We start from the raw sequence: 55648 nt of genomic DNA on the forward strand, positions 1-55648 counted from the left end.
CGCCACCGAGGTGCCGATCCTGGGCACCGACGACGACGGTTACGCGCCGCACTCCTACGAGTTGACGGTCATCGCCGAGGCGCCACTGCAGTTCGAGTTCGGCGACGACGGATCCGATCCCACGGCCTGCCCGGGTGAGGGCAGCAGCGACCCGCACGCGAACACGGCGTTCAACAACGTCTCCACGCTGAGCGACGAGGCCGGCCTGGAAGAGGACGACGACGCGTGCGCCGAGCTGCCGTCGATCGACATCGACAAGACGGTCAGCGCCGGTCCGACGGCCAACGGCGACGACACGTGGACCATCACGTATGACCTAGTGGCCACGAACGACGGTGCCGGCGATGGTGACTACACCATCACCGACCAGCTGCGCTACGGCGAGGGCATCGTGGTCGAGGACGCCCAGGTCGTCACCACGCCCGACGGGGTGACGGCGTTGGAGTCGTGGACCGGTCAGGGGCCGGCGGACGACCCGGCGAACGTCATCGCCGAGGACGTGCCGCTGGCCGCGGGCGGGGTGCACACCTACCAGGTGCAGGTGGTCTTCTCCCTCGACTCCGACACCCTCACCGAGGAGTCGATGAGGTGCCCGGAGCCGGATTCCGGCGAGAACGGTGGGCTGGCCAACAGCACCGGGATCGAGCACAACGACCTCACCGACGACGACGAGGCGTGCCTGTCGCTGGGTGAGCCGGACCTGGACAAGTCCCTGGTGTCCGCGGAGCCGGTCGGTGACGGGCAGTGGCAGGTCGTCTACCAGTTGGTGGTCAACAACCTGCTGCCGGGGGAGACCACCTACGACCTCGAGGACGAGCTGCTGTTCGGCGAGGGTGTCGAGGTGCACTCCACGCAGGTGACCGAAGCACCGGCCGAAGCTGAGGTCAACGACGACTGGGACGGCATCGACAACCTGGTCATCGCCGAGGACGTCCCGCTGGCGGGGATGGACGACGAGTCCTACGCGCCGCACGTCTACACCATCACGGTGGTCGCGGACGTGCCGCCGACCTTCGAGGTCGACGACGACGGCGCGACGCAGGCGGCGTGCCAGGACGAGCCGGGCGCGAACTTCGAGAACGGCGGGCTGAACAACGCCGCCACCCTCACCACCGAGGGCGGCGACGAGCTCACCGACACCGACTGCGCCGAGCTGCCCTCGGTCCACCTGGACAAGACCATCGCCTCCGGCCCCACGGCCGGCAGCAACGGTCAATACACCATCACCTACGAGCTGGAGGTCACCAACGACGGCGCCGCCGACGGCACCTACGTGCTCAGCGACCAGCTGCGCTACGGCGAGGGCATCGACATCGTCGACGTCACCGCGGCCAACACCGAACCCGGTGACATCCCGGTGCTGGACACCTTCACCGGGCAGGGCACGGAACCGGACGCCGCGCAGAACACCATCACCGCTGACGTGGTCATCGCCCCGGACGCCACCCACACCTACCAGGTGAGCGTCCTGGTCACCGTGGACCCGGAAACCGCCACCGCGGACTCCGTGCGCTGCGCCGACGACCCCGGCGACGGCGAAGGCTCGGGGCTGCTCAACGTCGGGCTGCTCGACCACAACGGACACGACCTGGACGCCGACGCCTGCGCACCGGTGGACGTCCCGGACCTGCCCGACGGCGACGACACCGGCAACGACAACGGCGACGACAACGGCGGCGGCGACAACGGCGGCGGCGACAACGGCGGCGACAACGGTGGCGGTGGGGACGGCGGCGACGACGACCTCCCCGACACCGGTAGCGGCACGTCCGTGCTGCTGCTACTCGCCGGCGGGCTACTCATCATCGCCGGCGGCACCGCACTGGCCGCCACCCGCCGCCGCACCACCGGCCAGACAGGCCAGGGAGGCCTGACCAGCTGAGCACCACGCACCAACCATCACCACCCGGCGCCCGGGCCCCCACAACGGGGACCCGGGCGCCACCGCGTGTGCCACCTGACCGCTCGGACGCACCTCACTCGCCAGAGGGCCGTATGGAGCAGCGAAACGACCACGGTCCGGCCGTCGGACGAGTGAGGTTGCGTTAGACGAGTGAGGTGCGTCACCTGATCGTCGTTGTGACGCCTGATCGCCGGAGAACGGACGATCAGGTGTCGTCGGCGGGGGAGGCAGCGGTAATAACGCACCTGATCGTGTCCGGATGGTGGATGCGGACCGATCAGATGACCTCAATGCGCTGATCAAGGCGGCAACGTCACTTGATCATCGCGGGCGCCGCAGCCCGACGGCTGACGGGGAAACGGCAACGCCGCGATGCGTCGCGAACCGGGCAGCCGAAACCCGTCACTCCGGTGGTAACAGCGCCAGCGCCCGCGCCACCCGGACCGCCTCGTACCGGTCGGCGACGCCGAGCTTGCGGTAGATGGAGCGGGTGGTGGTCTTCAACGTGTTCGCCGACACGAACAGGCCCTTCGCGATGTCGGCCAGTGTCTCCGGCCCGACGAGCGCGGCCAGCACCTGGCTCTCGCGCTCGGACAGCGCCGGCAGCGACCCCGTGTTGGCCCGGTGCAGCGCCGCCAGCTCGGTGACCAGGGCGTCGGGTGGCCCGTCGAGGCCACCCCCGGTCATCGCTTCGTGCAGCGCCGGCAGCATCAGGACTGGACGCCGCGACTCGGTCCGCTCGAGCAGCGCCAGCAGCTGATGGATGTGCGACTGCGGATCGGCGCCGCGTTGCAGTGCGCTCTCCGCCCGCAGCGCGTGCAGGTCGGCGCGCAGGGTCAGCGGCAGGGCGCTTGCCGTCGCGTCCACCGCGGCGAGCTCGCGGTCGGCCGCCAGCGGGTCCAGCGCCGCCAGGTGGGCGCGGGCCCGGGCGGCCGCGAGGACCGCCTGGTGCCCGGGTGGGGCGACGGTGCCGTCCAGCTCCACCAGGGCGGCCTTCGGATCGTCGCGGGCGATCAGGGCGAGCGACCGCGCGACCGAGGCCAGCAGCCGGTTCAGCGGTAGCCGGTTGCTGGGGTAGTCGTCGCCGCAGAGCAGCTCGGCGTGGCCGGCGGCGGTCTCGTCGCGGCGCAGGACCGCCAGGACCGCCCAGGCCGTCGCCAGTCGCGCCGCCGGCGGCACCGCGTCGCGTTCGAGCCGGCGTTGCGCCTCGTGCAGGACCGCGGCGACGCCGGAGGTCCGCCCGAGCTCCAGTTCGAGCAGCCCGCGGGTGAGGTGGACGTGATCGGTGAACTGGTTGCGCGTCCACCCGTTGCGCTCGGCCAGCTCGGTTGCCGAACGCACCTGTCGGCGCGCGGCCGCGAGGTCGCCGCGCAGCACGGAGGTGTAGGACCGCAACGCCTCACAGTTGGCCTCGTGCCAGGAAGTTCCGGCGTGCCGGGCCGCGGTGGCCGCGGCGCCCAGGAGCGACTCGGCCTGTTCGATGTCGCCGTCAGCCAGCCGGTTGGCACCGGACTGCCAATCAAAGTAGATCAGCCGGTCGGTCAAGACGCGCCGGTCGTCGTCGGTGGCCGCATCGATGAGGCGCCGGCCGGACTGCTCGGCGGTGCGAGCGGCCGCGGAATCACCCCGTCCGCGTCCCAGCACCATCTGGAACGAGCGGATGGTCAGCAGGGTGGCACTGAGTCTCGTCTGGTCGACCTGCGCGTCGGCCTGCGCCACGCGGTGCGCGAAGGTGGCCAGGTCCGGTGGCGGTGCCAGCGCCGAGACGGCCGCGAGCAACAGCAGGACCGGGTCGCCGGCCAGGATGTCGTCGGGCAGGGTGTTGACGGCCGGCAGCAGGTCGCTGAACTGGCCTCGGGCGACGGCGGGCTCCCAGCTGGCCCGGACGACCCCGCCCGCGGTCACCTTGTCCAGCGAACTGTCGACCACCAGCGGCAGTGCGTCGCCGGTGCGGCCGCGGGCCACCAGGATGCGCACCGCCTCGGTGAGTAGGTCCACGCGCCGGCCGGGATGCCGCAACTCCAAGTCGGCCAGCAGGCTGCGGCGGAACGGCTCGGGCAGCCGCCAGTGCGTCTCGGAGGCATGGATCAGCCAGCCCGAGGCGGCCCAGCGGTCGATGAGCCGGGCCGGCGCGATGAGCTGCTCGGCGGGCGTCGTTCCGTCGAGCAACAGGGCCAGCACGGACGCGTCGAAGCGGGGGGCGGCGGCCGCCGTCGTGAGCAGGTCCCGCTCGTCCGGCGCCAGATCCCCGAGCACCTCGACCCGGACGAACCGGTCGGTGAGATCACGTAACTGCCGCTCCGACAGCGCGGCGTCGGGGCGCCGCGATCGCAGCGCGGCGACCACCAGCGTCGGCCAGCCGTCCGTCAGCCGCCCCACCTGGGCGACGTCGTCGGCGCCGAGGGGCACGTCGAGCCGCGCTCCCAGCTGGCGGATCTCGTCGGCGTCGAACAGCAGGTCCTGGGTGCCGATCACACGGACGGTGCCGTCGAGCACACGCTGCGCCGTCACCCACGAGGGCAGCGACCGCGAGGCGACGATCAGCCGCATGCCCTGCTCGTAGGCCGAGCGCAGCGCCGCGCGGGCGGCGTCGTCCAGCTCCGTGAAGCTGTCGGCGACGACTACCGCCGGCTCGCTACCCACCGTCCGCGACACGACCTCCGGATCGTCGCCCGGGCCGAACCGCCGGACGTCAGCGGCGCCGAGCAGGTGGACAGCGTGGTCGAGCAGCACCGACTTACCGATGCCGGGCGGGCCGTGGACGAGGGTCACCGGTGCCGCGCCGTCACCCGTCAGCGCATCGGCCAGGTGATTGCGAAAGAGAACCGGCTGATGGTGCGCGCGACTGTACGGTCCCCCCGAAATGCCCATGAAATTCTCCTTCGCACCGGCGCCCGACATACCCGCCCGTTTCTGGGACGCAGTGCTGTTGCCGATCGTACATTCACCCCGAGTATCACCCCACATTCCACCCCCGGCCTTTCGTCACAGGTTCGTCGCAATGCCGTCCTGGGTACGTGCGGGTCGGCGATGCTAGGACCAAGATCGCTACATGGGGGGCCCGGCGATGGCGGCAATCGCAGGGTTAGGGGACCTGGGTGGATATCGAAAAGCGCGACCAGATCATCGGTCGCGAAAGAGAAGAAGGCAGGATCCGAGGCGTTCTGTCGGGACTGGCGGCGGGAACGGGCGGCGCGGTGGTCGTGGAGGGGCCACCTGGCGTCGGCAAGACAGCATTGGTGCGGGAAGTGGTGCGGCAGGCCCGTGCCGGAGCGGTGCCGGGCCTCGGCGAGACCGCCGTCACCTCGGTGGTCGGTTCGGCGGCGGAGACCGAGTGGCCGTACGCCGGCCTGCACCTCGTGCTGTCCGCGGTGGTGGGGTCGCTGGAGCCGGAACAGCGGGAAATGGCAGCGGACCTGGTGGACGGGTTGACCAGCCGGCTGGACGGTACGGCCAGTGCCTACGAAGTGGCCGTGCGGGTGCAGGGGATGGTCAGCCAGCTGCCACGGCCCGTCGTCGTCGCCATCGACGACGCACACCGGCTGGACGCGCCGTCACTGGACGTGCTGGGCTTCGTGGCTCGCCGGTTGGGAACCGTCCCGCTGGTGCTGCTGATCGTCGTCGACCAGGCAGACGCCGTGGCACCGTTGCGTGGGCTTCCGGTGCTGTCTGTCGGCGAGCTGAGCCCTGGCGACGCGGCCGATCTCGTCCGGCGTGCCGGCGGGTCGCACACACTGCACAGCGTGGCGACGCGGATCGCCGCCCGGGTCGGCGGCAACCCCCGGGCGCTGCTGGACGTGGTCGGCCGGATCCCCGATGTGCAACTACTCGGGCAGGTCGAGCTGGACCGTCAGCTGCCGCCGTCGCCGGTGCTGCAGGAGTTGCAGTTGCCTGAGCTCGGCTCGCTCGACGACGACCAGCGGTTCGCGCTGATCGTGGCGACCGGCAGCGAGGACGGCCGGCTCGCTCCGGTGCTGCAGGCCCTCGGTGCCCCGGACGCGCCGCACGTCGCCTGGCTGTTCGCCGAGCACATCAACCGTACCGACGGCACGTTCACGCTGAAACGTCCCGGAGTGCGCTCGATCATGTGGCAGGCCGCGACGCTGGCCGAACGGGACCGTGCGCACCAGGCGCTGGCCGCCGCGTACGCCGGCGTCGACCCGGGCCGGCAGTTGTGGCACCTGGCCCAGACCCGGCATGAGGCGGACGACGGCCTCGCCATCCAGCTCGACAACGCCGCGGCCGACGCGCTGGCCCGTGGCGAGGTGGAGCGGTCGCTGGCATTCGCCCGGGAGGCGGTGCGGCTCACCGCCAAGCCGGGTGAGCGGATCGTCCGGCTGTTGCAGGCCGGCCGGTTCGCCGTCCTCGCCGGCCGGCTGGACGAGGCGGTGCACATCGCCCGCGAGCGGTTCCGCCTGGACACCACGGTGGAGCAACGCGCCGACTTCGCCCTGCTGGAGGTCCAAGCCCGCAATCTGCTCGACGGCGAGGTGGCCACCGGCCTGGTGAGCCGGCACGCCGAGGAGATCGCGGACATCGACCCGAACCGGGCGGCGGCGTTGTACCTGGCCGCGGCGAACGGCCTGGCCGGACGGATGGAACAGGCCGAGGCGGCCCGCTTCATCGCGCTGGCCGCGCAGTACGGCGACGCCCTCGACGCTGCCACCCGGGCCAGTCAGCGCCGCGTGGCCGCCGTGCTGGCGTCGGTCAGCGGCGAGCTGGAACACGCCGTCGAGCTCGTCGACGCCGACCAGGACGCTCGCGGTGACCTGTTCGCCGTCGCGACGACGTCGCTCACCCATGCCGGTGTGCTGATGAACGCCGAGCGGTTCGACCGCGCCCGCAGGCTGCTGCGCGCCGTCACCGGTGGGGAGTTCGGCGACTCGCCGCTGTTGCTGCGCGCCGCGTTGTCCGGGCTGGTGCAGCTGGAGCTGCGGGCCGGGCGGTTGCGCGAGGCACGGGCGGCGGCCGCGTGGTGGGACCGCGTGGATGCCGACAGCGCGCACCGGGCTCTGGTGCCGGCATACATGATCAAGGCGCACGCATACCTGGGTGAGGACGAGGCGGCGTGGGAGCGGCGTCGGCAGGCCGTGGACGGCGCCCGCCGGCACGGCGATTCGTGGGCGAGCGCGGTCATGCAGGCCGAGACCGGCGCATTCCTGCTACTCCTCGGCCGGTTCGACGAGGCGCTGTCGGTGCTCGACCACGCCCGCCGGTACGCGTTGGAGCACGCCGACCCGTCGTTGCTGGGTGTGGAGCCCGACTTCATCGAGACGTGCGTGCGCGGCGGCGAGCACGAGCGTGCCGTCGCTGCCTTGGCCGAGTTCGAGCTGCGGGTGGCGCGAGTGCCGACGGCGTGGGCGCGGCACACGCTGGCCCGGTGCCGGGCGCTGGTCAGCGAGAGCGAGGAGGCCCTGCAGCTCTTCCGCGCCGCGGTCGAGACCGATACCGAACTGGTTTCACCGGTCGAGCAAGCCCGCACGCTGCTGTGCTTCGGCGAGCGCCTGCGGCGGTTGGGCCGCCGTACCGAGGCGCGAACCTGGCTGCAGCGCACCGTCGTCGTGGCGCAGGAATGCGGAGCCGCGGCACTGGTCGACCGGGCCGGTCAGGAGCTCGGTGCGGCCGGTGGCTCGGTGCCGGCGACAGCGCGGCTGTCCGACCTCACCGACGCGGAGCGACGCATCTCCGCCCTGGTGGCGAGCGGGAAGCGCAACCGGGAGATCGCTGCGGAGCTGTTCGTCTCGGTGCGCACCGTGGAGGCTCACCTCGGGCGGATCTTCCGCAAGCTCGGCATCCGGTCGCGGACCGAACTGACCGGCGTGGTCGTAGCTGGCGACGACGGCGCCGCTCAGACGTCGTAAGCGGCGCGCTGGTGGGCGAAGTACGCCGTGCGCAGTGCCTTCCGGGCCCGGCTGGCCAGGCTTGACACAGCGTTCGGTGTCATGTCGAGCGACGGGGCCAGTTCCGCCGGGGAGTATCGGTCGACCTCCAGCTGCCACAGGACGCTGCGCCAGCGGTCGGGCAGTCCTGCCCAGGCCGCGGCGATGTCGTCCAGCTGGGACCCCGGCGACGGCTCGCCGACGATGTCGCGCGGGTCGACCTCGGCGGTGACCACCACGCGCTGCTGCCGGGTGGTCTGGCGGAAGGCCAGGCGACGCACCGTCGAGAGGAGGTAGCCGAGGAAGGAGTCGTCGGGTCCGCCGCCGCGACGGATGGCCCGCCATACGGTGTAGAACGCCTCCTGGACGACGTCGTCGGCCTCGTGCCGGTCCGGCACCATCCGACGGGCAGTTCTGCGGGCTGTCGGTGCGAAGCGCTCGTAGAGTTCGGCGAAGGCGTCGGTATCCCCCTTGCGCACTCTGAACAGCAGTTCGTGTTCGTCATGTGTCCCACCCCTGATCACGGATGAAACGGTCCCGCCATGCGGTATTTCGGCGCATCGTGGTAATCCACACGCTTTCCTACGTATGCGCGCGACGCTGGATGCGCATTTCGGGCATTAATTACCAAAAGGGTCGAATGGGCGCGGTGATGGTGGTGGCGCCACCGGCTTTCGAGAAAACTCGACTCGGCCGCGTGCGGATCGTGGCTTCCCATGTCTCTTTATGAGTGACGGGCGAGCGAGCCGGTGCTCGTCCGTCGACGGGGGATCAGTCGCTCCGCTCCCCGAAGCCCCCCTTCCGGGAGCGGAGTGGCCCGGTCTGTCATACGTCTAGCTGTCAGGGACGTCCCAGCGCAGCATCGCGGCGACACCGTCGTCCGGGAGCAGGGTCGGCCCGGCGAACACCGCCTCCGCCGAACCCGGTGCCGCGGCCGCGAGCACCAGCAGATCGGCCCGAAGCTCCGGAGCCGACCGAGCGGCCGCCGGCAGCGGCACGTCCGGGTGGTCGGCCGGCCGCACGGTGCGCTTCCCCGCTGTGTCACCGTCCAGCACCAGGGTCTCGATGCTGCCCTGAACGGCCGCGTCCAGCACCTTCCCGACGCCGAGCGCGACAGCGTTGTGCCGGCCGATGTGCTCCTCCAGCCGCCGTATCGTGCCGAGCTGGCGGTCGACCACGGCCGCCCGCACCGCCGCGTCGATGTCGGCGTGCAGCTTCTTCGCCGAACTGTCTGCCCGACTGCCGTGTTCGGCCTCCACGAGGCGGCGCGCCACCGCCGGGCCGACCGCCGCCCGGATCTCATGCCGGGCACGGGGGTCGCCGGCCAGGACGACCAGCGACGGCTCCGCGGCACAGACCTGCTCGATCGCCGCGCTCACCTCCCGGGCATTGCCCCGCCAGACCTCCTCGGTCCGGCTCTGCAGATCCGACCGGGCCATGCCGCCGTCGGGGACCTTGGAGATGTGCTGGTGCGTTCCCTCGACCGTCCGGGTGAGCTCGGGTTCCTCGCCCCAGGCCCGGTAGCAGTACAGGTCGGCACCGACGCGGTCCGCCACCACCACGACGACCGGTGCCGTGGCGTCCCGGTACGCGAGCCACGCCGTCACGTCCGGCAGCGGACCCCAGGTGAGGACCTCGTCGCCGGCCCAGTTCGGTAGGGTCTCGTCGATCTGGACGCCGTCCGCGGTCGCCACCACGAAGCGCCCGGCATCGCCGGGCACCCGTGCGGGTTCGAGCATCCGGTCCAGGAGCGCCTCGCTCACGTCAGCCGGAGCGCCGGCCTCGGCGAGCCGGCCCCGGGCGGCCCGGGCGCGCAGCTCGAACTGCTGCCTGGCGTCCTCTGTGGTGCGGCTGACGTCGAACAGGGCGCTGGCGAACGGACCTTCGTGCTCGAGCAGGCCGGCCAGGGTGGTCAAGTGCATGCGTCCTCCTCCGGTGCCGGCGGGCATCCGCCGGCCGTCTCGGGCGCCGTCATGGTTCGTCGGTGACATATCCGGTCGCGGCGTCGTCCGGTTCGGTGTAGTCCTCGGGCAACTCGGCGTCGAGGCGGTCCTCGAGCGGCTGGCCCTCAGCCTGTTCGCGTGCCGTCGTGCCGTAGGCGTCGACTGCGGTCGGGGCGTCCGTGGGTACGGCCGGCACTTCCGGCTCGGGCACCTCGCCGCTGCCGGGACTGCTGTCGTCGGCGACGTCGGGCACGCCGGCGTCCTCGAGCGGACCACCCGGATCCCGGGTGTAGTCGGCATCGGGATCCAGCGGGTCGTCCGGGCGCTGCGTCATCGCGGTGCTCCCTCCTGGCGACGATCGGAGGATGTTCCTCACCCATCGGCTACCCGACGGCTGGACCCTGAAACGACGCGTGACTGGCCGCCAGGGCTACGCACCAGCCGGAATTCGACGAAGGGCCGGCTCCTCTGTGCGACCATGGAGCGGTTTCGGGTCGAGCCGGGAGGATCGCCGTGACGCGGTCGCGCACGCATCGTCGGTCTCTGGTCGCCGCCGTCCTCGTGCTGTTGGCGGGCGCCGGCTGTGGTTCCTCGTCCGACAGCGACGACCCGGAGGCCACGGCGACGCCGGACCCGTCCACGTCCACGACCGGTGGGCCGGCCGACATCGGGTTCAGCGGCATCATGAGCGTCAGCGCGGTTCCGGGCGCGCCGACCATGCTGGAGATCCGCGACCCCGACGACCTCGCGGGCGCGCCCAGGGCCAGTGTCCCGCTGCCGGACGCACCGTCGAGCGTGTGGAACCGGTCCTCGTTCTCCGCCGACTGGCAGTACGCGGCGTGGGGCGACGATCCCATCCGCGTCGCGCGCTTCGACCCCGGTGCCGGGGAGTACACGGAGCTGTTCACGCTGGAGCCGGGCGCGGGCGGCTACGCGGGTGGCGACGTCGAATACGGGAACGTCGCGTTCACCCCGGGTGGTTCGACCCTGTGGGTCGAGACGCAGCGCGGCGACGACGTCGTCCTGGCCTCGCTCGAGGTCACGGCCGACGCGACGGCCGACGACCTCACCGACTCCGCGCTGCGGCTGCCCGGCGGCCGGCTCGGTGCCGACGACCCGGAGTGGCGGTTCGCCAGCACCGGCGAGCCGGTCCTGGTCACCGAGGACACCCAGGTGGCCATCGGCGCCGGCGGCGACACCTCCGGCCAGCCGGGTGACTGGCGTGCCACCTACTGGTTGGACGAGGCCGGCGGCGTCGTGGAGCCGGCCGTGTCCGTCTGGGCCGAGAGCAACGTCGAGGCCGTGTACACCGAGGAGCTGAGGCTCGGGCCGGCCGAGTTCGTGGTGGTGGCCCACGCCCCTACCGAAATCGGCTTCGACGACGGTGCCGACGCCGCCCGCGAGCACGGAGTGGTGGCGCACGCGACCATCGACCCCGCGGCCGAGACCGCCGCCCTGCGCCCGCTGGTCCCCGTCGGCGGCGAGAACCAACTGGCGCTCTGGTCGGTGGTGGCGCCGGACGGGACGCAGGCACTCATCTGCATCGCCTCCGCGGAGGTCCCAGATACCGGCACCGCGTACCTGGCCGACCTGGCCGAGGGCGAAGAGCCGCGTGAGGCGGCCGACTGCGGCCGGCACACGGAACCGCTCGGCTGGTCCTGACGGCGCTGCGAGGCGGCTCAGCGATGGAGACGACCACGGTCCGCTGGACGAACGGCCGGACCTGCACGAGCGGGCCGCCGCGATCTTCAGCGAGGGCTGGCCGGAATTCATCTTCCACGACCCCGTCGCGTGGTGCCGGGCGGGCTCGCGCCCCTGACTGTTGACCGCGACGCGGGCCGGGCCGAACTGATCGAGCCCAACGCCTGGATGCGCCACCGTTGACCCCATGATCGTCGAGGAGTACGGTCGGGGCTTCGCCGGATGATCAACAACCAGTGGGGGGTGTTGGCCGGCGGATGAAGCCGGGGGGCTCATGACTGTCGAAGCCGCGCGTTCACGTGCGCTCTGTCGATTCATTACCACCACGTTCGTCCTCGCCGCGCTGGCCTTGGCCGGCTGCGGTTCCGAGGATTCCACGCCGGTCGGCGCGCCGGCTTCCGTCCCGCCGGTCACCGCCACACCGGAGCCGACGCCCACACCCACGCCGACCCCGACGCCCGTGGTGACGGTCGAGGCGGTCACCGAAACTGAGGCGATCCCCTTCGAGCAGCGCACCGTCGAGGACCCGGAACTGGACCTCGGCACCAGCGCGATCACCACCACCGGGGTCGACGGCGTGCGGACCCTGACCTACGAGGTGGTGTTCACCGACGGGGTCGAGACGACGCGGACCCTCGTTGGCGACGAGGTGACCATGGCGCCGGTGGACGAGGTGACCACGATCGGGACGTACGAACCGCCGCCGCCGGAGCCCGAACCGGAACCCGAGCCGGCGGTCGAGGAGGCGGCGGGTGGCTGCGACCCCAATTACAGCGGCTGCGTGCCGATCGACAGCGACGTCGACTGCGCCGGCGGCAGTGGCAACGGCCCGTCGTACGTCAACGGCCCGGTGAACGTCATCGGCACTGACATCTACGACCTGGACGCCGACTCCGACGGCGTGGGTTGCGAGTAGGCGCCCCCGTTGACCTCGTTGATCATGTTCCCTCACGGACGCTCGCGGACCGCGAGGGAACATGATCAACGGGTTAGCCGTCTCCGCGGTGGGCGCGTGCCGCGGCGCCTGAGCCGGCGGGTGCGCGGCCGGTCCGGCGCGCCGGCCGGGAATGTGCCGTGCGGCGGGCCGGCGTTCCGATACGGGCAACCGGCCGCAGGTCGGGCCGGGTGTCGATGCATGCCTCCGCCGGCCGCGGCTGGTGCCGTCGCGCCGTACGAGCCCGCAGACCCCGGCTGAGCAGCCCCGGCCGGGCCGGGGTGAACCCCGTCACCGGTGGCTGACCGGCACTCGCCGGTTGACGTGGCAGGACGTAGACGACCCCGCGGCCGGGCCGGTCGCGCAGGATGACCCGCGGTGCCAGCCGGCCGCGACGCGCCAGCGCCGCACCGACGATCAACGCTCCCAGCAGCGGCCCCGAGCCGCAGGCCATCATGGCCGCGTGCGCACCGTGGGTGTGTGCGATCCAGCCGATCAGCGTGCCGGAGCCGGCCTGTGCTCCGAAGAGCACCAGGATGTACAGCGCCATGACGCGCCCGCGCATGGTGGCGGCCACCGCCGTCTGGACCATGGTGTTGCCACCGGTCAGGTACAGCAGCGACGCCGCGCCGACGGCGACCAGCAGGACGCTGAACGCCACCAGGGAGCCGATCATCCCGGCCGTCATCTGCAGCAGTCCGAGCACTCCTGCCGTGTAGACCAGGGTGCGCAGCCGTAGGGTCCGGCGCCGGGTGGACGCCAGCGCGCCGATCACCGCACCGGCGGCGAGGCACGAGTTCAGCAGGCCGTAGCCGCCGGAGCCGATGTCGAACACCTCGTCGGCATAGGCGGCCAGCACCGTGGCCAGGTTGATGCCGGTGACGGCGACGAAGCCGACCAGCACGACCGACCACAGGATCTCCGGTTTCTCACCGACGTAGCGCAAGCCCTCGCGCAGCTGACCCCGGCCGCGGGCGATGGCAGGTGCTGGTGACAGTTCGGCCGCCCGCATGGCGATCAGGAGCAGGACCGCGGTGGTTCCGGCGGCGCTGTTGACTACGAACGCCCAGCCCTCGCCGACCAGCGCGATGCCGGCGCCGGCCAGCGCCGGGCCGATCAGCGCGCCCATCTGGAACACCGTCGAGTTGATGCTGATGGCGTTGCGCAGATGCTCGTGGCCGGCGACCTCCGGGACGAAGGCCTGACGGGCGGGGTTGTCGACGACGGTGGCCAGGCCCAGGAACCCGGCGCTGGCGAGGATGTGCCAGGGCTGGATCGCGCCGGTCAGCGTCAGGACGCCGATCACCAGTGCGGACAGCGCGAACAGCGACTGCGTGACCATGAGCAGCCGGCGCTTGTCGAAGCGGTCGGCGATGACACCGCCCCACAGCCCGAACAGCAGCATCGGGCCGAGTTGCAGGGTGACGGTGAGGCCGACCCAGGCGACGTTGCCGGTCAGGCTGAGGATCAGCCAGTCCTGCGCGACGCGCTGCATCCAGCCGCAGGTGTTGGTGAGCACCTGGGAGGTGACGTAGAGGCGGTAGTTGCGTACCCGCAGCGAGGCGAACGTCTCGGCCCAGCGGACCGGTTCCGGTGGCGTCGTCGGTGCGGAGGTCCCCGGCCGGGGCTGCGATGCCGCGGCGGCGGGGCGGGTATCTGAAGGGTAGGCGGCTTGTGAGGTCGATTTCAGGGCGGTGGACGCCGAGCTCACGGTGATGTTCCTTGTGGTGCGATGACGGACATGTGAAGGTCCCGCTCACACTCACATGGCAGGACCGAGTACTACGTTAGGTGCTGAACTTCGATTTACAGAGCCGATAGCGGCTATAAGTGTCATCAGGAAACTCAATGAGCGGTGAGGCGGTCGTGTTCGATCCGGTGCATCTGCGGACATTCCTCGCGGTGGCGTCCACACTGAGCTTCACGCAGGCGGCGCAGCAGTTGGGCATCAGCCAGCCGAGCGTGAGCCAGCACATCCGGCGGCTGGAACAAGCCGCCGGCCGGCAGCTGCTCCTGCGTGACACTCGCGCGGTCACCCTGACCGACAACGGCGAGGCCATGGCCGGCTTCGCGCGCTCCATCCTCGCCGCCCACGACGAGGCCACCAGCTACTTCACCGGCTCGGCGATGCGCGGGCGATTGCGCTTCGGTGCCGCCGACGACCTCGCGCTCGCCCAGCTGCCCGCCGTGCTGCGGGCGTTCCGGCAGCTGCACCCGCGCATCAACCTGGAACTGACGGTCACCCAGACGCGCACCCTGATGCGCCGGCTGGAGGCGAACCAACTCGACCTCGTCTTCACCAAGGAGTTCCCGGGCGAGACGATAGGCCGGGTGGTCCGCCGCGACCGGTTGGTGTGGATCGGCCTGCCCGGTACCCAGGTCCAGGCTGACGAGCCGATACCGCTCATCACCTACTCCGCGCCGTCGGTCAGCAGGGTGACGGCCCTTCGGGTGCTGGCGGAATCCGGCCGGGCCTGGCGCATTTCCTGCAAGACGCTCGAAGTGAACGGTGTGCTGGCGGCGGTGCGAGCCGGCATCGGGGTGGCGGTGTTCCCCAGCAGCCTGGTCCCCGCCGACCTGCAGGCCCTCCCGGTCTCCGCCGGCCTGCCCGAACTCGGCGACATCGACTTCACGCTGGTGGCCAACCCCCGCTCGCCGGTCGAGCCGGTGGAGGCGCTCACCTCGGCCATCCTCGGTCAGCCCTTCGCCGCCCGCCCTGCCGTGCCGCCCACGTCCGCGCAGCCCACCTCGCCGCCCCCGAAATGATCACGTCCACCATGGGTCTTCCCTCCCCACCACCCATGCATCCCTGGTGGAGCGGGAGCACGCCTGGGTGGCCGGTGTGCCGACCGTCCACGCCGCCATGGTGAACACGGGCAGCTGCGGCCACTGCCGGGGCCGGGCTGGCTGAACTTTGATTGCAGCGTCCGACGTCGATAGCGCGATCCGTGCCGGGAGGACGGAACCCGCCCGCAGCCGCGGTTGCGGCTATTGAGGGCCGCTGCCTGCTATTGCGGTCAGCACCGGCCGGAGCGACGCAGCGCGCCGGCCGGTGCGCGCACGGCCGTTCCGCGCCGGCCCTCTAAGCTCGTGCCGTCCGGAGGGAGCATCGATGACGCCGTTGACCGCCGACCAGGTCCGGGGGGTATGGGGGACGCTGCTGCTCCCCATCGAGGACGACGACTCCATCGCCTGGGGCCGGCTGGTCGATCAGGTCGACACGCTGGTCGCCAGTGGGGTCGACGGCGTCTACGCGCATGGGACGGCGGGGGAGTTCCACGCCATCGACGAGGACGAGTTCGACCGCGTCAACGAGGTTCTGGCGACGCGCTGTGAGGCGGCCGGACTGCCGTTCCAGCTGGGCGGCTCGCACCCCGCGACGCCGGTGATGCTGGGCCGGATCCGCCGCGCGGCGGCAGTGGAGCCGGGCGCGATCCAGGTGATCCTGCCCGACTGGGTGCCGCTGAACGACGACGAGGTCGTGCGGTTCGTGGCCGGTGCGGCCGCGGCCGCCGGGCCGGTGCCGCTCGTGCTCTACAACCCGCCGCACGCCAAGACGCCCGTGTCGCCGGCGTTGCTGGCCCGGGTCGCCGCCGAGGTGCCGCAGCTCATCGGTGTGAAGATGGCCGGCGGCGATGATGCGTGGTACACCGCGATGGCCGAGTTGGCCGTCGACCTGTCCGTCTTCGTGCCGGGCCACCTGCTGGCGACGGGGTTCGCCCGCGGCGCGCACGGCAGCTACTCCAACGTGGCCGCGCTGTCGCCGAGCGGCGCCGTCGACTGGCAACGCCTCATGACGACCGACCCCGGCGAGGCCGCCGATGTCGAGCGGCGCATCGGTGAGCTGTTCCGGCGGCACATCGCGCCGCTGCAGGCAAGCGGGCTGTCGAACCCGGCCCTGGACAAGTTCCTGGCCACCGTGGGTGGTTGGGCCGACGTGGGGCTGCGGTTGCGCTGGCCCGCCTCGTCAGCGCCGGCCGAGGCGGTCCAGCCGGCGCGCGCGGACGCGCACCGGCTGCTGCCGGAGCTGTTCCCGGCCTGACGGCGGGACGCCCGCCCCAGGCGTTTTCCCGCTTCACGTGGCAAGCATTCCTCGTGAAGCGGGAAGACCCATGCCGGACGTGATCACTTGGGGGTCACACCCGTCGGCGCAGTGCCCTCACTGACAGGGGCGCGAACACCGCGGCGATGACTGCGGCCCACAGCAGCGATTGCAGCACCGGCGTGGTCGCGGACGCCACGTGCCACGGAGTGCCGATCGTCTTGTCGCCCAGCATCAGCGCGCGGGACGCGTCGGCGAGGATGGTCACCGGGTTCACCTCGACGAACGCCTGCAGCCAGCCCGGCATGGTGTCGGTGGGAGCGAACACGTTGCTGACGAACGTGACCGGGAACAGCGCGGTGAAGCCGAACAGCTGCACCTTCTCGGGGTCCTTCGCCAGGACGCCCACCAGCACCGACACCCACGAGAACGCCAGCGCGAACACCAGCATCAGCCCGACGGCAGCCAGCAGCGACGCGACGTCGGTGCCGATGCGGAAGCCCAGGATCATGCCGACCGCCAGCAGCAGGAAGATCGACCACGCCTGCTTGGCCTGGTCGGCGATGATGCGGCCGGCCATCGGCGCCCAGCGCGCGATCGGCAACGAGCGCAGCCGGTCGAACACGCCCTTGGTGAGGTCGATGTTGAGCCCGGTGCCGACGTACATGGTGATGAACAGCATGTTCATGACGATGATGCCGGGCAGTGCGAAGGTGAGGTACTCCGCGGTGGAGCCGGCGATGGCGCCGCCGAACACGTACGTGAACAGCAACACGAACATGATGGGCTGGATGCTGAAGTCGCCCAGCTCCCACGGGTTGTGCCGGACCTGCACGATGGTGCGCCAGGCCAGCGTGAGGGTCTGCCGGAGCCCTTCGCCGATGCCGACTCGCGGTTCCAGCTCGGCAGGGGCCGGTGCGGTGGCGGTGGTCATGTCGGGCTCCCTTCGCCCGGGTCGGTGTCGTCGACATCGGTGTCTTCGTCGTCGAGCGGGCGGCCGGTGAGCGACAGGAACACCTCGTTCAGGCTGGCCCCGCGCAGGGTCAGCTCGGTGACCAGCACTCCGGCGTCATCGAGCCGGCGCACCACCGCCGGTAGCACGGCCGGATCGGTGACCGGGGCGGTGACCCTCGCGCCGGCGACCTCCGGAGTACTCTCGGTGAGCTCGCCGACGACGGAGACGACCAGCGACAGGTGGGTCTCGTCCTCCGGTTTGACGGCGAGCGTCTGCGACCCGGTCTTGGCCTTGAGCTCGTCCGGTGTGCCGGTGGCGATGACGCGGCCGCGGTCGATGACCACGATCTCGTCGGCCAGCGTATCGGCTTCGTCGAGGTATTGCGTGGTCAGCAGCACGGTGACGCCGCCGGACACCAGCTGCCGGATCAGCGTCCACAGCTCGGAGCGTGCCCGTGGGTCCAGCCCGGTGGTCGGCTCGTCGAGAAACAGCATGGTCGGCCGGCCGACCAGGCTGGCCGCGAGATCGAGCCGGCGGCGCATGCCGCCGGAGTATGTCTTGGCCGCCCGGTCGGCGGCGCCGGTGAGGTCGAACTCGGCCAGCAGCTCGCGTGCCCGCTGCTTCGCCGTGGCGCGCGGCATGCCCAGCAGGCGGCCGATGAGCAGCAGGTTCTCGGCTCCGGTGAGCATTTCGTCGACGGCGGCGTACTGTCCGGTCAGCCCGACCAGCTGGCGGACCTGATGGGCCTGTCGGACGACGTCGAAGCCGCCGACGGTGGCCGTGCCGTCGTCGGGCGGCAGCAGGGTAGCCAGGACCCGCACGGCGGTGGTCTTGCCGGCGCCGTTGGGGCCGAGCAGGCCGAGCACCGTGCCGGTACGGACCCCGAAACTGACGCCGTCGAGCGCCGTGGTTTCGCCGAAGCGCTTCACCAGGCCGTCGGCCCAGATGGCGTGATCCATGGACAACCCCCTCGTTGTTCCACTGTGTCGGTCCAGCATGCTCCTGGCCTCCGACAGAGTCGAGGTCGTCCGGCCAGTTCGCGTCAGCGTCCCGAGGACGGTGTCAGCGCCTGAGGCGATCGCACCGGGATTTCCGGTGATCGGCCCGCGCCCGGCGGGCGTGTGTGCGATCATCCTGCTGATGAACATGAGTCTCACTACCAACATATTCGGTCAAACCGGAACAGCTCAACCGCCGGCCGTCACGCCGACCCTCGCGGACGAGGTTATTGCCTCCCTGCAGGAGCTGTACCGGGAACTCGACACCCTCCCCGACCTGCGCCCGGGCCCGGTCGTGGACGATCTGTTCGGCCGGCTCGTGCGGCTGGTGCTCACGGCGCCGGGGCAGGCCGTGCCGGCGGTTCTCGACGACCTCGGGATCCGGGAGCTCGCACCCAGGCTGCGCGCGCTGTGTGCCCGCGGTGAAGGTGAGTTGGAGCTGTCCTGGGCCGACCGCATCCAGGCCGCCGACAACCCGCGCCAGGAGCTCGCCCGGTTCCCCTACTTCGACAACTATCGGCAGCTGAGCCGGCTGGAGCTCGGGGTGCTGGCTGCGGCGATCGACCGGCCGGTACGGTCGCTGGCGTTCATCGGCTCCGGTCCGTTGCCGCTCAGCTCGCTGTTCCTGGCCGGTGACCTCGACCTGGCCGTGGACAACCTCGACCGCGACGACGTCGCGCTGGAGGCCGGTGCCAGGGTCGCCGCCGCCGTCGGCTATCCGGACTTCCGCTTCCACCAGGTCGATGCCGCGGATGCGGAACTGTCCGGCTACGACGTCGTGGTGCTGGCCGCGCTGGTCGGTGACACGGCCGAGGCGAAGCGGCACGTGCTCGGCCGGCTCGCGGCGTCGATGCGACCCGGCGCCATCCTGCTGGCGCGCAGCGCTCGCGGCCTGCGCACGTTGCTCTATCCGCCGGTCGACGCGTCGGCGCTGCACGGATTCGAGCTGCTGACCCAGGTGCACCCGGTGAACGACGTGATCAACTCGGCCGTGGTGGCCCGGGCGCTCGGGAGGTGACATGGCGACCCTGCTGATGGTCGAGAGCTGGATGCAGTCGACCGGGCTGGCGCTGCCGCCGCTGATCCGGGAGCTGGGTCACCGGTACGTCCTGTTCACGCGTGATCCGGCGCTGTATCCGCCGGCCGCGGCCGGCCAGCCGCACCCCGTGGTCCGCGACGCCGACGAGGTCGTCGTGGTCGACACCAACGACCGCGCCGCGATGACCGGCGCCGTCATCGACCTGGTATGCCGGCGGCGCATCGACGGCGTCCTCACCACCTGCGACTACTATCTCGAGGCCGTCGCCGACCTGAGCCGGGTGCTCGGGCTGCCCGGGGCTCCGCCGGAGGCGATGCGGCGCGCCACGCGCAAGGACCAGGTCCGTGCGGCGCTGCACCGGGCCGGGCTGCCGGGACCCCGGTTCGCCGTCGCCGGCAGCTGGGAGGATGCCCGTGCGGCCGCGACCGAACTCGGGTTCCCGCTGATCGCGAAGCCGGTCGATCTCAACTCCGGCACGTCGGTGCTGCTGGTCGAGGACGAAGCCGGGCTCAAAGACGCGTTCTGGGACGTCGCCGGAGTCGAGCGGAACACCCGCGACCAGCCACTCGCGCGGGTGCTGCTGCTGGAAGAGCTGCTCACGGGCCCGGAGGTCAGCGTCGAAGCGGTCACCCACCGCGGTGAGACCACGATCGTCGGCATCACCGCCAAGGGCGTGACCGGCCCGCCGTCGTTCGTCGAGACCGGGCACGTGTTCCCCGCGCCGCTGCCGGCCATCCAGGCCGCCGCGGTGACCGAGCACGTCCGGGCCGCGCTGGCCGCCATCGGCTACACACACGGGCTCAGCCACACGGAGCTGAAGCTCACCGCCGCCGGTCCGCGCGTCGTCGAGATCAACCCGCGGCAGGCCGGCGGCTACATCTTCGACCTCGTGCACTTGGTCACCGGGACGCATCCGCTGTCGCTGCTGGTGGACCTCGCGCTGGGCACGGACCCGCGGATCGGTCCGCCGCCGGCGGACGCCCCGGGCACCGCTGCGGTCTCGTTCGCGTTGTCGCCGGTCGACGGGACGGTCACCGGGGTGACCGGCACGGACGCGCTGCACGCCGACCCGGCCGTGCGACGCTGGGCACTGGACGTCCCCGGTACCGTCCAGCGACCACGCGACAACAACGCCCGCATCGGTCACGTCCTGGCGGTCGACGACGGCGTCGCCGCCGGTGCCCGGGCCACGGCCGCCGTCCAGTCGCTGCGGCTGCGGCTCGCCGACGGTACCGAGGTGACGCCCCTGGCCGGCTGATCACGCCGCGGGCCGAGGCTCACGCCGTCGCGAACAGCACAGCCAGCCAGGCGCAGCCGGTGACGAGGAAGAGCCGCTGCCAGCCACCGGTCCGCGGCGCGTCGCGTTCCCAGGCGGTGCTGAACGCACCGGCCAGGAGCGCGCACGCGACGGCCGTCGCCGCCGAGTACACGCGCAGCCAGCTGTCCAGTCCGCCCAACGCAGCGACCACCGCCACGACAGGGAAGCCCAGGAAGACGACGGCGCCGGCGTGATCGTGCAGCTGGTGCCGCCGGGAGTACGACGACGGCGTCGTCGCGGGCGTGCCGGGCGGATAGGCCCGCATGGGGTCCATCGGCCAGACGCCGGATGCGACCAGGGCCAGGCCGAGCATGCCGAGCGCCAGCGCGACCCAGCGGTGGTCCGGCCACAGCCCGGCTGCGCCGACCACGACGCCGGCACCGCAGAGCAGGAAGTTCGCGGTCTGCAGCCAGCCACGCGAGCCGAGCGCGAGCGCGCTCACCGGGTGGTACATCGGCCGGTACCCGGGCCGCGTCGACCCGTCGAGCGTGAACACGACCACGAACGCGACCGCGGCACTCATACCGACGGCCCCGGTCATTCCCACCGGAACGCCACCGCCGCCACCGTCACCCCGACGACCGTGGTCACGCCCAGCGACACCAGATGTGCCGCGTCCACCGACGATCCCGCCCACGCGTCGGACAGCGCCTCGACCGAGGCACCGAACGGCAGCCACTCGCCGACCCGGGCCACCGCGTCCGGCAGGGCGTTGGTGCCGCCGAACAGCCCACCCAGCGCACCGAAGGCGAAGAAGCCGACCAGACCGATCGCGACGGCGGAGTTCGGGGTGGGGGCGAGCGCGGCGACGACCATGCCGATCGCGTACATCGCGACGATCGCGAGTGCGACGACCCCGACGGCGGCCCAGGCGTTCACCGGCGGACGGGCATCGAAGGCGAGCACCGCGATCGCGAACGCCAGCCCGATGCCGATGACCGCCTGCACCAGGCTGACGAGCATCTGTGCCACCAGCACCATCGCCGGCGACGCGGGTGTGACGGCGAGCCGGCGCAGGATGCCGGAGCGGCGGTAGTACGCCAGGAAGCTCGGCATGTTGATGATCCCGATCGACGCCATCACGATCGTGAACACCAGCGGCAGGACGTAGACGTCGAGTGCCGACCGCCCGTTCTCGACGATCTCGGAACTGGCCGCCGACGCGTTCATGACGAGGATGAGCAGCGGCAGCCCGATCGGCACGACCAGCCCGGCGGTGTCGCGGACGACCATCTTGGCCTCGCACTGGGCGAGCGTCAGCCAGGACCTCAGACCCGGCCGCACGGCGGCCACGGTACTCATGCTGCGTCCTCCTCCAGCTCCAGGTCCTTGCCGGTCAGGGCGACGAAAGCGTCTTCGAGGGTCTCGGTGCCGGCCTGCGCGACGACCCCGGCGGGTGTGTCGAGGGCGATCACCCGCCCGGCGTCCAGGAGAGCGACCCGATCGCACAGCCGCTCCACCTCGTCCATCGCGTGACTCACGAGCAGCACCGTCTCGTCGTGCAGGTTCTCGATGGCCGACCACATGCGCCGCCGCGCCCGCGGGTCCAGGCCGGTCGTGAGCTCGTCCAGGATCACCACCCGGGGCCGTCCGACCAGTGCGAGGGCGATCGACAGGCGCTGCTGCTGGCCGCCGGAGAGCTTCTCGAACCGGATGCGCCGCTGCTCTCGCAGGTCGACCAGGTCGAGCAGCTCGTCGGCCGGGCGGGGGTCCGGGTAGAAGGTGCGGTAGAGGCCGACGAGCTCGGCCACGGTCAGCGCGCCGTGCAGGTAGGCCTGCTGCAACTGCACTCCGAGCACCTGGCTCAACGCGGCCCGGTCGCGGCGCGGGTCGAGGCCGAGCACCGAGATCCTGCCGCGGTCCGGGGCGCGCAGCCCGGCGATCATCTCGACCGTCGTGGTCTTGCCGGCTCCGTTGGCCCCGAGGATGCCCAGGACCTCGCCGGGTTCCACCCGCAGGCTGATGTCGTCGACGGCGGTCTTGTCGCCGTAGCGCTTGTGGACGTGTTCGACGAGAACGGCAGGTTCGTTCATGTCTCGACGCTAGACATCGCGTGCCCCCGCGCGCCTGTGCCGAACGTCAGCGATCCGGTGGATGACTTTCGGCACCCCCGGGGCCGCTCAGGCGGCATCTATCGTGGTGGCATGCGACGACTGGGCCCGGAGGAGTGGTCGGGCCTCACGATGCTCGTCCTCTGCGCCGGCCTCGGCATCCCGGTGATCATCGGTGCCGCCGATCCGGACGTGCCCAGGCCGCTGTGGGTGGGCCTGTTCCTCCTGACCTTCTCCGCGATCCTCGTGACCTTCAGCCTGGAGGAGTGGCCGGCCGCGAAACGTGCCTCCTACGGAGCTGTGGTGGTGCTGGGGTGGGTGGTCGTGCTCACCGTGCCGAACTCCGGCATGCTGCCCGTGCTGCTGGTCGTCGTCGCCGCGGCCGGCACCGAGGTCGTCCGGCTCTCCGCCAACCTGGTGGTGGTCGCGCTCAACACCGTCGTCATCACCCTGTCCCTGTGGCGCGGAGACGAGGAGGCGATGGGCCTGCTCTTCGGGGCGTCCTTCTACGCCCTGATCCAGGTCGCGTCGGTGCTCAGCGTGGTCACGATCCGGCGCGAGCAGCAGCTGCGTCGTGAGCTGGCCGAGACCCATGTCGAGCTGCAGGCCGCGAGCGTGCTCCTGCAGGACGCCGCCCGAACCGCGGAACGGCTGCGCATCTCCCGCGACCTGCACGACCTGATCGGTCACCAGCTCACCGTTCTGACGCTGGAGCTGGAGGCGGCCCGGCACCGGCCGGGCGAGGCGGCGCACGAGCACGTCGACCGTGCCAACCGAGTGGCTCGCGATCTCCTCGCCGACGTGCGCTCCACGGTGGGCGAGCTGCGTACCGCGCCGTCCACCGAGCTCGGCGAGGCCCTGCGCAGCGTCGGCCGCGACGTGCCGGGACTGGACGTGGGGGTCGAGATCGGCGCGGACGTCGAGGTCGACGAGGAGCAGACCGGAGTGCTGGTCCGGGCGATGCAGGAGATCGTCACGAACACGCTGCGACACGCGGGCGCGCGCGAGCTGTGGGTCGACATCGTCCGTGACGGCGACGCGATCCGGCTGACGGCCGCCGACGACGGCCAGGGCGCACCCGCCGTCGTCGCCGGCAACGGGCTGCGCGGCATGACGGAGCGGTTCGCCGCGCTCGGCGGCGACGTCGACTACGACGGCCGGAACGGGTTCCGCGTGACCGCCCGGATGCCCGCCCGAACAGCCGCCCGGATGGCCGGCGGGGTGGCGCCCCGATGACCCGCGTCGCCGTGGTCGACGACCAGACCCTCGTCCGGCAGGGCATCCGCAGCCTGCTCGACGTCGCCGGCATCGAGGTCGTCGGTGAGGCCGACGACGGAGGCGCCGCCCTCGACATCATCGACGAGACCGAGCCCGACGTCGTGCTGCTCGACCTGCGAATGCCCCGGCACGACGGCATCTGGACGCTGGAACAGCTGCGCGAGCGCGGCGCCGATGTCCCGGTCCTGGTTCTGACCACCTTCGACGACGACACGCTCGTGCTCGACGCCCTGCGTGCCGGCGCCCGCGGCTACCTGCTCAAGGACGTGACGCTGGAGCAGCTCACCCGCGCCGTCGAGGCCCTCGCCGCGGGCGGCACGCTCATCGCACCGTCCATCACCGACCGGCTGCTGCGCGCCATCCGCTCCGGCCCGTCACCGGTGGGCGTCGACGCCCCACCGGTGCAGGACCTCACCGAGCGGGAGCTCGAGGTGTTGCGGCTGGTTGCGGAGGGCTACAGCAACCGCGAGATCGCCGGCGCGCTGTTCCTCGCGGAGGGGACGGTCAAGAACCACGTCTCGACCATCCTGCTCAAGCTGGGCGCCCGCGACCGCACCAACGCCGTGCTTCGCGCCCTGCACGAGGGCATCCTGCGCTGACCGGTCAGGACATGGTGAACAGCCCGATGGCGTCGTAGGCGATCCAGGAGCCGTCGTCCTTGGTCAGCGTCAGCACGTTCTCGCCGGCCAGCAGTAGTCCCGGCGGCAGCTGCCGCTCGACGTACGACGGGCGCAGCGGCGAGCCGGGCAGGGTGCTGTCGCCGACGGTGGAGCCGCGGGTCGCACCGCCCTCGAAGACCAGCCGATCGACCGTCGTGCCGTTGATGTCGAGCACCGCCGAACCGGGGATCGACGCGTGGCTGTCGATCAGCCACAGCGCCAGCCAGACCTCGCCGGCAGGGACGGCGTCCAGGTCGACGCGCAGCCGGAAGGTGTGGGTGCGCCGGCCGGCCCAGCCGTCGGCGGGTCCCGGATGCAGGTAGCTCCAGCCGGTCCCGGCGTCGTCCGTGCCGTGGCGGAAGTCGATGCCGTTCGGGAACGTTGCCGGGTACTGGCTGTAGCCGCCGGGGGAGAGCGCGAACTCCAGCCCCTTGCCGTCGTACTCGCCGACCACGGCCAACGGAGTGCCGCTGGCCGTCACCGACTCCTGGCTGCTGGCGGTCAGCGGCTGCGACGGCTTACTGCGCGAGCCGGCGGCGTCGACGGCGACGACGCGGTACGTCCAGGTCGCGCCGTCGCCACCGAGCCCGCGGTGCACGAACCGCGGGTACACGGTCTTCGTCAGGAGGTTGGCCGGCTCCACCGCGACATCGCCGGTGCCGGGTGTCCCGTAGACCGCGTAGTGGTCGACGACGACGGCCCACGGCAGCGGTGTCCAGTCCACGATGATCCGGCCCAGTTCGCCCTGCCCGCGCAGCCCGGTCACCGCCGGGACGTGCCGCCCGCTCATGAGACCTGCTCCAGACCCGGCGCGCCGGCCGGCGTGAAGAACGTCGCCACGGTCTCCAGCGGCGCGTCCGCGTCCGCCTCGATCCACGGCACGATCTTGAACTGTGACGTCATCCCGTCCGGGGTCAGCGTGACGTGGACGTAGCCGCGCCGGCCGTCGTAGAGCCTCACGTACGGGTGCTGCACCCAGTCCGGCGTGTAGGAGTCGGTGGGGGCGCCGTCGCCGTCGGACGCGACCGACGTGCAGATCAGCTCGACGCCGACGGTGGGGGAGGACGGGTCGGCGAAGTCGGCCTTGAGCTCGGCGGCCACGTGCTTGTGGATGTCGCCGGTGAGGACGACCGGATTGCTGCTCCGCCGCATCGCGGCGATCAGGCGCGCGCGGTTGGCCGGGTAGCCGTCCCACTGGTCGGTGCGGTTCTCGGTGATCGCCGTGACGGTGACCCCGTTGGCGACGACGTTCCAGGTGGCAGGCGAGCTGGTGAGGCCGTCGTACAGCCACTGCTCCTGCTCGGGCCCCAGCAGGGTGCGTTCCTCGGCGTACTGGTCGGCGACGTCGACCGGTGGCTCGTCGCGGTACTGCCGCGTGTCGAGCACGTGGAAGCGGGCCAGGGCGCCGGCGTCGAAACGGCGGTACACCGTGCTGTCCGGGCCCTCCGGCAGCACCGACAGCGACACCGGCAGGTTCTCGTAGAAGGCGCGGTACGCCACCGCGCGCAGGTGCACGAAGTGCTCCGGGCTGACGCCGTAGCGGGACCCGTCGGCGCCGTAGTTGTTCTGCACCTCGTGGTCGTCCCAGGTGACGATCCACGGCGCCTTGGCGTGCACCGCCTGCAGGTACGGGTCGGTCTTGAACAGCGCGTAGCGCAGCCGGTACTGCTCCAGCGTCTGGATCTCGACCCCGTGCTCCGGCGGCACCGATGCGCCCACGCGCCACAGGTTCGAGGCGGTGATGGCGTACTCGTAGATGTAGTCGCCGAGGAAGAAGACCGCGTCCAGCTCCTCCGCGGCCAGATGCCGATAGGCCGTGAAGTGACCGTGGTACCACGCCTGGCAGGACGCGGTGGCGAACCGGAAGGCCGTGGCCCGCTGATCCGACGACGGCAGCGTCTTCGTCCGGCCGACCGGGCTGACCTGGCGGCCGACGTGGAACCGGTAGAAGTACTCCCGGCCCGGTTCCAGCCCGTCGACCTGCGGATGTACGGCATGTGCGAGTTCCGGCGAGGCCACTGCGGCGCCCCGCCGGACGACCTTGCGGAAGCTCTCGTCGGTGGCGACCTCGTAGCGCACCGGCACCGGGCGGGCCGGCATGCCGCCGTGGCCGTCCGGGGCGAGAGGCTGCGGCGCCAGCCGGGTCCACAGCACGACGCCGTCCTGGCTCGGGTCGCCCGATGCGACCCCCAGGCCGAAGACACCGTCCGGCAGCGGGCCGGGATCGTCGGCGGCCATGGCCTCCGGCGCGGAGATGCCCAGCGCGAGAGCTGCCGAGCTGACCCCGCTGAGCTGGAGGAACGTCCGTCTGCTGAGTCGTGGCTCGGTCACAGGCACGACACTTACCGACCGAGATGGACGAAAGTTGACATGCCGGTAAAGCGTAGACCAGTGGTCCATGTCGAGCGGTGACGTTCCAGGCTTCCGGGAACGATCAGGCGCTCGGTGCGAGTGGCAGCCGGATGGTGAAGGTCGTGCCGCCGGGGCCGGTGGTGAACGTGATGGTCCCGCGGTGACGCTTCTCGACGATGCGTTTGGCGTTGTCCAGGCCCAGCCCGCTGCCCTCGCCGATTGGCTTGGTGGTGACGAATGCCTCGAACAGCCGGCCCTGGACTTCCTCCGGGATGCCGTGACCGTGGTCGGTGACGTCGACGACGGCCCAGTCGCCGTCGCGGTAGGTGCGTAGCTCCAGCAGCCCATGGCCGTTCATCGCGTCGACGGCGTTGTCGATGAGGTTGGTCCACACCTGGTTCAGCTCGGCGGCGAACGCCGGCACCGGCGGGAGGGTGGTGTCGTAGTCGCGGCGCACGTCGACGTCGGCGAGCTTGTGTCCGAGCATCACCAGCGTGCTGTCGAGGCCGGGGTGCAGGTCGACCTCCTGGTGGGCCGCCTGGTCGAGGTGGGTGTACTGCTTGACGGAGGCGACCAGGGTGGAGATGCGGTTGGAGGCGTCCTCGACCTCGTCCATGAGCGCCTCGGTCTCCAGCGTGTAGCCGAGCCAGCGCAGCGCGGCGTCGAGGGAATCTCCCACCTCGGCGGCGACATCGTCGATGAAGGTGGTGTCGAGGCCGGCGGCGACGAACACCGATGCCAGGTCGACCGCACCGTCGATGCCCAGGCCCTCGAGGTGGTCGGCCAGTTCGTCCTCGAGGTCGGTCTCCTGCAGCGGCGTGAGCGGGTCGCGTTTCTTCGACGCGATCTCGACGGCGCGTTCCTGGATCGTGATGAGCCGGGCGATCACCACCGGGTCCAACGTTCCCGAGGCGATCATGCCGAGCTTCTGCCGCATGTGCGCGACCCGGTCGCGCAGTTGCCCCGCGGCCCGGACGGTGGCCGCCGCCGGGTTGTTGAGCTCGTGCGCCAGGTTTGCCGACAACGTGCCCAGCTGGGCCAGGTGCTCGCGCTGGCGCACCGTCGCCTCGGTGGTGCGGATGCCCAGGTAAAGCCCGTCGAACAGGTGCACCGCCATCGGGAACCACTTGTGCACGAACGCGGCGAACGCCTCAGCGGGAAAGTGCAGGAACCGGCAGTCGGTCACCGCGTGCAACGATGTCGGGTAGGCCGCGGCCGCGGCCGAGGTGGCGAACGCGCGGACCGCTCCCGCGTACGCACCGCGGTAGTCCGTCTCGTTGACGACGACCTCTTCGCCGTCGGCGTGCCGCACCAGCCGCAGGGTGCCGTCGAGCAGGACCCAGAGCGCCGTCGACGGTTCGCCGGCGCGGTAGACGGCGCTGCCGGCCGTATAGGCGCGGACGTCGCTGACCGCGACCACCTCGGACAGCTGCTCGGGGGTCATTCTTTCGAAGAGGAACAGCGTGCGCAGCTCCTCGACGTCGATCGGCATGCCGGTGGTCACGTCGCCTCCAGGTATTTGTGCACCAGCGTGACGGCCATGGCGCCCTCGCCGACGGCGGACGCGACGCGCTTCACCGACTCTGCGCGTACGTCGCCGGCGACGAAGACGCCCGGGACGCTGGACTCCAAGTGGTACGGCATGCGGGCGAGCGGCCACCCGCGCGGCGGGCGGCCGTCGTCGTCGAGCAGGGACGGGCCGGTGAGCAGGAAGCCACGCTCGTTGCGGGCGAACTGCTCGCCGAGCCAGCTGGTCGGTGGCTCGGCTCCGATGAACACGAACATGCGGGAGGCGGGCAGTGTCTCGGTGCCGCCGTCGCGGGTGTCGGTGACGACGATGCGCTCGAGCCGGCCGTCGCCCTCGGTGGCCGTCACTTCGGTGCAGGTGCGCACCTCGATGCGCGGGTCGGCCTCGATGCGCCCGACCAGGTATGCCGACATCCGCAGCCGCAGGTCGGGGCCGCGCACCAGCATGACGACGCGGTTGGCGTACCGGGCGAAGTGCAGCGCGGCCTGCCCCGCGGAGTTGGCCGCGCCGACGATGAAGACGTCCTCACCCTTGCAGCCGGGAGCTTCGTGCGCGGACGCGCCGTAGTAGATGCCGCGCCCGGCGTGGTCGTCGGCGCCGGCGGCCGGCAGCCTGGACCACCAGACGCCGGTGGCGATGACGACGGCGTGCGCGGTGACCTCGTGCCCGTCGTCGAAGCGGACCACCCGGCCCTCGCCCTGGGCGACGACGTCGACGGCGGCGGCCGCGGTGAGCATCTCGACGTCGAAGCGCACGGCTTGGTCGCGGGCACGCTGGGCGAGCTCGGCGCCGGAGACACCCTGCGGGAAGCCGAGATAGTTCTCGATCAGGCTGCTCCGGCCGGCCTGGCCGCCGACCCCGGCCCGGTCGACCAGCAGCGTGCGCAGCCCTTCGCTGGCGCCGTAGACCGCGGCACCCAACCCCGCCGGCCCGCTGCCGATGACCACCAGGTCGTAGAGAGGGCTGCCCGCGGTGGTGGCCAGGCCGAGCCGCTCGGCGACGTCACGCAGCGGCGGGCAGGTGAGCACCACCCCGTCCGGCATGACGACGGCGGGCAGCGCGGTGTCGGAGATGCCCGCCGTTTCCTGCAGGGCGGAGCCCTCGGCGCCGCGCAGATGCCGGTACGGCACCTGGTTGCTGGTCAGGAACTCCTTGAGCCCCTGGGTTTCGGCAGACCACTGGTGACCCAGCAGTGTGACGCCTTCGAAGCCGGGCCGGCTGTCACGCGCCCAGCGCTCCAGTAGCTCGTCGAGTACCGGGTAGAGGTGTTCCTCCGGCGGGTCCCATGGTTTGACCAGGTAGTGGTCGAGGTCGACGTCGTTGACGGCACGGATGGCGGCGTCGGTGTCGGCGTAGGCGGTCAGCAGCACCCGTTTGGCCTGTGGGACGACGTCCATGGCCTGCTCGAGGAAATCGATGCCGCTCATACCGGGCATGCGGTAGTCGGCGAGGATCAGCGCGGTGGCCTCGCCTCGCAGGGTCAGCTCGCGCAGCACGTCCAGAGCGGCCCGGCCGCTCTCGGCGCGCACCACCCGATGGTCGCCGCCGTAGCGACGACGCAGGTCACGGGCGATCGCGCGGCTCACCGCGGGATCGTCCTCCACCGTGAGCAACACGGGTCCTCGGGCCACCGGCGCCTCCAGGCTGAATGGGTCGACGCCCATTGTCACCCCTCGAGGCCGGATCTCCGCATGGTCGTCGGCAGTTCAGCCACCGGCCATTCTTGTGACACTATTCGTGACAAAGCTGACATGGCCATGCCAGTTCCGAGTCATCCCCGGACCAAGGAGTGCCCTGACATGCAGCGAACTCTCGTGACCAGCGGACTCGCCCTCTCTGCCGTGATCGGCCTGGCCGCCGCCACCCCGGCGCTGGCCGCACCGGCCCAACCCGCCGCGAAGCCGGACCGCGTCGAGGTCGTCGACATCGCCCACCGCGGTTCCTCCGGGTCGGCGCCGGAGAACACGGTGGCGGCCATCGAGTACGCCGTCGCCCAGCGCTCCACCTTCGTCGAGGTGGACGTGCAGCGCTCCGCCGACGGCGAGCTGGTGCTCATGCACGACACGACGCTGGCCCGGACGACGAACGTCGAGGAGGTCTTCCCGGACCGGGCGCCGTGGAACGTCGGCGACTTCACGCTCGCCGAGCTGAAGCAGCTCGACGCCGGTAGCTGGTTCTCCGACGACTTCGCCGGCGAGCCGGTGCCGACCCTGCGCGAGGGCGTCGAGGCGCTCGGCAACCGCACCGGCCTACTGCTGGAGTTCAAGGCGCCGGAGCTCTACCCGGGCATCGAGGCCGAGATCCACGAGGAGCTGGCGTCCATTCCCCGCTGGCTCGACCGGGCCCTGCGCAGCGGGCGCTACGTCGCACAGTCGTTCAACATCGACTCGATGCGCACCTACCACGAGATCGCCCCGGAGGTGCCGATCGGCCTGCTGTACGGCAGCCGGCCGAGCGACGAGGTGCTGGTCGAGGCGAGCGAGTGGGCCCAGCAGATCAACCCCAGCTACAGGGTCACAGACCAGCAGCTGGTGGACCGGGTGCACGAGCTCGGCATGACCATCAGCGTCTACACCCTGAACACCGGGCAGCTGATGCGCCAGTTCTTGAACCTGGGTGTCGACGGCATCATCACGGACTACCCGGCGGTGCTGCACGACATCGTGAAGCTCGGCTGACCACCCCATGGTCATGTTCCCTCGCGGACGCCAGGCGACCGCGAGGGAACATGACCATGCAGTTCAGCCGAGTTCGCCCAGCCGCTGCTTGGCCGAACGCCGACGGCGGCGTGCCTGTTCGGCGTCGCGACGGGCTCGGTCGACGTCGTCCTCGGACGACTCGACGTCGTCACGAGCCTCCTCGACCTCACGGCGGGCATCGGCCAGTTCCGCGGTGAGCCGCTCGACCGTCGCCTGGGCGTCCTCGAGCCGCTTGCGGTGCTCGTCGAGCTGGGCTTCCAGGTCGTCGAGCCGGTCTTCGGCCGCGTCGACGGCGTTCTCGGCCTCACTCAGCTCGTGTTCGGCGGCGGTCCGGTCGGCGGTCTCCTCGCCAGCCGACTCGGCGGCCTCGTCGTCGGAGGCCTGCGGTGACTCCTCCGCCGACCGTGCCGGGCGGCGGCCCGTCCGGGCGGTCTCGAGCCGCTGTCCTCGCGCCACCCGCGCCTCTGACAGCGAGATGACCTGAGCCGGCTCGTCGTCGTCGGCCACCGCACCGAAACCGACATGCTGCAACGGGTGCGCGAGGTGGCCCGCGCGCAGCTCGTCGGCGGCGCGGGGGTCGGCGATGGCCGCCAGCAGGGTCTCGGTGAGACTCTCGATCATCTCGACGCTGGGCTTCTGCCCGGCATCGCGGGCCAGCTTCCGCCCCTGCTTGACCAGACCGTCGACCAGTTCCTTGCGGCGCCCGGTGAGGTCGCGCAGCCGGTCGCCGTCCATGGACGACATCGCCCGGCGCATCTCCCCGCCGAGTTCGGCCAGCTCCGCGACCTCGTCGGAGCGTTCCCTGGCCACCTGGTTGGCCAGCCACGCCGCCAAGGTCGGTTTGCGCAGCGCCTTGATCCGGGCCGCGACCTCTGCCTCGCCCTCACCCTTTGCCTGCTTGGCCAGGCCGTTGCGGGCTTCGACGAACTCTTCGGGCAGCAGCGCGTACAGCTGGTCCGCCGCTTCGTCGAGATTCATGCCCGGGCCGTTACTGCAGGTACTTCTCGACCTCGTCGACCGGCCGCGGCGTAGCCTCGTCCGGGTCCTGCCCGGCCTCGGCGCGGGCGCGGCGCTGCCGCAGCAGATCCCAGCACTGGTCGAGCTGCTCCTCGACGCTGCGGAGGCGAGCCTGCTCCTCGTCGGTGGAGATCTCGCCGGCCTGCAGCCGGTCGCGCAGCTGCCGTTCGTCCTCGACGAGGTGCTGGATCCTGGCCAGGATGTCGGTCTCTGCCATGTCTCACTCCGGGGAGGCGCTCGGCGTTCGCTGACCCTGCCGAGCATAGGACCAACCGGTAGCGTCGGCGCCATGGTCGTCATCGGCACGTGGAACCTGGAGAACCTGTTCCGGCCCGGCGACGAGTCGGGCCGCCCACCGGACGACGCGGCCTACGAGGCCAAGCTCGACGCGCTGGCCGGCACCATCGACCGCATCGCGCCGGACGTCCTGGGCGTGCAGGAGGTCGGCGAGACCGCGGCGCTGGGCGACCTGGTGGCCCGCCTCGACGGCCGCTGGAGCACGCACCTGTCGGAGCATCCGGACAGCCGCGGCATCCGAGTCGGTGTGCTGTCCCGGCTGCCGGTCGAGGAGACGGAGGACCTCAGCGCGTTCGCCCCGGGCGTCGGGCCGGTACGGGCCACCGACGGCGGCGCCCTCACCGAGGAGATGGGTCGTGGGGCACTGCGGGCCCGGGTCCGCACCGCCGCCGGCGAGCGGGTGGACGTCGTCACCTGCCACCTCAAGTCGAAGCTGCTCAGCTATCCGGGCGGCCGGTTCAACCCGCGCGACGAGTCCGAACGCGCCCGGTACGGCGCCTACGCCCTGTACCGGCGCGCTGCCGAGGCGGCCACCGTCCGCGACTGGGCCAACACACTGCTCGACGGTGACGGTGAGCGCCGGGCAGTGGTGGTCTGCGGCGACCTCAACGACGAGCCGGCCGCGGCGACCACCCAGATCCTGCTCGGCCCGGGTGGATCGGAGATCGGCACGCCCGGCGCGGACCGCCCCGACCAGGGCGACGCGTGGCGCCTGTGGAACACCGCGCCGCTGATCCCGGAGGAGCGCCGCTACAGCCGCGTCTACCGTGGCCGCGGCGAACTGATCGACCACGTGCTGGTGTCGCATCGGCTGCTGGGGCGGATCGAGAAGGCCGACAGCGTGATCGACCGCGGCCTGCCCTCGGTCACCGACGACCCTCGGGTCCGAGCGGCGGCCGCCGACTCCGACCACGCCCCCGTGGTGGCGACGTTCACCGACTGATCACCGGGGTTCAGCCGGCGGTGACGGCACCAGCAGAATGCTGAGATGACAGGTGCCCCAGAGCCACACGTCGGCGACGCGTTCGGCCGGATCCTGCAGCGCAGCTGGCGTTCCGGCGCCCGCCCCGGCGAAGTCTCACCGTCATCGAGCGCGACGACGCAGCCGCGGTTCCGGACGTTGGTCGCAGGCACTGCCTGGACGGTCCGCGCCGTGCATCAGGACGGTGCCGGCTACGCGGTCCGGCTGGTGCGGGCGTAGCCGCTGCCGCCCTCGGAGCCGCCCACGGCGAGGCCGGCGAGTTCGTCGAGAGGGGGCCGGTCGGTCTCGCGTACTGACTGGATCGCGGTGACGACGGCGTAGCCCTCGGCCAGTAGGGCGGCGTCGCTGCCGGGTGTCGGGTCCTCGGAGTTGTCGGCGACGGTCAGCCGGATGTCGCCCTCGGTGTGCTCGGTCATGGTGGTCTGCACGATGCCGAACTCGGCCAGCGGGGCGACGCGTAGGCCAGCCAGGGCTTCGTCGTCGACGTCGGGAACGTTGAGGTTGAGGACGGTCCCGGCGGGTTGGCGGGCCAGGAACGGGATGACGCGGCAGGCGACCCGCGCGGCGGTGTCCCAGTGCGGCTCCGCGGCCGGCCGCTCGATCTCCCATTCGACCTCGAGCCCGACATCGAGCGAGACCGCCAGGCCACGGGCGCCGTTGACCCCGGCCGTGAGGGCCGCACCGACCGTGCCGGAGTGCAGAATGACCTGTCCGAGGTTGGCGCCGTGATTGATTCCCGACAGCACCAGGTCCGGCCGCTCACCGAACGCGCCGTGCGCCGCGATCAGCGAGATCAGCGCGGGCGCCGCTCCGACGGCGTAGGCGGGCAGGCCCTCCAGTCCTGCGATCTCGCGCTCGCGGACGGTGATGCGGTCGCGGCTCTCGACCCCGGCGATGATCGAGGCACTGGCGCCGCTGGACTGCTCGGCCGGCGCGGCCACCACCACTTCGAGCCCGGAGTCGCGGGCCGCCGCGGCCAGCCGGTGCAGTCCGGGCGAGTCGATGCCGTCGTCGTTGGTGACGAGGGCGCGCAGTGGCCGGCTCACGACCCGCGGGCCCGCTCTGCCAGATCCTGGGGCGTCACTTTCGCAGAGGACCCGCGCGCGGACGACCCCAGCGCCGTCACCGTCACCAGTTCGCGCAGCTTCAGCACGGCTTCGACGTCGCCGGTGCCCAAGCCGTGCCGGGTGACGTTGAGCATGCCCGCCGCAGCGCCCAGCCGCACTGCCTCATCGAGGCTTCCGCCCTTCGCCAACGTGGCCGCCACCCCCGCCGTGAGCGAATCGCCGGCGCCGTGGGAGTCGGCCGCCTGCAACCGGGGCATCCGGACTTCGCTGACGGTGTCGCCGGCGAGCAGCAGCAGCGGCTCGTCCGCGCGGGTGACGACGACGTTGTCCGCACCCTCGTCCTGGAGGGTGTGCATGGCCTTCACGATGGAGTCCTGGTCGGTGTCGGTGATTCGGCCGTCTTCGAGGAGTTCCTCGTGGCTGACCTTCAGCACGGTGACGCCACCGGCCAGGACGGCGGCGAGCCGTTCGCCGGCGAGGTCGGCGATCACCGGGCGCCCTACCGCCCGCAGGTCCGCCGCGAGCCGGCGATACGCGTCCGGCGGAACGGCGTCGTGCTGCGTGTGTTGGTCCGACGGTCCGCTGAGGACCACCGCGCCGGCGTCGATACCGGCACTGAGCGTCAACCCGTAGAGCTCGTCCAGCTCGTGCCGGGTGAGCGGAGTGGCCGGCGCCTCGGCGATCTCCTGCCGGTCGCCGTCGCGCCGGTCGTGCACGTATGCGCCATTGTGCCCGGTGCCCTGCACCGCACGGACGGTGACACCCTCGTCCTCGATCAGGTGCCGCAGCACGGTCCCGCTCTCGCCGCCGAGCACCGAGCACATGGTGACCGGCGCGCCCAGCGTGACCAGCATCCTGGCCTGCCAGACGCCCTGGCTACCGGCATGCAGGTGGATGTCCGGCTCGCCGCCCTGCTCCTCGATGGTCACGGTGAGCACCGGCAACGGCGCGAACAGCACGACCTCCGATGACATGTGGATCCTTCCGATCGCCGAACCATGCCTCCCGCCCGTACCCACCGGAGCGCCTCGCCATGCCCACCGGCCCGAACCCAGCGCAGGTGGGCGGGCTCAGAAAGGTGGGGGCTCGGGTGCGTTGCGGGTGGCGGACGGATCCGGCGGATCGGGCGGTCTGGCGACGATCGCCCCGACGAGTTCGGGCTCGACGGGGTAGGTGTGGCCGGCGGGGGCGGTCCACCAGGTGGTGCCGTGGTCGGTGTGGACAGTGTGACCGTGGTAGGTCACATCTCTGCGCGAAACGATCAGATGCACGAGCCACACCGTCCTCGGAGGTGACGTATCGACGATCGCACCCGGCCGCCCTCAGAGCTGGAGCTCGGCGACGGTACGCAGGTCGGCGACGAACTCCGCGTAGGCCGTGTCGCGGTCACGGGAGCGCAGGACCGCCGAGGGGTGCACCGTGGCGACCAGTAGCGCGTCGTCGATCGGAGGGCCGTCCTCGGTGGTGAGTGGTGAGCGGTCGACGAGGTTGGCCCATTCCTGGACCCGGCCGCGCTCACGGCTGACGCGGAACGACCGTCCCACGATCGTGGCCGCCGCGGTGGCGCCCAGCACCACCACGACCTGGGGGCGTACCGCCGCGAGTTCGGCGCGTAACCAGGGCCGGCAGGCCGACAGTTGCTCGGCGTCGGGCTTCTCGTGGATGCGGCGCTTGCCGACCGGCCGGAACTTGAAATGCTTGACGGCGTTGGTGAGGTAGACGCGGGAGCGGGGCAGCCCGGCTTCGCTCATGGCGCGCTCCAGCAGCCTGCCGGCGGGGCCGACGAAGGGCTCACCTTCGCGGTCCTCGACGTCGCCGGGTTGCTCGCCGACCATCACGATCGGAGCGCTGCGCGCACCCGCACCGAACACGGTCTGGGTGGCGTTCCGGTACAGGTCGCACGCCTCGCATTCGGCCGCAGCCGCGCGCAGGGCCGGGAGCGAGCGGGTGGCGGGCACCGCCGCCGGATGGTCAGACATGCCGGACACCGGCATCCCGGAACCAGGCGAGGGTATCGGCCAGCCCATCGGCGATGCTGGTTCGCGGCCGCCAGCCCAGCAGTTGCCGGGCCAGTGAGATGTCCGGTCGCCGGGTGTGCACCTCGGTCGGGGACGCCTCGACGAAGACCAGTTCCGCGTCCTGGCCGGCGATCTCCACCATTTCGCGGGCGATGGACAACACCGATACCTCGTCCGGGTTACCGATGTTGACCGGCCCTGGGTACGTCCCGGAGGCCAGAGCCATGACACCGGCCACCGCGTCGTCGACGTAGCACAGCGACCGGGTCTCCGTACCCGAACCCTGCACCGTCAGGGGAGCACCGGCCAGCGCCTGGCGGATGAACCGGGACAGCATCCGGCCGTCGTCGAGCCGCATCCGCGGACCGTAGGTGCCGAAGATGCGGGCGATCGCGGTCTGCAGCCCATAGGTCGTCCGGTAGGCGGTGGTGAGGGCCTCGGCGAAGCGGCGAGCCTCGTAGTAGGCGCCGTAGCCGGCTGCGGGGTTCACCTGGCCGGCGTCGTCCTCTCTAGTCGGCTCGTCAGTGGCCGGGCCGTAGACCTCGGACGTCGAGGCGAGTACGAAGTGGGCCGACTGAGCCCGCGCCAGGTCGAGCGCGTTGATGGTGCCGACGCTGGCGATCCGCATCGCGGCGACCGGGTCCATGAGGTAGTCGCTCGGTGTGGCCGGCGCGGCGAGGTGGAAGACCACGTCCAAGGGCTCGTCCACCTCGACCTTGTCGGTCATGTCACCGCGGACGAGCGTGAAGGACCGCGCGTCGCGCAGGTGCTCCAGATTCGCGCGACGACCTGTCTCGAAATTGTCGATGCAGGTAACGGCGTATCCCGAGCGCAACAGCGCATCGCACAGGTGGGAGCCGAGAAAGCCGGCTCCTCCGGTGACCACCGCGTGGGCGACATGGTGGGCCTTGTACATGGATCACCCTTCCGGTCTGTCACGAGGTGCGCCTGGGGTGTCATGATTTCGCTGGTTTGCATACCCGCTGCCACCGCTTCGACACGGCATGATGCGATCCCGGTACCGTTGCAGGTGGGTTGGTGTACGGACGGATGCTCCGAAATGGGCATCATGGTGACTGCGCTGGTCGCAGTTTCGGAGGGGCGAGTATGGCTGATCCCGATGCGAGTGACTTCGCCGAAATGGCACTCGCGCTGCACGACGAGCCTGATGTCGAGGCCACACTCGAACGCATCGTCGAGTACGCCCAGCACGCCACGGCGTGCGACGACGCCGGCGTGATGTTGTTGCACGGCCAGGGCAAGATCGAAACGGCGATGGTGACCGATCCGCGCGTGGGGAAGGCCGACCAGTTCCAGGTCGAACTCCGCGAGGGCCCGTGCGTGCGGTCCATCGAGAGCCACTCGTCATTCATCGTGGACGACCTGAGCTCGGACAGCCGGTGGCCGGAGTGGGGGCCCCGGGCCGCCGAACTCGGGCTGCACAGCCTGCTGTCCGTCCGGCTGTACACCACGGGCGGCACCGTGGGTTCGCTGAACCTGTACGCCAACGAACCCAAGGCGTTCGACGAGGACGACCTCGATGTCGCCGAGATCTTCGGCAGACACGCCTCCATCGCGCTCGCCACGGCTCGCGAGGAGTCCGGCCTGCGGCAGGCCATCAGCGCTCGTCATGTCGTCGGGCTGGCGCAGGGCATCCTGATGGAGCGGTACGGGCTCGACGCCGAGCGTGCCTTCAGCCTGCTCCGGCGCTACTCCCGGCACAACAACATCAAGCTGCGGGTGGTGGCCGAACGGATCATCTCCACCGGCCGGCTGCCCGAAGAGCCCTGACCGGTCACCAACCGCGCTGGTCGTAGAGCCCTGTCGGCGGCTCGTCCCGATGGTGTTCGGCGTCGTCCCGGTCCGGGCGGCGGGGGTTGTCTGCGACGCCCTCGTCGCCCGCCGTCGGACGGGTTTCGCCACTGGCCGTCGTAGGCGGCTCGTCGCCGGCGGCCGGGTGGAGCGCGTCCGCGGTGCGCCGCTGTTCGGTCGCCGCGGCCGCCTCCTGCTCCGAGTTCGCCCGCAGCCGCTCGGCCCGGGCCTCCTTCTCCGCGGCTTCGGCGCGTTCGCGACGCGCCTTCGCGGCGAGCTCGTCAGCCTGTGCCTGTTGCCGTTCGGCCGCCCGTTCCGCGGCGGCGGCCCGCTCGCGTTCTTCCTCAGCGGCCTGTTGCTGGGCCTTCTCGCGACGGTTCCGTTGCCCGAACGCCCAGAAACCGACGGCAGCCAAGACCGCCAGCACGGCCAGCACGATCAGGACAATGACAATGACGTCCATCTCACAGCGCCTCCCGGTCCAACCCGGTCACGGGTCATCGAGAGGCCTGTACCCGACGCCGACGGTGTCATTCCTCCGGTTCGGGCGGTGGGGGCGGCGCCGGCTTCTCACGCACGACGTCCCTGGCCGGCTTGTCCTCGATGAGGCCCTCGAACGACGGATGCCGCATCGTGCCCGTCTCGGTCCAGTTCGCGAACTCCACCCGGCACACCAACTCCGGCTGGACGAAGACGGCGTCCTTCTGCGGCTGCCGCCCGGTGAACGGACTCTCATCCGTCCGTAGTGCGTCGAGGTGATCTTGCAGCAGGCCGCGGGTGGCGTCGTCGAAGCCGGTGCCGACCTTGCCGGCGAACCGCAGCGCGCCGTCGTCGTGGTAACCGACCAGCAGCGCCCCGAACCGTCCGCTGAGCCGGCCCTGTCCGGGTACCCAGCCGCCGATCACGACTTCCTGGCTCAGCACGTTCTTGATCTTGAGCCAGTCGCGGGTTCGCTTGCCCGGTTGGTACCGGCTCGCCAACCGCTTGGCGACGACGCCCTCCAACCCCTGCCGGCTGGTGGCGTCGAGCAGGACGTCACCGTCGCCGCGCTGGTAGTCGGGCACCTGCCAGTTCGGCCCGTTCAGGCCAAGCCCGCTCAGCTCACGCCGCCGCTCCTCGTAAGGGAGTCGCAGCAACGACCGGCCATCGAGGTAGAGCAGGTCGAAGATGACGTAGACGACCGGGCTGACCCGCTGCTGGCGGCGGATGTCCGCGTCGGAGGTCAGGTGGATGCGCGGTTGCAGCCGCTGGAAGCTGGGCTTGCCGGAGTCGTCGAACGCCACCAGCTCGCCGTCGAGGACCACCCGCCGGGCGCCGATGTCGTTCATCATGGGCCGGATCTCCGGGTACTGCCGGGTGAACTCGCGCAGGTTGCGGCCGAACAGCCGCAGGCGGCCCGGCTCGCCGTAGGCGACCACCCGCACGCCGTCCCACTTGATCTCGAAGGCCCAGTTCTCCTGGTCCGGCGGCAGCGTCGACAACGTCGCCGCCATCGGTGTGAGCGAACTCGGCATGGGGTCGCCGCTGTCGGCGGGCGGGTCCATGCGGTGGATCATCCAGTCGTCGCCCTTGGTGCGGAACAGCGCGAAGTGCCCGCTCACGCGGTCGCCGTCGAGCCGGAAGACCACCTTGTCGTCGCGGAACTTCTCCGCCTCGTAGGTGCCCTGGTCCCAGATGGTCATGCTGCCAGCGCCGTACTCACCCGCCGGGATGTCGCCTTCGAACGTCAGGTACTCCAGCGGGTGGTCCTCGGTGTGCACGGCGAGCCGGTTCTCGTCCGGTGACTCCGGGAAGCCGCGCGGCAGCGCCCATGACGCAAGCGCGCCGTCATGCTCGAGGCGCAAGTCCCAGTGCAGGCGCCGGGCGTGATGCTCCTGGACGACGAACCGGTTGCCGGACCGGTCACGGGCCCGCCCGCCGCGGGGCTCCGGCGTCTTGTCGAAGGAACGCTTCTGCCGGTACTCCTGCAGCTCCTCCCGGTCCGGGGTCATGGTGTCAATCGTGGCGCCGGGGGTACGGACAAGACAAGGAGGTCGCGAGACATGGCCCTGACCACGGGGCGTGACCCCGCCCCGAGGGGGTCGCCGGAATAGATCCCAGCAGCGCCGGCGTTGGACAGGTACGGAAGCCGGAGCGGGGCGGCGAGTTGCCCCACGGCTTCGGGAGAGCGGCTGGGGTGGCCCGGCACCTCCCACAGGGGACCTGCCCCACCACCACTATTTCCACCGAGCGTCGACTTGGTGATGCGCGAACACGGAACCTTGGTGGGGCTCTACGCACGACGAGATGGTTGAGAGATTCCATGATGACCAACGGACACGCTGAGGGTGCGGTCGCGATGCGCAGCGAACCGCGCCAGCCCCACGAGGACTACGACCTCGTCGGGCAGTACCTGAAGCAGATCAGCGCCACCCCGCTGCTGTCCGCCGCGGAGGAGGTGGAGCTCGCCCGGCGCATCGAGGCGGGCGTGTACGCCGCCGAGCTGCTGCACCAGGCCGACGACGCCGGGCGCGAGCCGGACCGGCCGCGGGTCGAGCTGGAGGCCCTCGTCCGCGACGGTGAGCGCGCCAAGGACCACATGATCCGTGCCAACCTGCGGTTGGTGGTATCGGCCGCGCGCAAGTACTACCGCAATACCGGGCTGTCCTTCCTGGACGTGGTCCAGGAAGGCAACCTGGGGCTGATCCGGGCGGTGGAGAAGTTCGACTACAACAAGGGCTTCAAGTTCTCCACCTACGCGATGTGGTGGATCCGGCAGGCGATCGAGCGAGCCCGCGCGGACAAGGCCCGCACGATCCGGCTGCCGGCGCACGTGGTCGAGACGCTGTCCAAGATCGGCCGCATCGAGCGCAAGCTCAGCGTGTCGCTGGGCCGGCAGCCGACCGCCGTGGAGGTCGCCGAGGAAGCCGAGCTCACGCCCGAGCGGGTGCGGGAGCTGCGACGCATCTCGCGTGACGTGGTCAGCCTCGACACCCCGGTCGGCGAGGACGGCAGCACCAGCATCGGCGACCTCATCGAGGACACCGAGGTCATGGCGGCGCCGGACGTCGCGGAGTTCAAGGCGCTGGGCCAGGAGGTCCGCGCCCTGGTGGACACGCTGCCGCCGCGCGAGGCACTCATCGTCACGCTGCGCTACGGCCTGCACGACGGGCGTGAGCGCACACTGCAGGAGGTCGCCGAACGGGTCGGCCTGACCAAGGAGCGGGTGCGGCAGCTGGAGAAGCAGTCGATCGCCGAGCTGCGCGACCCTCAGCGCCGCCAGCCGCTGTTGGAGTGGGCCAGCTGACGCTGTCGTCCTGAGAAGAGTACGAGAAGAACGCCTGGTGGGCTTCCCACCAGGCGTTCTTCTCGCGTGCCTCGGCCATTGTTCACGTCCTCGGCGTAGAAGCGTGCCTCGGCCGACCCGACCACGTCCTCGGCGTAGAAGCGTGCCTCGGCCGACCCGACGTGATCAATCGTCGTCGGACGGGGTGCCGTCGCGCAGACGGTCGGCGGCGGCCGGAGCGGTCTCGGGGTCGTCGTCGGCCGGCGGTTCCGGGTCGCGCCATTCCTCGACCCTGGTGGGCTGGCCGGAGCGTTCCATGCCCTCGAGCTCGTGCTTGAGCTCGTCATCCTGCCGGGGGCCGTGCTTGTCGCTGCCTCGCTGCACGGTGGTCTCACCTCCAGGGTGCGATACGTGCCGTTCCGTGGGACACGTACCCGAAACCGGCAGCGGTCAACGACGTCGCCGCGATCGCTGGTCAGCCGGCGACGAACGACAAACGCAGCCGGCGGTCCGGATTGTCGACGTTGGAGTCGACCACCACCACGCTCTGCCAGGTGCCGAGCGCGGGCTCGCCATCGAGCACGGGTAACACCAGCGACGGGGCCACGAACGCCGGCAGCACGTGATCGCGGCCGTGGCCTGTGCTGCCGTGGCGGTGCCGGTAGATGTCCTGACGCGGTAGCAGGCGGTCGACGGCGCCGGCGAGGTCGGGCTCGGTGCCGGAGCCGGTCTCGATCAGAGCCAGCCCGGCGGTTGCGTGCGGCACGAACAGGTGGCACAGGCCGTCGCCGCGGCCGCGGCAGAACCGATGCACGTCGGAGGTCACATCTGTGACCAGGTCGGAGCCGGTACGAAGCTCGATGATCTCACTGTCCACACGCACCATTCTCCTCGCGCATTCCGGAAAGCCTTGACCTGCCCGTAATCTTCTGGCCTACGAGACGGTCACCACGGTCGAGGCGAGGTGAGGCGGGAGGCGAGCGGAAATCGGCGACGACTTCGACGCGATGCTCGCCGCGGCGCGCTCCGGTGCGTCGTGGGCGTTCGAGCGCCTCTACGCCGAGCTCGCCCCCGCCGTTGCCGGCTACCTGCGCCTTCAGGGCGCCGCGGAGCCGGAGGACCTCACCAGTGAGGTGTTCCTGGGTGTCTTCGCCGGGCTGAGCGGCTTCGACGGCACCGAGACGCAGTTCCGCTCCTGGGTGTTCACCATCGCCCACCGGCGGCTGATCGACGAACGTCGCCGCGCGGTCCGGCGTCCGGCGACACCCACGGACGACCCCGTCCTGCTGGACCGGCCGGGTGGCGACGCCGAGGCCGACGCCATCGACGCTATCGGCCTGCGGCGGGTGCTGGAGTTGTGCGCGACGCTCTCGCCCGACCAGCGTGAGGTGGTGGTGCTGCGCATCGTCGCCGATCTCACCGTCGAACAGGTGGCCGAGGTGGTCGGCAAGTCACCGGGCGCGGTCAAAGCGCTGCAGCGGCGCGGCTTGGGAGCGCTGCGAAAAAAAGTTCGGTAGAGGCCGTACCCCTACGGCGTCCGGCGGCGATTACCTGAACGAGATGCTTCCTCCGCATGGACTCGACGACGCGGCGATCCAGGCCCTGCTCACCGGCAAGGCCCCGGTCGGGCCCGAGCTCGCGCCGCTGGCCGGTGCGGTTCGGGAGATCCGTGCTGCCGGCACCCGTCCGGTCGCGGCGTCGGAGGAGCTGGCGGCACGGATGGCCAGCGGTGACTTCACCGGGGTCCAGCCCGCCCCGGTCCCGAACGCCCAACCGGCCGGTAGCCGCCTGCGCGCCTGGCTGGCGGGTTCCAGCCCCCGCGCTCGGGCCGTCGCCGGCGCGGCCGTGCTGTTCACCGGGCTGACGGCGGCCACCGCGGCCGGAGCGCTGCCCGACGGCGCCCAGGCTCGGGTGGAGTCGCTGATCGAGTCCGTGACACCGATCAGTTTCGACCACGAGCCGGGGCCTGCGGTCGTCGACATCGGCGACGAGATGCCCAGCCGGGGCGAGTCCGATCGCGGTGCTCCGGAGCAGACCGAGAACGATCGGCCGGACCCGACGACGCCGTCCGGCAAACCCGACGCCCCGCCGGGCAAGCCAGACACCCCGCCCGGCAAGCCGGAAGACCCGGGCAACCCGGTGAAGCCGGAGCGGCCGGAGAAGCCCGTCCCACCCGAGAACCCTGGGAAGCCGGAGACCCCACCGGGGAAGCCCGACGACCCGGGGAACCCTGACACGCCACCGGAGAAACCCGACACTCCGCCGGGCAAGCCCGACACTCCGCCGGGCAAGCCCGACACTCCGCCGGGCAAGCCCGACTCCCCACCGGACAACGCCCAGCGGCCGGAACAGACCAGCAAGCCGGAGAAGCCGGATCCTCCGGAGGCGCCGCCGGGCAAACCGAGCCACGACGACGGCCAGCAGGGATCCGGCCAGGAAAACCGCCCTACCGGGCCGAAACGGTAGGGCCCATGAACGCCCGACGTACGAATCCACGGTGACGTCGGGCGCAGGTTGCGGCCCCGGTTCGCTGCGGAGGCCGGGGTCGCAACCTACCTGTCTCGGGTGCCCGCCGTGGCGTGCAGCGGCGGGCACCCGACTCCACCGGTAACCTCGCGCGCCGTGGGTACGGGTCACCCGAACCCGATTCCGGGAGGTGCCCGATGACCCGGCGAGACCACGACCGCTCCGATGACGGCGACTTCGCCGACGAACACACGTCGACGACAGTGGCCGACGAGATGCCCGGCGGGCCGGAGGGGGTGCCGGAGCCCGAGTCGCCCAGTGGGCGCGGCGGCGACGGCGGCATGGACATGGACACCCCGAAGGACGAGTACCGGCCACGCGATTGACGGCGTGTGCCGTCCGACGGGTTCGGCTCACACGCTGATTCGGAAGGAGCCTTGGTGTCCACCGCCCCCACCGACCACACCACCGTCCCGCAGTCGGGACTGCTCGGCATCTACCTCAACGACCATCTGGCCGGAGCCACCGCGACGGTGCAGTTGGGCCGCCGGCTGGCCCGGCGCCTGGAGGGCTCGGCCGTGGGTGAGCAGCTGTCGGAGCTGGCCGAGGAGCTCGCGAAGGACCGGAACACCCTGACCGAGATCATGTCCGAGCTCGAGGTGCCGGTGCGCCGGTACAAGCTGTACACGGCGGCGGCCGCCGAGCTCGCCGGGCGGCTGAAGTTCAACGGGCACCTGTTGACCCGGTCACCGTTGAGCACCATCGTCGAGCTGGAGATGCTGCGCCTGGGTGTCGAGGGCCAGGCGAATGCGTGGCGGACGTTGCGAGCCGTGGGCGCCGAGCACGGCCGGCCGGACCCGGAGCGCACCGATGAGCTGATCGAGGGCGCGGTGCGGCAGATCTCGATGGTCGAGGCGATGCGGGTGCGGGCCGTTCAGCGGGTGTTCGGTATCGCGACTGTGCCGTGAGGGAGGATCCATGGAGGTCGCCGTCACCGGAGCCACCGGAAACCTCGGCACCAGTGTCGTCACCGCGCTGACCCGCGACGACGGTGTGCACGTCACCGGGATCGCGCGGCGCCGGCCGTCATGGAGCCCGCCCGGTACGTCGTTCGTGGCGGCGGACATCCGGTCGCCTGGACTGAGCACTCACCTGCGTGGCGCCGATGCTCTGGTGCATCTGGCCTGGGCCTTTCAACCCACCCACGACCCGGTGACCACCTGGGATGTCAACGTCCGGGGCGGCATCGCGACCTTCGAGGCGGCGGCCGCGGCTGGCGTCCGCACGCTCGTCTACGTGTCGTCGGTCGGCGCCTACTCGTCCGGCGCGGGGCAGCGGGTGAGCGAGGACTGGCCCACGCACAGCCTGCCCACCGCGGCGTACGGGCGCGAGAAGTCGTATCTGGAACGCTTCCTCGATGGCTTCGAGCTACGCCATCCCGAGATGCGGGTGGTGCGGCTACGACCGTGCTTCGTGTTCCAGCGAGCCGCGGCCAGCTCGCAGGGCCGGATCTTCGCCGGCCCGTGGGTGCCGAGGAGCCTGCTGCGGCCGGGCCGGCTGCGCGTGCTGGCCGTGCCGGCCGGCCTGCGCTTCCAGGCAGTCCACGCCGACGACGTCGGCGCGGCGGTCCGGTTGGCGGTGCATGGCCCGGCCAACGGCGCATACAACGTGGCGACCGACGACGTGATCGACGCGGCAGCCCTCGGCGAGATCTTCCAGGCCAGGGTCGTCTCCGTCCCTGGCTCCGTCGCCAAGACGGCGGTGGGCGCGGGCTGGCGGCTGCACCTGGTCCCAGCCGACGACCAGCTGGTCGCCCTGCTGTTGAGCCTGCCGACGCTGGACAGCGGCCGGGTCCGCCGTGAGCTGGGCTGGCAGCCGGTCCACAGCGGCCGCGCCGCCCTGACCGAGATGCTGACGGCGCTGGCCGACGGTGCCGGCGGCCCCACCCCACCGTTGCATCCCGGCCGGTTCCGGACCGGTCGACCGCTACCGGCGGAGCTGAGCCGGCGGGGCGCCGGCCGGGCTGGACCGAGCCCCGCATCGTCATGGGGCCGCTATTAGCATCGGGGTGTGAGTGCAGGGCATGTCGTCGTCACCACCACCACGGACACCGAGCCGGCCGCGCGCGAGCTGGCCGCCGGTGTCGTCGCCGCGCGGCTCGGTGCGTGTGCGCAGATCGTCCCGATCACCAGCGTGTACCGGTGGGAGGGCGAGGTGCGCACCGACCCGGAGTGGCGGGTGGAGATCAAAACGGCGGCCGGCGGGGTCGACGCGCTGGTCGAACATCTGCAGGCGGTGCATGCCTACGACGTGCCCGAGATCGTGGTGGTCCCCGTCGTCGGCGGCAGCGCGGAGTATCTGGCCTGGGTGGCCGACGAGACGACGTGAGGGGCGGCTTCCGGGCCCACGCGCGCACGTGGGCCCGGCCACCCGCTGCGCCTGACGGCGCGGGCACCCCCGTGACCAGGGCGCCAGGTCCTGCTCGGCGCCCTCGTCACTTCGATGACGCGCCAGGTGCCGACCGGGTTGCACGACGCTGCGACCTGTCGCGGGCGGCGGTGGTACACGGCCGGACACTCCGGGCCGCCGGGCGCAAAGGATCTTGATTCCGGCGTCCGGACGTGCCAGAGTGACGTCCGCACATGATCTCGAAGACTCTTGACACGATATGCGACGCTCAGTAAGGGTAGGCGTCGGATGGCATCGGGCTGGTGCGACACCGTCGCGTGGCCGGCCCGACCACGACGGCACGGGTAGGGAGAAGGCGGAGTTCCCTGCCTACGTGAACAGATGGTGGTGAAGCGTCCGTGAGTAACGACGTCACCGTGCAGAGCCGCGACTTCGGCGGCTGCACGATCCTCACCGTTCCCGGCGATGTCGACGCCGGGAAGGTGCACGAAATCCACGGTGCGGCGGCCGCCGCCGAAAGTCAGCACGTGGTCCTCGACCTCGGCAAGGCCAGGGTGGTGCACCCGACGGCGGCATCGGCACTGGTCGACCTCCACCACCGCATCCAGGCCCGCGGCGGAGGCGTCTGCATCGTGACCCGGGAGATCGGCGTCCGTTCGCAGGTCCAGCAGGTGGCCACCGGATCCCCGCCACACTTCTACGACGAGATCGGCGATGCCCTCGAGGCGTCCATGTCGGCCCGGCAGGCCTCCCTGAGCGATACCTGGGCCGACGCGGTCAGCTGAGGTCGCGGCCCGGGCCGCCGCGGCCGGCGGCGCCACCTGGAGGTGGCTGCCGCCGCCGGCGATCGTCAGCCGAGCTCGGCAAGCTCGGCGTCGTCGAGTACCAAATCCACGGCCTGCATGGAGTCGCGGATGGTCTCCGGCCGGCTGGAACCAGGGATCGGCACGACGTGCTGGCTCTTGGCCAGCATCCAGGCCAGGCAGACCTGCTGCGGGCTGACGCCGTGCGCGGCGGCGATGCGCCCGAATGCGGCGTGGGTCGAGCCCAGCTCGCCGGCGCTGGAGATGCCGCCCAGCGGGCTCCACGGCAGGAACGCGATGCCGAGCTCGTCGCAGAGCTCCAGCTCCGGCTCGCTGCTGCGGAAGCGCGGGGAGAACTGGTTCTGAACCGACACCAGCCGGCCGTCCAGAACCGAGTTGGCCAGCCGGATCTGCTCGGGGTCGGCGTTCGAGATGCCGGCCATCCGGATCTTGCCCTCGTCGAGTAGGTCGCGGATCGCGCCGATGGACTCCTCGTACGGGACCTTGGTGTCGGGCCGGTGGAACTGGTAGAGCCCGATGGCGTCGACGCCGAGCCGCTTCAGCGATGCGTCGCACGCCTCGCGCAGGTACGCCGGGGAGCCGTCGCGGACCCAGGAGCCGTCGCCCGGACGCAGGAGGCCGCCCTTGGTCGCGACGAGTACACCTGACGTGTCGCCGCCGTAGCTGGCCAGGGCGCGGGCGATCAGCGATTCGTTGTACCCGACCTCCCCGGCGAACTGGTGGTAGGCGTCCGCGGTGTCGATGAGCGTGACGCCGGCGTCCAGGGCCGCATGGATGGTGGCGATGGAGCGCGACTCGTCCGGCCGGCCTTCGATGGACATCGGCATCCCGCCCAGCCCGATGGCGCTGACCTGGGTGTCGCCGATTCGGCGGTACTGCATGGATGGACCTCCGTGCGAATGTCGAGGGGGCGGGTTCAGTCTCGATCGAGGGCCGCCTGTGTGTCCAACAGGACGAACCGAACGGATTGAGAAGCTACGATTCTGGATCGTGGAACTGCGACATCTGGAACACTTCATCGCGGTCGCGGAGGAGGGCCACTTCACCCGGGCCGCCCACCGGCTGCTGATCAGCCAGTCCGGGCTCTCGGCGTCCATCCGGGCGCTGGAGCGCGAGCTCGGCGCCGCGCTGTTCCACCGCAGCACGCGGCAGGTCAGCCTCACCGAGGCCGGCCGAGCGTTGCTGGCCGAGTCTCGGCGCGCGGTGGCCAGTGTGGAGGCCGCCCGTGAGGCCGTGGCGGCGGTGAACGGGCTGCTGCGCGGGACGCTGCGGGTCGGCACCGAGCAGTGCCTCGGTGCTGTCGATGTCCCCGGGCTGCTGGCCCGGTTCCGCACCTCCCACGCCGGCGTCGACGTCCTGCTCGACCAGGGCGGTTCGGCGCGGCTGCTCGACGACGTCCGCGCCGCCCGGCTCGACGTCGCGTTCGTCCCCGTGGTCGGGCCGGCGCCGGACGACGTCGAGCTGGTCCCGCTGGGCAGCGAGTCCATGGTGGTGCTCTGCCGCCCGGATCACCGGCTCGCCGGCAGCGGCACGATCAAGCTGGACGAACTGCACGGTTGTGGGTTCGTCGACTTCCAGCAGGACTGGGGCGCCCGGCAGCTCGCCGACCGTGCCTTCGCGAGCGCCGGCATCGAGCGGCACGTGATGATGGAGGTCAACGACGTCCACACCGTGCTGGAGCTGGTCCGTCACGGGCTCGGCGTGGCGCTGGTTCCGGAGCACGTCCGGCACAAGCGCGGCGCGGCCGGTCTCGACGCGCTGGGCATCGCCGACCCCGTGCCCGCGTGGGCGGTGTCGGCCGCGCTGCCCGCAGCGGAGCGGCGCAGCGCGGCCGTCGACCGATTGCTCGCGATGCTCAGTGCGATGGCGCCGAATCGCGATCGCGACCCGAGCGCCGGGTGACCGGCGGGGGCTCGGGCGCGCCCAGAGCGGCGCGGAGCTGACCGAGGATGCGGGCCAGGAGGCGGGAGACCTGCATCTGGGTGACACCCAGCTCCTGGGCGATCTCCTGCTGGGTCCAGCCGCGGAAGAAGCGCAGGTAGAGGATGCGCCGGTCGCGGGGCCGCAGGTCGCGGCAGGCCGGGGCCAGCGCGACGACGGCCTCGGCGCGGGCGAACCCGGCCTCGGACTCGCCCAGCGAATCCGCCAGCGGAGTGTCCTCGCCGCCCCCGCCGCGGTAGTCCAGGGAGGCCACGGTGAAGCACTCGTGCGACGCGCTGGCCTCGAGCACGTCGTCGACCTCGACACCGAGGTGCTCGGCCAGGTCGGCCGGCGTGGGTGCGCTGCCCAGGGTCTGGGTCAGCTCGGCGGTCGCGGCGGCGACCGCGGCATGCAGTTCCTGCACTCGCCGCGGCGGGCGCACCGTCCAGCCGTGGTCGCGGAAGTACCGCTTGACCTCACCGGTGATGGTCGGCACGGCGAAGGACACGAAGTCCTTGCCGAGGTCGGGGTCGAACCGTTGCGCGGCGTTGACCAGGCCGAGGTTGGCCACCTGGACCAGATCGTCCCGGTCGATCCCGCGGTTGCTGTACCGGCGGGCGATCGACTCGGCCAGCCGCAGATGCAGCAGGACCACCTCGTCGATCAGCCGCTGCCGCTCCTGCCCGCCGGCCTGGGCGGCCCGGCGCAACAGATCGTTCGTCAGCTCGTTGCGGTCGGTCTTCTCAAGGTTCTGGTGATGTGTACGTGCGTCAGTGGACGACAAGACCTGGGTCTGCATGCCGACACCTCTCCAGAATGCGAAGGGCAGTGGCGATTGCTTGACCACGTTGGAACCACCGAATCATGTTGCGGCTTCGTTATCAACCCCGTTGGGACAGAAAGGTCCGTCTACTTCGCTCAACGAGGGTCGGAGGCGCCCGCCACGGGCCGGCCGGTGCCCCCCGCGACTGCCCGCTGAGCTGCTCCGATCCGCTGCAGAGGGCCGAGTCGCGAGTGGACGGCGGGTGGTCAGGACCACTCATAGAGCCCCGCTCGCGGGAGAATGCCGGCATGGATCCGTTCGCCGCTGCCTGCCGCGCGGTGCCCGGAGTCCCGGTCCCGGAGCTGGCGCCGGCAGTCGCCACGGCCCGGCCGCATGGCGACGCTCAGTGGGTGCCCGCCGGCGAGCTCGAGCATCCGGCTGTGCTGTCGTCCTTGCTCACAGCGGCGCGCGGCGACGCGGCCGCTGGCAACGCCGTCGGCGCGGCCGTCGCGCTTGCTCAAGGGCTCACCTACACCCTCGCCGGCCCGTCACTGGCGGGATCCGCCGCTGCCGGCCTGGTGCTCGAGCTCGACCCGGCGTACACGTGGCTGGGTTTCGGGGCGCGAGGCTTCTGCGAACGGCTCGCGGTGCGGCCGCTGACGATCGTTCCGGCCGCCGGGGGCTTCGAGGACCGGCTGGCGCGACCGGTCGTGGCAGTACTGGAGCCGGCCTTCGAGCAGGTGCATCGGCTCACCCGGATCGGCCGGCGGGTGCTCTGGGCGGCGGTGGCCGACTCCGTGCACCAGATCATGCTCGGCACGGTCGTCGCCCGGGCCGGCGCGTGGCGGGGCGAGCAGCTGCGCACCGCGCTCGACGACGCCTGGGAGCGGGCGGCCGCCGTCGTCGACGCGCTGGCCGCAAGGGCGGCGGCGCCGTTACCGCGGCCCCGGCCGTTCCCGGTGGCCGACCAGACCTTCGCCGCAACCTGGCTGGTTCGGGGCGGATGCTGCTTCGTCTATCAGGAGGGCGGCGACTACTGCGTGACCTGCCCGATCATCGACGACGACGTCCGCCGGGCACGGCTGCTGCGCTGGCTTCGCGGGATCGCCGCGCCCGGCTGAGCCGCGCCCTTATGCACCGCTGCCCCCGCACCTCACGGTACGGGGGCAGCGGAGCGACAGCTCGATCAGACCGGACGAACCGCGTCCGCCTGCGGACCCTTCGGGCCCTGCGTGATCTCGAACTCCACGCGCTGGTTCTCGTCCAGCGTGCGGTAGCCGTCTGCCTGAATCGCCGAGTAGTGCACGAAGACATCCGGCTCGCCGTTGTCCTGTGCGATGAAGCCGAAGCCCTTCTCGGCGTTGAACCACTTGACGGTTCCCTGTGCCATGTGCCGTGTCCTCCTACGGGACGGTGACGGAAGCCGCACCGTGCGACCTCCGGGTTGCTGCCGCCGTCTCCCGCTACCACAGTGCTGGGCACAGAGAAGCGAAAAACGCCCGCGATAACATCCCACGGGCGTTCAAGGACGTGCGAGGAACTGTTACTGCAACCGCGGAAACAGTACCACCTTGGGCCCGCGCCGGGAAGCATACGATGATCGAACGCCAGTAGCACAAGTCCGAGTCCCACTTAGTGAACGCCCGGACTCAGGGGAGCTTCCACTCCACAGGCCGCGCGCCGAGCCCCTGGAGAAGCTCATTTGCCCTACTGAACGGCCGTGATCCGAAGAATCCGTTGCGTGCGGACATGGGGCTGGGGTGGGCCGATTCAATGCACGGAACGTTACCAAGTAGTGGCCGAAGATTTCTCGCATCGCGTCCCCACAAGATGGCGACGAATGGTGTTCCGCGCGCCACGAGTGCCCTGATCGCCTGCTCAGTCACTTCTTCCCACCCCTTTCCCCGATGCGCCCCGGGATTACGCGGAGCAACTGTCAGGGCACGATTCAGTAACAGCACGCCGTGCTCGCTCCATGGGGAAAGATCACCAGTGCTGGGAGTCGGATAGCCGAGGTCGGCGGAATACTCCTGGAAGATGTTGACCAGGCTCGGCGGCAGCGGCCGCACATCTGGCGCCACCGAGAAGCTCAACCCGACCGCGTGCCCGGGCGTGGGGTACGGGTCCTGGCCCACGATGAGCACCCGGACGTCGTCGAATGGCTGGGTGAACGCGCGCAGCACGTTCGGCCCCGAGGGCAGGTAGGTACGGCCGGCGGCGAGTTCGGCGCGCAGGAAGTCACCCATCGCCGCGATACGCGCGGCCACCGGTTCCAGTGCCCGGGCCCAGCCCGGTTCGACGAGCTCGTGCAAGGGTCGGGCAGTCATGCCCGAAACTGTAGCGACCCGCGGACGGTCACTCGGTGCCGGCGACCAGTGGTTCGAGGAGGAGGTCGGGGTGCCGGCGTTGGACCGAGGCGAGGCGCCACTTGTCGGGGAAGAGGGCGAGGAGCGCACCGTCGCGGCGTTCGGCCACCTCGACACCGGCTTCGGCGTCCAGGGCGGCGACGGAGTCGGCGTCGGTGCGGCGGGCCAGCCCGTAGGGCAGTTGGTCCAGGGCCACCGGGACGCCGAACTCCTGGCCCAGCCGGGCGGTGGCGACCTCGAACTGCAGCGGGCCGACCGCGGCGAGGATGGGTGCGCCGTCGCCGCGGCGGGAGGACTGCAGGATCTGCACCACTCCTTCCTCGGCGAGCTGTTCGATGCCGCGGCGGAACTGTTTGGCCTTGCCGGTGTCGGTGGTGCGGGCGGTGACGAAGTGTTCGGGCGCGAACGAGGGCATCGGCGGGAAGGTGACCGGGGCACCGTCGGCGTAGAGGGTGTCGCCGACGGTGAGAGCGTTGGCGTTGACCAGGCCGACGATGTCGCCGGGGTACGCGACGTCGATGGTCTCGCGCTCGCGGCCGAGCATGGTGCGGGCGTATTTGGTGGCGAACGGTCGTCCGGTGGCGGCATGCGTGACCACGGCGCCGCGTTCGAAACGGCCGGAGCACACGCGTACGAACGCGAGCCGGTCGCGGTGGGCCCTGTCCATGCCGGCCTGCACCTTGAACACCAGCCCGGAGAACGGTGCGTCGACCGGCCGGGCCACGCCGTCGACATCCGCGCGGGCCTCCGGGGCCGGCGCCAGTTCCACCAGGGTGTCGAGGAGCTGGCGCACGCCGATGTTCACCACGCCGGCTCCGAACAACAGCGGGGTGGTCTGGCCGCCGAGGAACGACGAGGTGTCGACGGTGTCGAGCAGGGCGACCTCGTCCAGCGCGGTGCTCCACTCCTCGGGGTGCCGCTGCTTCGCCTGATCCGCCGGCAGTGTCTGTTCGGCGGCGATGCGGGCACCGCCGGGGGCGCGCTCGAACGTCGTCAGCGTCTCGTCCGCACGGTTGAGCAGACCGTGGAAGACGCCGGCCTCGCCGACGGGCCAGTTGACCGGGGTGGCGCGCAGCCCGATGCGCTGCTCGAGCTCGTCGACCAGGTCGAGTGCGTGCATGCCGGGGCGGTCCCACTTGTTGACGAAGGTGACCACCGGCACGCCGCGGTGACGGCACACGTCGAACAGCTTCAGCGTCTGCGGCTCCAGGCCCTTGGCGGCGTCGAGCAGCATGACCGCGCAGTCGACCGCGGCCAGCACCCGGTAGGTGTCCTCGGAGAAGTCGGCGTGTCCGGGGGTGTCGAGCAGGTTGACGACATGCCCGGCGTACTCGAACTGCAGCGCCGCCGACGTGACGGAGATGCCGCGGGCCTGCTCCATCTCCATCCAGTCGGAGATGACCGCTCGCCGGCCCGACTTGCCGTGCACGGCACCGGCCTCGCCGATGACCCGGGCGTGCAGCGCCAGCGCCTCGGTCAGCGTGGACTTACCGGCGTCGGGGTGGCTGATGACGGCGAAGGTGCGGCGGCGGACGGCCTCGGCGGCCACGTCGGGCGCAGCCTGCGGCGCGGTGGAGATGGGGGGCACGCTCCCGATAGTACGGATGACCGGATGTGTCGGCAGCACGGCACGATTCCGCCTGGCCGGCGGACGGCCGGGCGGCGACCATCGGAACATGAACCGTGCACTCGTCGTCCTCGACGTCCAGGAGTCCTTCCGGCAACGCGACAGCTGGCAGCTGATCTCGGACCCGGACATCGCGCAGAAGATCGGGCGCCTGGTCGACGCGGCGCGCGCGGCCGGGGACCAGGTGGTGTGGGTGCTGCACACCGAGCCCGGCACCGGCACCGTCTTCGACCCCGACCTCGGTCACGTGCGGCTGCTGCCCGGGTTGGAGCCGAGAGCCGGTGAGCCGGTGCTGACCAAGACGTCGCACAACGCGTTCACGACGACGAACCTGCAGCAGCTGCTGACCGAACGGGGCATCGGTGAGCTGGCGGTCTGCGGCATCCGGACCGAACAGTGCTGCGAGACCACGGCCCGGCTGGCCAGCGACTTCGGGTATGCCGTCACGTTCGTCATCGATGCCACCGCCACCAACCCGATCGAGCACCGGGACGCGCCGGCAGGGCGCACCAACGCGGAGATCCTGGCCGACCCCCGGACGCTGCCGGTGGCCGAGGTCATGGCCCGGACGGAGTATGCGCTGGCGGGGCGGTTCGCGACCATCCGAACCGTCGACGAACTCACCGGTGGTACCAGCGAATCGCGTGCCGCCGTGGCAGGCTGACGTCATGGACCGAGCGCATGTCACGTCCTGGGTCGAAGGCTACGAGCGGGCCTGGCGCAGCCCGGGCGTGACGGCGCTCGCCGAGCTGTTCGCCGCCGACGGCAGCTACCTGCAGGGCCCGTACCGCCAGCCGGTACTCGGGCTGGCGGCCATCGAGGAGATGTGGGAGGCCGAGCGCGACGGCCCGGACGAGGTCTTCAGCATGGTCACCGAGGTGATCGCGGTCGACGGCGACACCGCGGTCGTGCGCGCCGACGTCGCGTACGGCGACCCGGTCACCCAGGAGTACCGCGACCTGTGGATCGTCCGGTTCGACGACGACGGCTGCTGCCGCGAGTTCGAGGAGTGGCCATTCGCGCCGCCGTCGGCGCGGCAGCCCAGCTGACCCCGCCGTCAGGACGGCGGCGAGAAGACCTCGCGGACGTCGCGTGGCTCGAACGTCTCGTGGGTCGATTGCGCGGCTCGGATGTTGTCGAGCGGGAACCAGCGCCCGGCGTCGTCGTCGCGGGACCACGCCAGCACGAACCACCGCCCCCGCGAGTGGGCGAACCCGAGCGGCTCGACCTGCACGGTGGCGGTGACGGCGGCGGCAGCGCCGTCGGCGCCGGCCTCGGCATCCGTGCGGTCGTCCGGTCCGTGGTCGATGAGCACCACCCGGCGGTCGCGCAGGGCATCGGTGAGCACCTGCCGGATGGGTCCGTCCGACGCCGCCGGTGGCTCTCCGGGGCGGATCCAGACCCGGTCGGCCAACTGCGCCACCTCGGCTCGCCGTTCGGGGGCGACCGCGCGCAGGATCTTCGCGACGGCGCTGGACCGGGCCGGCGCGAACGGCTGGTCGGGCACGGCCTGCAGCCCGACGACGGCGGCGAGCG

56 protein-coding genes (1 of these 56 running past the window's edge) are annotated in these 55648 nt (G+C 71.3%); 26 read left to right on the forward strand and 30 right to left on the reverse strand.

Annotation, left to right across the window (positions count from 1 at the left end; genetic code table 11):
• Positions 1–1882: LPXTG cell wall anchor domain-containing protein (locus tag JIAGA_RS34880; RefSeq protein ID WP_169738809.1), on the forward strand; the 1882-nt coding region annotated here is incomplete at its 5' end.
• A 423-nt stretch (positions 1883–2305) separates the two neighbouring features.
• Here JIAGA_RS34880 and JIAGA_RS0103095 read toward each other — a convergent pair.
• A complete protein-coding gene (locus JIAGA_RS0103095) occupies positions 2306–4774 on the reverse strand; it encodes a LuxR C-terminal-related transcriptional regulator (protein ID WP_157552632.1) in 2469 nt (822 codons plus the stop codon).
• Positions 4775–5001: 227 nt separating this feature from the next.
• Between JIAGA_RS0103095 and JIAGA_RS0103100 the strand changes: the two genes are divergently transcribed.
• The gene (locus tag JIAGA_RS0103100) at positions 5002–7764 is read left to right on the forward strand and encodes a LuxR family transcriptional regulator (protein ID WP_084469429.1); all 2763 of its coding nucleotides are present in this window, start codon (positions 5002–5004) and stop codon (positions 7762–7764) included.
• Here the strand turns inward: JIAGA_RS0103100 and JIAGA_RS27215 are convergent.
• The 3 genes from JIAGA_RS27215 to JIAGA_RS27220 all read right to left on the reverse strand — a co-directional run bounded on the left by JIAGA_RS27215 (position 7752) and on the right by JIAGA_RS27220 (position 10059).
• A complete protein-coding gene (locus JIAGA_RS27215) occupies positions 7752–8306 on the reverse strand; it encodes an RNA polymerase sigma factor (protein ID WP_169738810.1) in 555 nt (184 codons plus the stop codon). The two genes, JIAGA_RS0103100 and JIAGA_RS27215, sit on opposite strands and share 13 nt — an antisense overlap.
• A 309-nt stretch (positions 8307–8615) precedes the next feature.
• A complete protein-coding gene (locus JIAGA_RS0103110; RefSeq protein ID WP_026874536.1) occupies positions 8616–9704 on the reverse strand; it encodes a baeRF2 domain-containing protein in 1089 nt (362 codons plus the stop codon).
• 49 nt (positions 9705–9753) lie between these two features.
• A complete protein-coding gene (locus tag JIAGA_RS27220; RefSeq protein WP_051425633.1) occupies positions 9754–10059 on the reverse strand; it encodes a hypothetical protein in 306 nt (101 codons plus the stop codon).
• Between the two features lie 179 nt (positions 10060–10238).
• Here JIAGA_RS27220 and JIAGA_RS0103120 point away from each other — a divergent pair, with 179 nt between their 5' ends.
• On the forward strand, positions 10239–11387 hold the full coding sequence (locus tag JIAGA_RS0103120) for a hypothetical protein (protein ID WP_026874537.1): 1149 nt from the start codon (positions 10239–10241) through the stop codon (positions 11385–11387).
• 313 nt (positions 11388–11700) lie between these two features.
• Complete coding sequence (locus JIAGA_RS27225) at positions 11701–12342, forward strand: G5 domain-containing protein (RefSeq protein WP_084469431.1); 642 nt, start codon at positions 11701–11703, stop codon at positions 12340–12342.
• A 73-nt stretch (positions 12343–12415) separates the two neighbouring features.
• Here JIAGA_RS27225 and JIAGA_RS27230 read toward each other — a convergent pair whose 3' ends face one another.
• Complete coding sequence (locus JIAGA_RS27230; protein ID WP_211239489.1) at positions 12416–14071, reverse strand: MFS transporter; 1656 nt, start codon at positions 14069–14071, stop codon at positions 12416–12418.
• Positions 14072–14226: 155 nt separating this feature from the next.
• Here JIAGA_RS27230 and JIAGA_RS27235 point away from each other — a divergent pair, with 155 nt between their 5' ends.
• Positions 14227–15126: a LysR substrate-binding domain-containing protein gene (locus tag JIAGA_RS27235; protein ID WP_051426569.1), complete on the forward strand. Its 900-nt coding sequence runs from the start codon at positions 14227–14229 to the stop codon at positions 15124–15126.
• Between the two features lie 346 nt (positions 15127–15472).
• Entirely contained in the window at positions 15473–16402 is a 930-nt protein-coding gene (locus JIAGA_RS0103140) for a dihydrodipicolinate synthase family protein (RefSeq protein WP_026874538.1), read from the forward strand.
• Between the two features lie 94 nt (positions 16403–16496).
• Here the strand turns inward: JIAGA_RS0103140 and JIAGA_RS0103145 are convergent, their stop codons facing one another.
• The gene (locus JIAGA_RS0103145) at positions 16497–17336 is read right to left on the reverse strand and encodes an ABC transporter permease (RefSeq protein WP_026874539.1); all 840 of its coding nucleotides are present in this window, start codon (positions 17334–17336) and stop codon (positions 16497–16499) included.
• A complete protein-coding gene (locus JIAGA_RS0103150) occupies positions 17333–18316 on the reverse strand; it encodes a daunorubicin resistance protein DrrA family ABC transporter ATP-binding protein (RefSeq protein WP_026874540.1) in 984 nt (327 codons plus the stop codon). Before JIAGA_RS0103150 ends, JIAGA_RS0103145 begins: the two co-directional genes overlap by 4 nt.
• A 187-nt stretch (positions 18317–18503) precedes the next feature.
• Between JIAGA_RS0103150 and JIAGA_RS27240 the strand changes: the two genes are divergently transcribed.
• Both JIAGA_RS27240 and JIAGA_RS27245 read left to right on the forward strand, forming a co-directional pair.
• Positions 18504–19373 carry a nicotianamine synthase family protein gene (locus JIAGA_RS27240; protein ID WP_169738811.1) on the forward strand — a complete coding sequence of 290 codons (870 nt, stop codon included), beginning with the start codon at positions 18504–18506 and terminating at the stop codon, positions 19371–19373.
• 1 nt (position 19374) lies between these two features.
• Entirely contained in the window at positions 19375–20652 is a 1278-nt protein-coding gene (locus JIAGA_RS27245) for an ATP-grasp domain-containing protein (RefSeq protein ID WP_035812031.1), read from the forward strand.
• Between the two features lie 19 nt (positions 20653–20671).
• Here the strand turns inward: JIAGA_RS27245 and JIAGA_RS0103165 are convergent, their stop codons facing one another.
• The 3 genes from JIAGA_RS0103165 to JIAGA_RS0103175 are packed head-to-tail and all read right to left on the reverse strand — an operon-like array spanning position 20672 to position 22745.
• A complete protein-coding gene (locus JIAGA_RS0103165) occupies positions 20672–21253 on the reverse strand; it encodes a DUF998 domain-containing protein (protein ID WP_026874541.1) in 582 nt (193 codons plus the stop codon).
• Positions 21250–22014: an ABC transporter permease gene (locus JIAGA_RS0103170; protein WP_026874542.1), complete on the reverse strand. Its 765-nt coding sequence runs from the start codon at positions 22012–22014 to the stop codon at positions 21250–21252. Before JIAGA_RS0103170 ends, JIAGA_RS0103165 begins: the two co-directional genes overlap by 4 nt.
• Positions 22011–22745: an ABC transporter ATP-binding protein gene (locus JIAGA_RS0103175; RefSeq protein WP_026874543.1), complete on the reverse strand. Its 735-nt coding sequence runs from the start codon at positions 22743–22745 to the stop codon at positions 22011–22013. Before JIAGA_RS0103175 ends, JIAGA_RS0103170 begins: the two co-directional genes overlap by 4 nt.
• Before the next feature lie 111 nt (positions 22746–22856).
• Here JIAGA_RS0103175 and JIAGA_RS27250 point away from each other — a divergent pair, with 111 nt between their 5' ends.
• Together JIAGA_RS27250 and JIAGA_RS0103185 are read left to right on the forward strand one after the other, a co-directional pair.
• On the forward strand, positions 22857–23999 hold the full coding sequence (locus JIAGA_RS27250; RefSeq protein ID WP_051425635.1) for a sensor histidine kinase: 1143 nt from the start codon (positions 22857–22859) through the stop codon (positions 23997–23999).
• A complete protein-coding gene (locus JIAGA_RS0103185; RefSeq protein WP_026874544.1) occupies positions 23996–24640 on the forward strand; it encodes a response regulator in 645 nt (214 codons plus the stop codon). Before JIAGA_RS27250 ends, JIAGA_RS0103185 begins: the two co-directional genes overlap by 4 nt.
• 4 nt (positions 24641–24644) lie before the next feature.
• On the opposite strand, the gene JIAGA_RS0103190 is transcribed toward JIAGA_RS0103185, so the two are convergent.
• From JIAGA_RS0103190 to JIAGA_RS0103205, 4 genes are all read right to left on the reverse strand, one after another.
• A complete protein-coding gene (locus JIAGA_RS0103190) occupies positions 24645–25490 on the reverse strand; it encodes a polysaccharide lyase family protein (protein ID WP_026874545.1) in 846 nt (281 codons plus the stop codon).
• Positions 25487–27031, reverse strand: coding sequence for an alkaline phosphatase D family protein (locus JIAGA_RS0103195; RefSeq protein ID WP_026874546.1), 1545 nt, complete (start codon positions 27029–27031; stop codon positions 25487–25489). The genes JIAGA_RS0103190 and JIAGA_RS0103195 overlap by 4 nt, the downstream gene beginning before the upstream one ends.
• A gap of 103 nt (positions 27032–27134) precedes the next feature.
• Entirely contained in the window at positions 27135–28556 is a 1422-nt protein-coding gene (locus tag JIAGA_RS0103200; RefSeq protein WP_026874547.1) for an ATP-binding protein, read from the reverse strand.
• Positions 28553–30244 (reverse strand): NAD(P)/FAD-dependent oxidoreductase, encoded by a 1692-nt coding sequence (locus JIAGA_RS0103205; protein WP_051425637.1) that lies wholly within the window; start codon positions 30242–30244, stop codon positions 28553–28555. The genes JIAGA_RS0103200 and JIAGA_RS0103205 overlap by 4 nt, the downstream gene beginning before the upstream one ends.
• Before the next feature lie 135 nt (positions 30245–30379).
• Between JIAGA_RS0103205 and JIAGA_RS0103210 the strand changes: the two genes are divergently transcribed.
• Positions 30380–31258, forward strand: coding sequence for a glycerophosphodiester phosphodiesterase (locus tag JIAGA_RS0103210; RefSeq protein WP_026874549.1), 879 nt, complete (start codon positions 30380–30382; stop codon positions 31256–31258).
• Positions 31259–31321: 63 nt separating this feature from the next.
• On the opposite strand, the gene JIAGA_RS0103215 is transcribed toward JIAGA_RS0103210, so the two are convergent.
• Entirely contained in the window at positions 31322–32257 is a 936-nt protein-coding gene (locus JIAGA_RS0103215) for a hypothetical protein (RefSeq protein WP_026874550.1), read from the reverse strand.
• Between the two features lie 10 nt (positions 32258–32267).
• A complete protein-coding gene (locus JIAGA_RS0103220; RefSeq protein WP_026874551.1) occupies positions 32268–32513 on the reverse strand; it encodes a DUF2630 family protein in 246 nt (81 codons plus the stop codon).
• 72 nt (positions 32514–32585) lie between these two features.
• Between JIAGA_RS0103220 and JIAGA_RS0103225 the strand changes: the two genes are divergently transcribed.
• Positions 32586–33536, forward strand: a complete 951-nt coding sequence (locus tag JIAGA_RS0103225; RefSeq protein WP_026874552.1) for an endonuclease/exonuclease/phosphatase family protein — start codon at positions 32586–32588, stop codon at positions 33534–33536.
• Between the two features lie 45 nt (positions 33537–33581).
• Positions 33582–33794, forward strand: coding sequence for a hypothetical protein (locus JIAGA_RS0103230; RefSeq protein ID WP_026874553.1), 213 nt, complete (start codon positions 33582–33584; stop codon positions 33792–33794).
• Here JIAGA_RS0103230 and surE read toward each other — a convergent pair.
• From surE to JIAGA_RS0103255, 4 genes are all read right to left on the reverse strand, one after another.
• Positions 33767–34621 carry a 5'/3'-nucleotidase SurE gene (surE, locus tag JIAGA_RS27255; RefSeq protein ID WP_211239491.1) on the reverse strand — a complete coding sequence of 285 codons (855 nt, stop codon included), beginning with the start codon at positions 34619–34621 and terminating at the stop codon, positions 33767–33769. The two genes, JIAGA_RS0103230 and surE, sit on opposite strands and share 28 nt — an antisense overlap.
• A complete protein-coding gene (locus JIAGA_RS0103240) occupies positions 34618–35616 on the reverse strand; it encodes a 1-phosphofructokinase family hexose kinase (RefSeq protein ID WP_026874554.1) in 999 nt (332 codons plus the stop codon). The genes surE and JIAGA_RS0103240 overlap by 4 nt, the downstream gene beginning before the upstream one ends.
• A 348-nt stretch (positions 35617–35964) precedes the next feature.
• The gene (locus tag JIAGA_RS0103250) at positions 35965–36621 is read right to left on the reverse strand and encodes a UdgX family uracil-DNA binding protein (protein WP_035813330.1); all 657 of its coding nucleotides are present in this window, start codon (positions 36619–36621) and stop codon (positions 35965–35967) included.
• Positions 36614–37576 carry an NAD-dependent epimerase/dehydratase family protein gene (locus JIAGA_RS0103255; RefSeq protein ID WP_026874557.1) on the reverse strand — a complete coding sequence of 321 codons (963 nt, stop codon included), beginning with the start codon at positions 37574–37576 and terminating at the stop codon, positions 36614–36616. Before JIAGA_RS0103255 ends, JIAGA_RS0103250 begins: the two co-directional genes overlap by 8 nt.
• A gap of 191 nt (positions 37577–37767) precedes the next feature.
• On the opposite strand from JIAGA_RS0103255, the gene JIAGA_RS0103260 reads away from it, so the two are divergent.
• Positions 37768–38451 (forward strand): GAF and ANTAR domain-containing protein, encoded by a 684-nt coding sequence (locus JIAGA_RS0103260; protein ID WP_026874558.1) that lies wholly within the window; start codon positions 37768–37770, stop codon positions 38449–38451.
• A 4-nt stretch (positions 38452–38455) separates the two neighbouring features.
• On the opposite strand, the gene JIAGA_RS32710 is transcribed toward JIAGA_RS0103260, so the two are convergent.
• Together JIAGA_RS32710 and ligD are read right to left on the reverse strand one after the other, a co-directional pair.
• The gene (locus tag JIAGA_RS32710; protein ID WP_051425641.1) at positions 38456–38935 is read right to left on the reverse strand and encodes a hypothetical protein; all 480 of its coding nucleotides are present in this window, start codon (positions 38933–38935) and stop codon (positions 38456–38458) included.
• Between the two features lie 67 nt (positions 38936–39002).
• Positions 39003–40463 carry a non-homologous end-joining DNA ligase gene (gene ligD, locus JIAGA_RS27265; RefSeq protein WP_084469435.1) on the reverse strand — a complete coding sequence of 487 codons (1461 nt, stop codon included), beginning with the start codon at positions 40461–40463 and terminating at the stop codon, positions 39003–39005.
• Positions 40464–40810: 347 nt separating this feature from the next.
• On the opposite strand from ligD, the gene JIAGA_RS0103275 reads away from it, so the two are divergent.
• Positions 40811–41758: a sigma-70 family RNA polymerase sigma factor gene (locus tag JIAGA_RS0103275; RefSeq protein WP_026874559.1), complete on the forward strand. Its 948-nt coding sequence runs from the start codon at positions 40811–40813 to the stop codon at positions 41756–41758.
• Positions 41759–41923: 165 nt separating this feature from the next.
• Here JIAGA_RS0103275 and JIAGA_RS27270 read toward each other — a convergent pair whose 3' ends face one another.
• Both JIAGA_RS27270 and JIAGA_RS0103285 read right to left on the reverse strand, forming a co-directional pair.
• Entirely contained in the window at positions 41924–42121 is a 198-nt protein-coding gene (locus tag JIAGA_RS27270) for a hypothetical protein (protein ID WP_035812033.1), read from the reverse strand.
• Between the two features lie 91 nt (positions 42122–42212).
• Positions 42213–42623, reverse strand: coding sequence for a YjbQ family protein (locus JIAGA_RS0103285; RefSeq protein ID WP_425402765.1), 411 nt, complete (start codon positions 42621–42623; stop codon positions 42213–42215).
• Between the two features lie 121 nt (positions 42624–42744).
• On the opposite strand from JIAGA_RS0103285, the gene JIAGA_RS0103290 reads away from it, so the two are divergent.
• The 7 genes from JIAGA_RS0103290 (at position 42745) to JIAGA_RS0103320 (ending at position 47397) form a co-directional block, all read left to right on the forward strand.
• Positions 42745–43254, forward strand: a complete 510-nt coding sequence (locus tag JIAGA_RS0103290; protein ID WP_026874561.1) for an RNA polymerase sigma factor — start codon at positions 42745–42747, stop codon at positions 43252–43254.
• 43 nt (positions 43255–43297) lie between these two features.
• A complete protein-coding gene (locus tag JIAGA_RS32715) occupies positions 43298–44203 on the forward strand; it encodes a hypothetical protein (protein WP_026874562.1) in 906 nt (301 codons plus the stop codon).
• Between the two features lie 197 nt (positions 44204–44400).
• A complete protein-coding gene (locus JIAGA_RS0103300; RefSeq protein ID WP_026874563.1) occupies positions 44401–44589 on the forward strand; it encodes a hypothetical protein in 189 nt (62 codons plus the stop codon).
• A gap of 54 nt (positions 44590–44643) precedes the next feature.
• Positions 44644–45171, forward strand: coding sequence for a hypothetical protein (locus JIAGA_RS0103305; protein ID WP_051426571.1), 528 nt, complete (start codon positions 44644–44646; stop codon positions 45169–45171).
• Between the two features lie 10 nt (positions 45172–45181).
• Positions 45182–46264: an NAD-dependent epimerase/dehydratase family protein gene (locus tag JIAGA_RS27280; RefSeq protein WP_051425643.1), complete on the forward strand. Its 1083-nt coding sequence runs from the start codon at positions 45182–45184 to the stop codon at positions 46262–46264.
• Between the two features lie 9 nt (positions 46265–46273).
• Complete coding sequence (gene cutA / locus JIAGA_RS0103315) at positions 46274–46591, forward strand: divalent-cation tolerance protein CutA (RefSeq protein ID WP_026874565.1); 318 nt, start codon at positions 46274–46276, stop codon at positions 46589–46591.
• Positions 46592–47010: 419 nt separating this feature from the next.
• A complete protein-coding gene (locus JIAGA_RS0103320; RefSeq protein ID WP_084469437.1) occupies positions 47011–47397 on the forward strand; it encodes an STAS domain-containing protein in 387 nt (128 codons plus the stop codon).
• A 65-nt stretch (positions 47398–47462) separates the two neighbouring features.
• Here JIAGA_RS0103320 and JIAGA_RS0103325 read toward each other — a convergent pair whose 3' ends face one another.
• Complete coding sequence (locus tag JIAGA_RS0103325) at positions 47463–48317, reverse strand: aldo/keto reductase (RefSeq protein WP_026874567.1); 855 nt, start codon at positions 48315–48317, stop codon at positions 47463–47465.
• A gap of 109 nt (positions 48318–48426) precedes the next feature.
• On the opposite strand from JIAGA_RS0103325, the gene JIAGA_RS0103330 reads away from it, so the two are divergent.
• Positions 48427–49338 (forward strand): LysR family transcriptional regulator, encoded by a 912-nt coding sequence (locus tag JIAGA_RS0103330; RefSeq protein ID WP_026874568.1) that lies wholly within the window; start codon positions 48427–48429, stop codon positions 49336–49338.
• On the opposite strand, the gene JIAGA_RS0103335 is transcribed toward JIAGA_RS0103330, so the two are convergent.
• A complete protein-coding gene (locus JIAGA_RS0103335; protein ID WP_035812034.1) occupies positions 49292–50155 on the reverse strand; it encodes a SigB/SigF/SigG family RNA polymerase sigma factor in 864 nt (287 codons plus the stop codon). The two genes, JIAGA_RS0103330 and JIAGA_RS0103335, sit on opposite strands and share 47 nt — an antisense overlap.
• Before the next feature lie 272 nt (positions 50156–50427).
• On the opposite strand from JIAGA_RS0103335, the gene JIAGA_RS32720 reads away from it, so the two are divergent.
• Complete coding sequence (locus tag JIAGA_RS32720) at positions 50428–51240, forward strand: (2Fe-2S)-binding protein (protein ID WP_051425645.1); 813 nt, start codon at positions 50428–50430, stop codon at positions 51238–51240.
• 65 nt (positions 51241–51305) lie between these two features.
• Here JIAGA_RS32720 and JIAGA_RS0103345 read toward each other — a convergent pair whose 3' ends face one another.
• From JIAGA_RS0103345 to JIAGA_RS0103350, 3 genes are all read right to left on the reverse strand, one after another.
• Positions 51306–51509: a cold-shock protein gene (locus JIAGA_RS0103345; RefSeq protein ID WP_026874570.1), complete on the reverse strand. Its 204-nt coding sequence runs from the start codon at positions 51507–51509 to the stop codon at positions 51306–51308.
• Positions 51510–51768: 259 nt separating this feature from the next.
• Complete coding sequence (locus JIAGA_RS33620) at positions 51769–52446, reverse strand: uracil-DNA glycosylase (protein WP_084469438.1); 678 nt, start codon at positions 52444–52446, stop codon at positions 51769–51771.
• Between the two features lie 28 nt (positions 52447–52474).
• On the reverse strand, positions 52475–54082 hold the full coding sequence (locus tag JIAGA_RS0103350; protein ID WP_425402775.1) for a peptide chain release factor 3: 1608 nt from the start codon (positions 54080–54082) through the stop codon (positions 52475–52477).
• A 79-nt stretch (positions 54083–54161) separates the two neighbouring features.
• On the opposite strand from JIAGA_RS0103350, the gene JIAGA_RS0103355 reads away from it, so the two are divergent.
• Together JIAGA_RS0103355 and JIAGA_RS0103360 are read left to right on the forward strand one after the other, a co-directional pair.
• Positions 54162–54776 (forward strand): cysteine hydrolase family protein, encoded by a 615-nt coding sequence (locus JIAGA_RS0103355; protein ID WP_026874572.1) that lies wholly within the window; start codon positions 54162–54164, stop codon positions 54774–54776.
• A 4-nt stretch (positions 54777–54780) separates the two neighbouring features.
• A complete protein-coding gene (locus tag JIAGA_RS0103360) occupies positions 54781–55161 on the forward strand; it encodes a YybH family protein (protein ID WP_026874573.1) in 381 nt (126 codons plus the stop codon).
• An 8-nt stretch (positions 55162–55169) separates the two neighbouring features.
• On the opposite strand, the gene JIAGA_RS0103365 is transcribed toward JIAGA_RS0103360, so the two are convergent.
• Positions 55170–55648 carry the 3' portion of a helix-turn-helix transcriptional regulator gene (locus JIAGA_RS0103365; protein ID WP_084469440.1) on the reverse strand. It continues 367 nt past the right edge of the window, so only the last 479 of its 846 coding nucleotides appear in the window; its start codon lies off the right edge, out of view; it ends in the stop codon at positions 55170–55172.

Source organism: Jiangella gansuensis DSM 44835 (assembly GCF_000515395.1).
Classification (GTDB): Bacteria; Actinomycetota; Actinomycetes; order Jiangellales; family Jiangellaceae; genus Jiangella; species Jiangella gansuensis.

Coding starts and splice junctions, on each gene's coding strand:
- JIAGA_RS0103095 (WP_157552632.1), bottom strand. CDS start 4,774: ATGGGCATTTCGGGGGGACCGTACAGTCGCGCGCACCATCAGCCGGTT.
- JIAGA_RS0103110 (WP_026874536.1), bottom strand. CDS start 9,704: ATGCACTTGACCACCCTGGCCGGCCTGCTCGAGCACGAAGGTCCGTTC.
- JIAGA_RS27220 (WP_051425633.1), bottom strand. CDS start 10,059: ATGACGCAGCGCCCGGACGACCCGCTGGATCCCGATGCCGACTACACC.
- JIAGA_RS27225 (WP_084469431.1), top strand. CDS start 11,701: ATGACTGTCGAAGCCGCGCGTTCACGTGCGCTCTGTCGATTCATTACC.
- JIAGA_RS0103140 (WP_026874538.1), top strand. CDS start 15,473: ATGACGCCGTTGACCGCCGACCAGGTCCGGGGGGTATGGGGGACGCTG.
- JIAGA_RS0103145 (WP_026874539.1), bottom strand. CDS start 17,336: ATGACCACCGCCACCGCACCGGCCCCTGCCGAGCTGGAACCGCGAGTC.
- JIAGA_RS0103150 (WP_026874540.1), bottom strand. CDS start 18,316: ATGGATCACGCCATCTGGGCCGACGGCCTGGTGAAGCGCTTCGGCGAA.
- JIAGA_RS27240 (WP_169738811.1), top strand. CDS start 18,504: ATGAGTCTCACTACCAACATATTCGGTCAAACCGGAACAGCTCAACCG.
- JIAGA_RS27245 (WP_035812031.1), top strand. CDS start 19,375: ATGGCGACCCTGCTGATGGTCGAGAGCTGGATGCAGTCGACCGGGCTG.
- JIAGA_RS0103165 (WP_026874541.1), bottom strand. CDS start 21,253: ATGACCGGGGCCGTCGGTATGAGTGCCGCGGTCGCGTTCGTGGTCGTG.
- JIAGA_RS0103170 (WP_026874542.1), bottom strand. CDS start 22,014: ATGAGTACCGTGGCCGCCGTGCGGCCGGGTCTGAGGTCCTGGCTGACG.
- JIAGA_RS0103175 (WP_026874543.1), bottom strand. CDS start 22,745: ATGAACGAACCTGCCGTTCTCGTCGAACACGTCCACAAGCGCTACGGC.
- JIAGA_RS27250 (WP_051425635.1), top strand. CDS start 22,857: ATGCGACGACTGGGCCCGGAGGAGTGGTCGGGCCTCACGATGCTCGTC.
- JIAGA_RS0103185 (WP_026874544.1), top strand. CDS start 23,996: ATGACCCGCGTCGCCGTGGTCGACGACCAGACCCTCGTCCGGCAGGGC.
- JIAGA_RS0103190 (WP_026874545.1), bottom strand. CDS start 25,490: ATGAGCGGGCGGCACGTCCCGGCGGTGACCGGGCTGCGCGGGCAGGGC.
- JIAGA_RS0103205 (WP_051425637.1), bottom strand. CDS start 30,244: ATGGGCGTCGACCCATTCAGCCTGGAGGCGCCGGTGGCCCGAGGACCC.
- JIAGA_RS0103210 (WP_026874549.1), top strand. CDS start 30,380: ATGCAGCGAACTCTCGTGACCAGCGGACTCGCCCTCTCTGCCGTGATC.
- JIAGA_RS0103215 (WP_026874550.1), bottom strand. CDS start 32,257: ATGAATCTCGACGAAGCGGCGGACCAGCTGTACGCGCTGCTGCCCGAA.
- JIAGA_RS0103220 (WP_026874551.1), bottom strand. CDS start 32,513: ATGGCAGAGACCGACATCCTGGCCAGGATCCAGCACCTCGTCGAGGAC.
- JIAGA_RS0103225 (WP_026874552.1), top strand. CDS start 32,586: ATGGTCGTCATCGGCACGTGGAACCTGGAGAACCTGTTCCGGCCCGGC.
- JIAGA_RS0103230 (WP_026874553.1), top strand. CDS start 33,582: ATGACAGGTGCCCCAGAGCCACACGTCGGCGACGCGTTCGGCCGGATC.
- JIAGA_RS0103240 (WP_026874554.1), bottom strand. CDS start 35,616: ATGTCATCGGAGGTCGTGCTGTTCGCGCCGTTGCCGGTGCTCACCGTG.
- JIAGA_RS0103250 (WP_035813330.1), bottom strand. CDS start 36,621: ATGTCTGACCATCCGGCGGCGGTGCCCGCCACCCGCTCGCTCCCGGCC.
- JIAGA_RS0103255 (WP_026874557.1), bottom strand. CDS start 37,576: ATGTACAAGGCCCACCATGTCGCCCACGCGGTGGTCACCGGAGGAGCC.
- JIAGA_RS0103260 (WP_026874558.1), top strand. CDS start 37,768: ATGGCTGATCCCGATGCGAGTGACTTCGCCGAAATGGCACTCGCGCTG.
- JIAGA_RS32710 (WP_051425641.1), bottom strand. CDS start 38,935: ATGGACGTCATTGTCATTGTCCTGATCGTGCTGGCCGTGCTGGCGGTC.
- ligD (WP_084469435.1), bottom strand. CDS start 40,463: ATGACCCCGGACCGGGAGGAGCTGCAGGAGTACCGGCAGAAGCGTTCC.
- JIAGA_RS0103275 (WP_026874559.1), top strand. CDS start 40,811: ATGCGCAGCGAACCGCGCCAGCCCCACGAGGACTACGACCTCGTCGGG.
- JIAGA_RS0103285 (WP_425402765.1), bottom strand. CDS start 42,623: ATGGTGCGTGTGGACAGTGAGATCATCGAGCTTCGTACCGGCTCCGAC.
- JIAGA_RS0103290 (WP_026874561.1), top strand. CDS start 42,745: ATGCTCGCCGCGGCGCGCTCCGGTGCGTCGTGGGCGTTCGAGCGCCTC.
- JIAGA_RS32715 (WP_026874562.1), top strand. CDS start 43,298: ATGCTTCCTCCGCATGGACTCGACGACGCGGCGATCCAGGCCCTGCTC.
- JIAGA_RS0103300 (WP_026874563.1), top strand. CDS start 44,401: ATGACCCGGCGAGACCACGACCGCTCCGATGACGGCGACTTCGCCGAC.
- JIAGA_RS27280 (WP_051425643.1), top strand. CDS start 45,182: ATGGAGGTCGCCGTCACCGGAGCCACCGGAAACCTCGGCACCAGTGTC.
- JIAGA_RS0103325 (WP_026874567.1), bottom strand. CDS start 48,317: ATGCAGTACCGCCGAATCGGCGACACCCAGGTCAGCGCCATCGGGCTG.
- JIAGA_RS0103335 (WP_035812034.1), bottom strand. CDS start 50,155: ATGCAGACCCAGGTCTTGTCGTCCACTGACGCACGTACACATCACCAG.
- JIAGA_RS32720 (WP_051425645.1), top strand. CDS start 50,428: ATGGATCCGTTCGCCGCTGCCTGCCGCGCGGTGCCCGGAGTCCCGGTC.
- JIAGA_RS0103345 (WP_026874570.1), bottom strand. CDS start 51,509: ATGGCACAGGGAACCGTCAAGTGGTTCAACGCCGAGAAGGGCTTCGGC.
- JIAGA_RS33620 (WP_084469438.1), bottom strand. CDS start 52,446: ATGACTGCCCGACCCTTGCACGAGCTCGTCGAACCGGGCTGGGCCCGG.
- JIAGA_RS0103355 (WP_026874572.1), top strand. CDS start 54,162: ATGAACCGTGCACTCGTCGTCCTCGACGTCCAGGAGTCCTTCCGGCAA.
- JIAGA_RS0103360 (WP_026874573.1), top strand. CDS start 54,781: ATGGACCGAGCGCATGTCACGTCCTGGGTCGAAGGCTACGAGCGGGCC.